The sequence below is a fragment of the Kitasatospora sp. NPDC058478 genome (assembly GCF_042720345.1).
In the GTDB taxonomy this organism is placed as follows: domain Bacteria; phylum Actinomycetota; class Actinomycetes; order Streptomycetales; family Streptomycetaceae; genus Kitasatospora.
Genome location: NZ_JBHXML010000011.1, coordinates 1 through 57671 on the forward strand (window position 1 = coordinate 1; position 57671 = coordinate 57671).

Consider the following 57671-nt stretch of genomic DNA (forward strand, 5'->3'; position numbering starts at 1 on the left):
GGCGAAGCTGAGAACTTAAGCGCCAGTAAACGGCGGTGGTAACTATAACCATCCTAAGGTAGCGAAATTCCTTGTCGGGTAAGTTCCGACCTGCACGAATGGCGTAACGACTTCTCGACTGTCTCAACCATAGGCCCGGTGAAATTGCATTACGAGTAAAGATGCTCGTTTCGCGCAGCAGGACGGAAAGACCCCGGGACCTTTACTATAGCTTGATATTGGTGTTCGGTTCGGCTTGTGTAGGATAGGTGGGAGACTTTGAAGCAGCAACGCCAGTTGTTGTGGAGTCGTCGTTGAAATACCACTCTGGTCGTGCTGGATGTCTAACCTGGGTCCGTGATCCGGATCAGGGACAGTGTCTGGTGGGTAGTTTAACTGGGGCGGTTGCCTCCTAAAGAGTAACGGAGGCGCCCAAAGGTTCCCTCAGCCTGGTTGGCAATCAGGTGTTGAGTGTAAGTGCACAAGGGAGCTTGACTGTGAGACTGACGGGTCGAGCAGGTACGAAAGTAGGGACTAGTGATCCGGCGGTGGCTTGTGGAAGCGCCGTCGCTCAACGGATAAAAGGTACCCCGGGGATAACAGGCTGATCTTCCCCAAGAGTCCATATCGACGGGATGGTTTGGCACCTCGATGTCGGCTCGTCGCATCCTGGGGCTGGAGTAGGTCCCAAGGGTTGGGCTGTTCGCCCATTAAAGCGGTACGCGAGCTGGGTTTAGAACGTCGTGAGACAGTTCGGTCCCTATCCGCTGTGCGCGTAGGAGTGTTGAGAAGGGCTGTCCCTAGTACGAGAGGACCGGGACGGACGAACCTCTGGTGTGCCAGTTGTCCTGCCAAGGGCATGGCTGGTTGGCTACGTTCGGGAGGGATAACCGCTGAAAGCATCTAAGCGGGAAGCCTGCTTCGAGATGAGCACTCCCACCTCCTTGAGAGGGTAAGGCTCCCAGTAGACGACTGGGTTGATAGGCCGGATATGGAAGCCCTGTGAGGGGTGGAGTTGACCGGTACTAATAGGCCGAGGGCTTGTCCTCAGTTGCTCGCGTCCACTGTGTTGTTCTGAAACAACGACCCCAACCCGTTTGGCTACGGGGTTGGTGCGGTTGACAGTTTCATAGTGTTTCGGTGGTCATAGCGTGAGGGAAACGCCCGGTTACATTCCGAACCCGGAAGCTAAGCCTTACAGCGCCGATGGTACTGCAGGGGGGACCCTGTGGGAGAGTAGGACGCCGCCGAACAATCATTCCAAAAAGACCCCCTCCCGTTCGGGAGGGGGTCTTTTTGCGTTAACCTCTGCCGACACACGAACCAGAGTTTGTCGGAGAGGCGCGATCCGTTGCAGAACCTGACCCTTACCTGGCAGTCCGCCGGGGGCGCCGCGGTCGCTCTCTACGGCGGGGCGTACGCCGCCGCCAGGGTCCGGAAGCCGTCCCTGTCGGCGCTGCTGCGGGAGGCCGGCACGCTGCTGGCGCTGTTCGCGCTCTGGCAGCTGGTGGGCCACCTCTCGGTGATGAGCGGAGACCACGCGCTGGACCGGGCGGATTGGATCCACCGCACCGAGTCGGCGATCGGTCTACCGGACGAGGCGTCCTGGCAGGCGGCCGTCACGCCGTACCCGGTGCTGGTGAGGCTCGCGAACTACTACTACGCGGCGATGCACTTCGCGGTGATGCTGGCGGTGCTGCTCTGGGTGTTCGTGCGGCACCGGGAGCGGTACGCGTGGGTGCGGAACACGGTGGTGATCACCACGGCGGTCTGTCTGCTGGTGCAGTTCATCCCGGTGGCGCCGCCCCGGATGCTGCCGCAGCACGGGTTCGTCGACGTGGCCGCCGAGTACGGGCAGTCGGTGTACGGGGGCGCGATGGGTGGTGTGGTGGTGGCCGACCAGCTGTCGGCGATGCCGTCGGTGCACGTCGCGTGGTGCGTGCTGGCGGCGGTCGCGGTGGTGCGGGTCTCGCGGAGTCCGCTGCGGTGGGTGATGGTGCTGCACCCGGTGCTGACCGTCGCGGTGGTCGTGGTGACCGCGAACCACTTCTGGGCGGACGGCATCGTCGCCGTCGTGATCCTGCTGCTCGCGTACGCCGCCCAGGCCCTGGTGGCACGTCGCCGGGGTCGGGCCTCCGTCGACACGGAGGTCCGACCCCGGTACGCCGCGGCGGATCAGCCGCAGCGGGTCATTTGACCGGCAGGGCCATCCTGCCCCAGGAGCCGTTGCTGAGCGCGGAGGTGGCCCAGTACCAGGCGGTGAGCCCGGAGACGGCCGCGACCCAGCCGGCGAACTTGGCGAGGCCGCTGTAGCCGCCGAAGACGGCGATGGCGTTCAGCAGCAGGGACAGCGTGAGCAGGCCGTAGACGGCGCGGTTGAACAGGCCCGCGCCCCAGCTGGCGGCGGTCAGGGTGAGGGCGAGCAGGGCCCAGAGCAGGAGGAACAGGCCGGCGGCGTTCTTGCCTGCCCCGCCGGCCGTCGACCAGGTCGCCCAGAAGGCGCCGAGGCTGGTGAAGGCCGTTCCGGTGAAGCCCTCGCCGCCGCGGAGCTGCCACAGGCCCGCGATGAAGAGGGTGACTCCGCCGACCAGATGGGCGAGGTGTGCCGCGTCCCCGACCCCGGTGCCGCTGAAGACGCCGGTGGAGAGCAGGCCGTAGGCGAGCAGTGTGAGGCCGAGTGCGAGGTAGCCGAGGTTACCCGCGTCGGCTCCGGTGGAGCGGGCGTTCGTTGCCCCGGTAGCTTCGTTGCTCACCGGAGGCTCCTTTCACTTTGGGCGCGCGCAGGGCGCAGTCAACGCAGTGGTGTGGTCCGATGAGGTGGATGCGCGCGACCGCGCCGAGGGCGCACGGCTGGAGCGTGCGCGGGCTGCGGTCAGAAGTGATGGGTCGGCGGGAGAGCCGCCGGTCCTGTCCCCGCCGGGGGATTCCCCGGTGAGATCGGTGTACCCGGACGTACTCGCTTGTACCCTTGTGAATATAACAATTTGTGACGATGTCAGCTGTGGAACGCTCAGGGCCGACCGGGGAGCCAGGGGCTGACCGAGAGGCGGTGTCGGCTCACGAGGCGCGCTGGGTCGGCACCCGCAGGGTCAGGATGGCCATGTCGTCGGACGGCGGTTCCGGGGCGAAGCGCTCGACGGCGCGCTGCACCCGCATCGCGACCGCTCCGGCGGTCAGGCCGGTACAGCCGGTGAGCACCTCGGCGAGGCCGTCGTCGCCCAGCATCCGGCTGCCCTCGCGGCGTTCGGTGACGCCGTCGGTGACGCACAGCAGGACCTCGCCGGGGGAGAGCACCAGGCGCTCGGCGGTGAGGTCGAGGTCCTCCATGACGCCGAGCAGCGGCTGCGGGGTGGCGGCCCGGTCGACCTGGCCGTCGGTGCCCAGCCGGAGCGGCAGCGGGTGGCCGGCGCAGACCAGGGACAGTTCGATGCTGCCGTCCGGGCGGGGCGTCAGTTCGCCGTAGAGCAGGGTGAGGAAGCGGCTGCGCGAACCCTCGTCCAGGATGGCCGCGTTGAGGCGGCGGAGCACCTGCGGTGCGTCCAGGCCCTCGCGGGCGAGCAGGCGCAGCGAGTGCCGGGCGAGGCCGGTGACCGAGGCGGCCTCGGGGCCGGTGCCGCAGACGTCGCCGATGGCGAAGCCGTAGGTGCCCTCGCGGATGGTGAACAGGTCGTAGAAGTCGCCGCCGACCTCGTTGCCCTCGCCGGCGGCCTGGTAGTAGACGTCGACCTCGACGCCCGGGATCTCGGGCAGGTCCGGCGGCAGCAGGCTGCGTTGCAGGGCCTGACTGGTGGCGGTGCGCTCGGAGTAGAGGCGGGAGTTGTCGAGTGCGAGGGCGGCCCGGCGGGAGAGGTCCTCGGCGAGTTCGAGGATCTCCTGGCGGAACCGGACGCCGGCCGGGACGCCGAGCGCGAGCAGGCCGATGACCCGGTTGCGGGCGGTCAGCGGCAGGACGACGGTCTCGCCGAGCAGTCCGGCGAGTTCGGGGCTGTCGGTGAGGCCGCCGGCGGCGGCGGTCTCGGCGGGCGCCGACCAGAAGCGGACGCCGTGGGTCGGGCCGGCGTCGGGGGCCGGGGTCTTGTCGAGCAGGTCGCGCAGCGGGTCGATCCGGTCCTCGTCCTCGTGCAGGACGAAGGCGAGGCCGGCCGCGGCGCCGTGGTCGCCCTTGGTGTAGACGGCGCACCAGGAGGCGAGGGTGGGGACGGCCATCTGGGCCATCAGGGCGAGGGTCTGCTCGTGTTCGAGGGTGCCGGCGAGCAGGTCGGAGGCCTCGACGAGGAAGGACAGCGAGCCCCGGCGGAGTCGTTCGAGCTCGGTCAGCCGGGTGCTCTCGACGGCGAGGGCGACCCGGTCGGCGGCGAACTGCAGCCGCAGGGCGTCCTCGTTGTCGTAGCGGCCGGGCGCGGCGGTGGCGATGCCGAGCGAGCCGATCAGCCGGCCCTCGACCTTGAGCGGGACGGTGACCAGGGAGCGCATGCCGCTGCCGGTGAGCAGGGGCAGGCCGGTCGGGCGGGCGGTGAGGTCCTCGTGGACGGAGGGCAGCCGGGCGGAGTCGTAGCGGCTGCCGGTGTCGACCGGGAAGCGGGTGTGCCGGCGGTGTCCGGAGGTGAAGCCGGTGGCGGCGCGGACCTCGAACTCGGTCTCGTCGTCGGTGGTCAGCAGCAGGTACGCGGCGTCGGCGTCGAGCAGGTCGCGGGCGCGTTCGACGGTGCGCTGGAGCAGGGTGTCGAGGTCGTCGGTGGCGACCGGGCCGGCCAGCAGGTCGAGCCGGGGGCCGGTCGGGTCGGAGCGCTCGCCGGGCAGGGCGCGGGCGGGGGAGCGAAGCACCGCGCGGTCGGGTTCGAGGACGAGCAGGCAGAGGGTGGAAGGGACGCCCTCGGTGTCGCGTACGCGGACCTGGACGCCGTACACCTCGACCTCGTGGCCGTCCGCGCGGCGGACGCCGTAGCCGCCCTCCCAGCGGGCCAGCCGCAGGGTGTCGGCGAGGCCGAGGCCGCGGCCGGCGGACTGCGGCCAGACGGCGAGGTCGGCCCAGGGGCGGCCGAGGACGGTGGCGGCGGGGTACTGGAAGAGCGCTTCGGCGTCCGGGTTCCAGGCGAGGACGCGGCCGTCCTCGTCGAGCTGGACGACGGCGACGTGCACCGGGCCGGGGCCGCTGGGCAGGTCGCTGCCGGGGGTCGCGGGGACGGCGTAGCGGGTGCCGGCCACGGGGGCGGGCAGGGCGAGCCGGAACCAGACGGTCTTGCGCCCGGCCGCGTACTCGACGCCCCAGCGCTCGGCGAGGGCGGAGCACATCAGCAGGCCGCGGCCGCCCTCGCCGTCGGGGTCGGCGTAGCGGTCGGAGGCGGTGACGGGGCCGTCGCCGAGGGAGGGCAGGCCGCGTTCGGGGTGGTGGTCGGTGACTTCGATCCGGACGGTGCCCTCCTCACGCAGGCAGCACACCTCGGCGGCGGTGCCGGCGTGGACGACGGCGTTGGTGACCAGTTCGCTGACCAGGACGACGGCGTCGTCGACGACCTCGGGCAGACCCCAGCCGAGCAGCGCGTCCCGTACGAAGCCCCGGGCGGCGGCTGCGGACCGGCCGTCGGGGTCGAAGGTGGCGGCTGCGCGCGCGGTGACCACGTTGCCACTTCTCCTCTGCTGCTCTGGCCTTGACTGTCCGGGGCGTGGCGCCGACTCCCGGTGCGTGCCGCCGGGGTGGCGGCGCTGGGTCGGGTCATGGCCCGGTGCAGCGCTCCACCCTACTTTCCGCTTGGTTCCCCGTGGGGGCGGGGCGTTGAAACAGGCACCTGAGAGTGATTCTGCCCACCTGTTTCGGACGGTCGGCTACCAACCGGGCGCAACCGGCCGTATACCCGGCGCCGGTGCTGCCAGACTGGGGGGTCCGCGACGGCCGGTCGGAGCAGTACGGTCGATGCGGGTGCCGGTGTGCCGTGTGGGGCGCCGGTACGCAGCCCGACCGGGCCGGTGCCCCGGTGCGTGCCGTACCGGCACGGACGGTCACCGGAAAGTTCACGATGTGGGAGGGGCCCGTTGAGTTCGGCCACCAAGGACGCAACCGGTACGACGCCGCCCGTTCCGCGCGGTGGGCGGTCCGGGACCGCGCCGCGGAACGCGGCCGGCCGGCGAGTGAGCCACAACCGGGGGGCGGAGCCGGCCGAACTGCGAAAGCTGTTGGCCGCGCTGACCGCGATGCGGGACGGCAACTTCCGCCGCCGGCTGACGGTTCCGGGGGACGGTCCGCTGGCGGAGATCGCCGCGGTGTTCAACGAGGTCGCCGAGCGCAATCAGCACCTGACCGGCGAACTGGCCCGGGTGCGGCGGGCGGTGGGCCGCGAGGGCCGGCTGAACGAGCGGCTGGAGACCGGCGCGGGCGAGGGCGCCTGGATGGCGGCCGTCGACAACTGCAACGCGCTGATCGACGATCTGGCCCGTCCGATGGCCGAGGTGGGCCGGGTGCTCTCCTCGATCGCCGAGGGCGACCTGGACCAGAAGATGGAGCTGCGCTCGCTGCACAGCAACGGGGTGAGCCACCCGCTGCGCGGCGAGTACCTGAAGATCGGCCGGACCGTCAACGGGCTGGTGGACCAGCTCTCGGAGTTCACCGACGAGGTGACCCGGGTGGCCCGCGAGGTGGGCACCGAGGGCAAGCTGGGCGGCCAGGCCAAGGTCCGTAGTGTGTCCGGCAGTTGGAAGGACCTGGCGGATTCGGTCAACACCATGGCCGGCCGGCTGACCGCGCAGGTGCGCAACATCGCCCAGGTGACCACCGCGGTGGCCAAGGGCGACCTGTCCCGCAAGGTCACCGTCGAGGTGGCCGGCGAGATGCTGGAGCTGAAGAACACCGTCAACACGATGGTGGACCAGCTGAACGGGTTCGCCGCCCAGGTCACCGGGGTGGCCAGGGACGTGGGCACCGAGGGCCGGCTCGGCGGTCAGGCGCAGGTGCCGGGCGTGGCCGGGGTCTGGCGGGACCTGACCGACTCGGTGAACTTCATGGCCGACAACCTGACCGGCCAGGTACGCAACATCGCCCAGGTGACCACGGCGGTGGCGCGCGGGGACCTCTCGCAGAAGATCGAGGTGGACGCGCGCGGCGAGATGCTGGAGCTGAAGAACACCATCAACACGATGGTCGACCAGCTCTCCGGCTTCGCCGAACAGGTGACCAGGGTGGCTCGCCAGGTGGGTACCGAGGGGCGGCTCGGCGGTCAGGCGCAGGTGCCCGGGGCGGCCGGGGTGTGGCGCGATCTGACCGACAACGTCAACTTCATGGCGAACAACCTCACCGATCAGGTGCGCAACATCGCGCAGGTGACGACCGCGGTCGCCAAGGGCGACCTGTCGCAGAAGATCCAGGTGGACGCGCGCGGGGAGATCCTGGAGCTGAAGAACACCATCAACACGATGGTGGACCAGCTGGGGGCCTTCGCCGACGAGGTCACCAGGGTGGCCCGGGACGTCGGCACCGAGGGCATCCTCGGCGGTCAGGCGAGCGTGCCCGGGGTGTCCGGGACGTGGAAGGACCTGACCAACAGCGTCAACCTGATGGCCAACAACCTGACCAGCCAGGTCCGCAACATCGCCGAGGTGACCACGGCGGTGGCGCGCGGCGACGTGTCGAAGAAGATCACCGTCGACGCCCGGGGCGAGATCCTGGAGCTGGTGACGACCGTCAACACCATGGTCGACCAGCTGTCGGCGTTCGCCGACGAGGTGACCCGGGTCGCCCGCGAGGTGGGCACCGAGGGGATCCTGGGCGGCCAGGCGCGGGTGCGCGGGGTGTCGGGGATCTGGAAGGACCTGACCGACAACGTCAACTTCATGGCGTCCAACCTGACCGGGCAGGTCCGCAACATCGCCGAGGTCGCCACCGCGGTGGCCCGCGGCGACCTGTCCAAGAAGATCACCATCGAGGCGCAGGGCGAGGTCGCCGCCCTCGCCGGGACCTTGAACACCATGGTCGACCAGCTCTCCTCCTTCGCGGTGGAGGTGACCAGGGTGGCCCGCGAGGTCGGCACCGACGGCACCCTGGGCGGTCAGGCGAGCGTGCCGGGCGTGGCCGGCATCTGGAAGGACCTGACCGACAACGTCAACCTGATGGCCAACAACCTCACCGGCCAGGTCCGCAACATCGCGCTGGTGATCACGGCGGTGGCCCGCGGCGACCTCTCGCAGAAGATCGACGTCGACGCGCGCGGCGAGATCCTCCAGCTCAAGACCAGCATCAACACCATGGTCGACCAGCTGTCCGCGTTCGCCGACGAGGTCACCCGGGTCGCCCGCGAGGTGGGCACCGACGGGCGGCTCGGCGGCCAGGCCCGGGTACCCGGCGTGGACGGCACCTGGCAGGACCTCACCGAATCGGTGAACGAACTGGCCAACAACCTGACCCGGCAGGTGCGCGCGATCGCCCAGGTCGCCACCGCCGTGACCAGGGGCGACCTGAGCCTGCGGATCGACGTGGACGCCGCGGGGGAGCTCGACGAGCTCAAGGACAACATCAACCAGATGATCGCCAACCTGCGCGAGACCACCCGCACCAACCAGGAGCAGGACTGGCTCAAGACCAACCTGGCCCGGATCTCAGGCCTGCTCCAGGGCCGCCGGGACCTGGAGGCCGTCGCCTCGCTGATCATGACCGAGCTGACCCCGGTGGTCTCCGCCCAGCACGGCGCCTTCTTCCTCGCCCAGCCGGCCGGCCGCACCGCCGAGCTGATCACCGAGGACGACGACGAGAACGACACCGTCCTGCGGCTGATCGGCAGTTACGGCTACCAGCGGCGCGCGATGCCGACCACCTTCCGGCCCGGCGAGTCGCTGATCGGGCAGGCCGCGGTGGAGAAGCGGGCGATCATCCTCAAGGAGGCGCCGCCCGGATACCTCAAGATCGCCTCCGGCCTCGGCGAGGCCTCGCCGGCCCACATCGTGGTGCTGCCGGTGCTGTTCGAGGGCCGGCTGCTGGGCGTGATCGAGCTGGCCACCTTCAGCTCCTTCACCACCGTCGCGCTGGACTTCCTCAACCAGATCGCCGACCTGATCGGCGTCACCGTCAACACCATCAGCGTCAACACCAAGACCGAGGGTCTGCTGCTGGAGTCCCAGCGGCTCACCGCCGAACTCTCGATGCGATCCGCCGAGTTGGAGGCGCGCCAGGAGGAACTGGAGCGTACCAACGAGGAGTTGCAGGAGAAGGCCGAGCAACTCGCCCAGCAGAACCGCGACATCGAGATCAAGAACAGCGAGATCGAGGAGGCCCGGCAGGTCCTGGAGGAGCGCGCCGAGCAGCTCGCCCTGGCCTCCCGGTACAAGAGCGAGTTCCTCGCCAACATGTCGCACGAGCTGCGCACCCCGCTCAACTCGCTGCTGATCCTGGCCAAGCTGCTCTCCGACAACAACGAGGGCAACCTCTCGCCCAAGCAGGTCGAGTTCGCCGACACCATCCACGGCGCCGGCTCCGACCTGCTCCAGCTGATCAACGACATCCTCGACCTCTCCAAGGTCGAGGCCGGCAAGATGGACGTCCGCCCGGCCCGGATCGCCCTGGTCCAGCTGGTCGACTACGTCGAGGCCACCTTCCAGCCGGTCGCGCTGGACAAGAACCTGGACTTCGCCGTCCGGGTCTCGCCCGCCCTGCCGGTCACCCTGCACACCGACGAGCAGCGGCTCCAGCAGGTGCTGCGCAACCTGATCTCCAACGCCGTCAAGTTCACCGACGCCGGCGCGGTCGACTTCTCGATCTCCCCGGCCGGCGCGGAGGTCCCGCAGCACGTGCGCGAGCGGCTGCTGGAGTCCGGCTCGATCAAGGACCCGGACGACGAGCTGATCGCCTTCGCGGTCTCCGACACCGGCATCGGCATCCCCGGCAACAAGCTGCGGGAGATCTTCGAGGCGTTCAAGCAGGCCGACGGCACCACCAGCCGCAAGTACGGCGGCACCGGGCTCGGCCTGTCGATCAGCCGCGAGATCGCGCGGCTGCTGGGCGGCGAGATCCACGCCGAGAGCGAGCTGGGCAAGGGCTCCACGTTCACGCTCTACCTGCCGCTGCGCACCGAGGCCCCGGGCGCGACCCAGGTCGAGCGCCCGGCCGTGTCGAGCGTCCCGACGCTGCGCGCCTCCGTCGGCGTGACCCCGATCGGGGTGCCCGTGCCGGTCGGCGAGAACCCGGCCGACCACTGGGCCCAGGAGGTCCGCGAGCTGGCCGAGGAGCGCCGCCGCGGAGCGGTGGAGCGCCGGCGCAGCGCCGCCCTGGACGCCGCCGCCGGGGCCCGCCCGGTGGAGCCCGCCCCGCCCCGCCCCAGCCGCAGCGACGTGCGCTTCGACGGCCAGCAGGTGCTGATCGTGGACGACGACGTCCGCAACGTGTTCGCCCTCACCAGCGTGCTGGAGCAGCACGGCCTGACCGTCCTGTACGCCGAGAACGGGCGCGAGGGCATCGAGATGCTGGAGCAGCACGAGAACGTGGCGCTGGTTCTGATGGACATCATGATGCCGGAGATGGACGGCTACGCGACCACCGAGGCGATCCGCCGGATGCCCCAGTTCGCGGGCCTGCCGATCATCGCGCTGACCGCGAAGGCGATGAAGGGCGACCGGGAGAAGTCGCTGGAGGCGGGCGCCACCGACCACATCACCAAGCCGGTGGAGACCGACCACCTGCTGGCGGTGATGCGCGAGTGGCTGCGGGCGGACCGCGCGTAGCGCCGGGGGAGGGCGCGAACTCCGGGGCGGGCTCCGGGGTTCGCGCCGTCCGGTGGGCCGGTTTGCTGGCGGTCGGGCCCGGGAACCCGGTAGGGTCACCGATCGTTGCGAACAGTGACCGGACGGCGACACGCTGCTGAGCGTGCGCCGGAGCACTGGCCGCGCGCCGCTCCGGATCGGGTCACGACGGAGCGATGTGCCGGGCGAGGGGGTGCGGCTAGCATGACCGGGGTAGCGGTGGGCAGGACGCGAGTGCCATCACCGGGCGGCAGGCAGGCGACAGGAGGGCGAGCCCTGATGCAGAAGGCGAAGATCCTCCTGGTCGACGACCGACCGGAGAACCTGCTGGCGCTGGAGGCGATCCTCTCCGCGCTGGACCAGACGCTGGTGCGCGCCGTCTCCGGCGAGGAGGCGCTCAAGGCGCTGCTCACCGACGACTTCGCGGTGATCCTGCTGGACGTCCAGATGCCCGGGATGGACGGCTTCGAGACGGCCGCCCACATCAAGCGCCGCGAGCGCACCCGGGACATCCCGATCATCTTCCTGACCGCGATCAACCACGGACCGCACCACACCTTCCGCGGCTACGCGGCCGGGGCCGTGGACTACATCTCCAAGCCCTTCGACCCGTGGGTGCTGCGCGCCAAGGTCTCGGTCTTCGTCGACCTGTACGTGAAGAACTGCCAGCTGAAGGAGCAGGCCGCGCTGCTGCGGCTGCAACTGGAGGCGGGCGGCGGCGAGCCGCCCCTGGGCGGGGCGCTGCTGGGCGAGCTGTCCGCGCGGCTGGCGGCGGTCGAGGAGCAGGCGGAGGCGCTGGGCAAGCAGCTGGACGGCGTCGAGGACGCCGGGGTGGCGGCCACCGCGGCGCACCTGGAGCGCAAGCTGGCGGGGCTGCGCCGGGCCCTGGACGCGCTCCGGCCGGGAACCGCGTAACCGGTCGGCGGGGTTCACTCCTGCGGGTGAATTTCTGGCGCGGCCGGGTGAAACCGGGTCAGCGTGACGGTGTGTCTGCGACACGTCCCTGAGCCCCGGCTCGGGCACATGTGCACTGGTGGCCCACCCCGGTAGGCTGCTGACCCATGGCCACTCGTACGCCCGGAAGCGCGGCACGCAACCCGAGTCCGGGACCGTCCAAGAAGGCCGCGGCGAAGGCCCCGGGCAAGCCGCCCGCGAAGAAGGCGGCGGCCAAGAAGGCGGCCCCGGCGAAGAAGGCGGCGGCCAAACCGGCCCCGCCGTCCCCGCCGCCGCCCAAACCGATACTCTTCCGGGCCGTCCGGGCCGTCTGGCTCGGCGTGGCGAACAGCATCGCCGCGATCTTCCGGGGCTTCGGCGACGGGGCCAAGAACCTCCACCCGGCCCACCGCAAGGACGGGCTGGGCCTGCTGCTGTTCGCACTCGCGCTGGTGACCGCCGCCGGCACCTGGTTCAGCCCGCAGGGCTGGCTGGGCGAGGCGGCCACCGCCGTGGTGTCCGGGCTGTTCGGGCGGCTCGACGTGCTGGTGCCGTTCCTGCTGGCCGGGATCGCGGTCCGGCTCTGGCGCCACCCGGAGCTGCCGGAGGCCAACGGCCGGATCATGATCGGCCTGAGCGCGCTGCTGGTCGGCGTCCTCGGCCTGGTGCACATCGGCTGCGGCGCGCCCATGATGGGCAGCGGCGCCTCGCGGATAAGGGCGGCCGGCGGGATCATCGGCTGGGCCGTGTCCACCCCGATGATGGCCGCCGCCGGGCCGGCGCTGGCCGTGCCGCTGCTCCTGCTGCTGTCCTTCTTCGGCCTGCTGGTGGTCACCGCCACCCCGGTCAACCGCATTCCCGAGCGGCTGCGGTCGGCCGGCGTGCGCCTCGGCGTGGTGGAGCCCGGGCCGGAGGACGAGCTGCGCGAGGGGCGTACGCCGGAGCGCGACCTGTCCACCGAGCCGCCCGAGGACGCGGACCCCGCCGCGCTGCCGTTCACCGTGGGCAGCGAGGACCCGGGCGACGAGGTGGCCGCCCGCCGTCGGCGCCGCCGCCGCAAGCCGGCGGACGACGAGGACCAGCCCGGCGCCGTCCGGGTGTCCCTGGACAAGGAGCCGCTGGACCCGTACGCCACCCGCGACCTCGCCGCCGGCGCCGCCGCCGACCTGGACGGGGCACTGGTCTACGGCGTGCCCGCCTCCTCGGCGGTGGCGAACATGATGCACCAGGTGCAGGACCGCACCGCCCCGCCGGAGGAGGCCGCCGTCCCGGCCGCCCGCAGCGCGGGCCCGGGCGCGCCCGAGGAGCACGGCCCGGCCCCGGTGCGGATGGAGCAGCTCCAGCTGGCCGGCGACGTCACCTACGCGCTGCCCCCGCTCGACCTGCTGGAGCGCGGCGGCCCGGCCAAGGCCCGCAGCGCCCTCAACGACGAGGTGGTGGCCCAGCTCAGCAGCACCTTCGCCGAGTTCAAGGTGGACGCCAGGGTCACCGGCTTCACCCGGGGCCCGACGGTGACCCGCTACGAGGTCGAGCTCGGCCCGGCCGTCAAGGTGGAGCGGATCACCGCGCTCGCCAAGAACATCGCGTACGCGGTGGCCAGCGCCGACGTGCGGATCATCAGCCCGATCCCTGGCAAGTCCGCGGTCGGCATCGAGATCCCCAACCGGGACCGCGAGATGGTCAACCTCGGCGACCTGCTGCGCTCGCGCACGGCCGCCGAGGACACCCACCCGATGGTCGTCGGCATGGGCAAGGACGTCGAGGGCCAGACCGTGATGGCCAACCTCGCCAAGATGCCGCACATCCTGGTGGCCGGCGCGACCGGCGCGGGCAAGTCGTCCTGCATCAACTGCCTGATCACCTCGATCCTGGCCCGGGCCACCCCGGACGAGGTGCGGATGGTGCTGGTCGACCCCAAGCGGGTCGAACTGACCGCCTACGAGGGCATCCCGCACCTGATCACGCCGATCATCACCAACCCGAAGAAGGCCGCCGAGGCCCTCCAGTGGGTGGTCCGCGAGATGGACCTGCGCTACGACGACCTCGCGGCGTTCGGCTTCCGGCACGTGGACGACTTCAACGCGGCGGTGAAGGCCGGCACGGTCACCCCGCCGCTCGGCAGCGAGCGCGAGCTGACCCCGTACCCGTACCTGCTGGTGATCGTCGACGAGCTGGCCGACCTGATGATGGTGGCGCCGCGCGACGTCGAGGACTCGGTGGTCCGGATCACCCAGCTGGCCCGCGCGGCCGGCATCCACCTGGTGCTGGCCACCCAGCGGCCCTCGGTGGACGTGGTCACCGGTCTGATCAAGGCCAACGTGCCGTCCCGGCTGGCCTTCGCGACCTCCGCGATGGCCGACTCCCGGGTCATCCTGGACCAGCCCGGTGCGGAGAAGCTGATCGGCAAGGGCGACGCGCTGTTCCTGCCGATGGGCGCCGGCAAGCCGATCCGCCTCCAGGGCGCGTTCGTCACCGAGGCGGAGATCGCCGCGGTGGTGCAGCACTGCAAGGACCAGCTGACCGCCGTCTACCGGGACGACGTGACGGTCGGCGGCGGGGCCAAGAAGGAGATCGACGAGGAGATCGGCGACGACCTGGACCTGCTGATCCAGGCGGCCGAGCTGGTGGTCTCCACCCAGTTCGGCTCGACCTCGATGCTCCAGCGCAAGCTCCGGGTCGGCTTCGCCAAGGCGGGGCGGCTGATGGACCTGATGGAGTCGCGCGGGATCGTCGGGCCGAGCGAGGGTTCCAAGGCCCGCGACGTCCTGGTGAAGCCGGACGAGCTGGACGGGGTGCTGGTCGGTCTGCGCGGCTGACGACCCGCGCCTGCGACGAGTGTTCACCCGTTCGGAGGAGGGTAGGCGCGTGAAGGGGAACCGAACGCCCGTACGCCGCGTCACAGGCCGGAAAGCGAACCCCCCGGGTTCCCCGCGCGGGCCCGCTGACGGCCGTTCAGCGGGGTGCCGGGCACCCGTCGGGGCGGGCGCGCGCATTCGGGCCTGTTCCGCTTGAGAAACGATCCGCCCGCGCCCCTAGACTGTTCCCCAGCAGGTGGCCATCCGCTCGAAAGGCGTGCCCCGTGACCATCGGCAAGTCCCCCGACCGCGAGAACGCCCCGTCGTCCGTCGAGCCGACCGACGACGCGGTGCAGGCGGCCGATGCCCCGAGCATCGGCCGGGTGCTGTCCACCGCCCGGATCGAGGCCGGGCTCACGGTGGACCAGGTGAGTACGGCGACCCGGGTCCGGGTGCCGATCGTCCACGCCATCGAGGAGGACGACTTCGGCCGCTGCGGCGGCGACTTCTACGCCCGCGGGCACATCCGCGCGATCGCCCGCGAGGTCGGCGTCGACGGCGAGGCCCTGATCGCCCGGTACGACGCCGCGCACGGCGGCTCGCCCGCCTCCAAGCGGCCGACCCAGCTGATCGACAGCGGCCCGATCAAGGTGCCCGGCCGCGGCCGGCCGAACTGGGCGGCGGCCATGGTCTCCGCGATCGTCGTGGTGGTCGTCCTGATCGGCTTCAACCTGGTCAGCGGCAAGGACGGCCACACCGGCACCGGCTCCGCCAGCGCGCCGCTGCCCAGCGGCTCCGGCACCGGCTCGGTCGCCTCCGTGCCCTCGCCCACCGTGCAGCCGCCGGCGCCCGTGCCGAGTGCGGCCGCGATCGCCGCCGTCCCGGCCGACAAGGTCACCGTGAAACTGGTCGCCGAGGGCAGCACCAGCTGGGTGTCCGCGGTGGACGGCAGCGGGAAGTCGCTGTTCCAGAACAACATCAGCGACGGCCAGGACCAGACCTTCACCGACCCCAAGCAGATCAAGCTGGTGCTCGGAAACGGCGGGGCCGTGCACGCGTACGTCAACGGCAAGGATCTCGGCCTCCTCGGCAAGGACGGCCAGGTGGTGCACGTCACGTACACCCCCGGCGATCCGCAGGCGGGCTGACCACAGGCCTGCGGAGGCCCTGGAGAGCGCCCCTGCGGCCTGGCGAAGATCTGGTAATCCGAGGCGCGCGGCCTCCGGGGCGAACGGCACCGGAGGCCGCGCGTTAATCTTGGCCCTATGCCTGAACGCCGTACTGTCGCCCTTGTCACGCTCGGATGCGCCCGCAACGAGGTGGACTCCGAGGAACTCGCCGGGCGACTGGAAGCCGACGGCTGGTTGCTCGTCGACGACGCCGCCGAAGCGGACGTCGCCGTCGTCAACACCTGCGGCTTCGTCGAGGCCGCCAAGAAGGACTCCGTGGACGCCCTGCTGGAGGCCAACGACCTCAAGGGGCACGGCCGCACCCAGGCCGTCGTCGCGGTCGGCTGCATGGCCGAGCGCTACGGCAAGGAGCTCGCCGACGCCCTGCCCGAGGCCGACGGCGTGCTCGGCTTCGACGACTACTCCGACATCTCCGACCGCCTCCAGACCATCCTCTCCGGCGGCCACCACGCCCCGCACCTCCCGCGCGACCGCCGCAAGCTTCTGCCGATCAGCCCGGCCGAGCGGCAGTCCGCCGCCGAGGCCGTCGCGCTGCCCGGCCACGGCGCCGCCGAGACCCCGGCCGAGCCGATCACCGACCTGCCCGAGGGCCTCGCCCCGGCCTCCGGCCCGCGCACCCTGCGCAAGCGGCTCGACGACAACCCGGTCGCCTCGGTCAAGCTCGCCTCCGGCTGCGACCGGCGGTGCTCCTTCTGCGCCATCCCGGCGTTCCGCGGCTCCTTCATCTCCCGCCGCCCCTCCGACGTGCTGCACGAGGCCCAGTGGCTGGCCGAGCAGGGCGTGCGCGAGGTCGTCCTGGTGAGCGAGAACAACACCTCGTACGGCAAGGACCTCGGCGACATCCGGCTGCTGGAGACGCTGCTCGGCGAGATCTCCGCGATCGAGGGCGTCGAGCGGGTCCGGGTCTCCTACCTGCAGCCCGCCGAGATGCGCCCCGGGCTGATCGACGCGATGACCGGGACCACGGACGTGGTGCCCTACTTCGACCTGTCCTTCCAGCACTCGGCGCCCGCCGTGCTGCGCCGGATGCGCCGCTTCGGCTCCACCGACCAGTTCCTGGACCTGCTGAAGACCATCCGCGACCGGGCCCCGCAGGCCGGCGCCCGGTCCAACTTCATCGTCGGCTTCCCCGGCGAGACCGAGGCGGACTTCGCCGAGCTGGAGCGCTTCGTCACGCACGCCGGGCTGGACGCGATCGGCGTCTTCGGCTACTCCGACGAGGACGGCACCGAGGCCGCGACCTACGACGGCAAGCTGTCCGAGGACGTGATCGCCGACCGGCTGAACCGGCTCAGCCGGCTGGCCGAGGAGATGACCGCCCAGCGGGCCGAGCAGCGCGTCGGCACCGAGGTCGAGGTCCTGATCGAGTCCATCGAGGACGGCGTGGTCGAGGGCCGGGCCGCCCACCAGGCCCCCGAGACCGACGGTCTGACCACCCTCACCGGCGTCGAGGACCCGCAGATCGGCCAGTTCCACCGGGCCAAGGTGGTCGCCAGCGAAGGCGTCGACCTGATCGCCGAGGCGCTGGAGCCGGTCCGGGTCCGTCAGGCCCCGGGAGCCGGGGAATGACCAAGGGGCCCGGCGCCCCGGCCGCGGCCCATCCGGGCAGACCGCCGGCCGCGGTGCCGCCGGCGCCGGCTGTCTGGAACATCGCCAACATGCTCACGATGCTCCGGCTGCTGCTGGTGCCGGTCTTCGTGTCGCTGCTGTTCGCCGACGGCGGGCACGACCCCAAGTGGCGCTCGGTCGCCTGGGCGTCGTTCGCCATCGCGATGATCACCGACCTGTTCGACGGCGAGCTGGCCCGGCGCAAGGGCCTGGTCACCGACTTCGGGAAGATCGCCGACCCGATCGCCGACAAGGCGATCATGGGCTCGGCGCTGATCGGCCTCTCGCTGCTCGGAGACCTGCCCTGGTGGGTCACCGCGGTGATCCTGGCCCGCGAACTCGGCATCACCCTGATGCGCTTCTGGGTGATCCGCTACGGCGTCATCCCGGCCAGCCGCGGCGGCAAGATCAAGACGCTGACCCAGGGCATCGCGGTCGGCATGTACGTCCTGGAGCTGACCGGCTGGCTGGCCACCGCCCGGGCCGTGCTGATGGCCCTGGCGGTACTGCTGACCATCGGCACCGCGCTGGACTACGTCGGACAGGCGCTGCGCATGCGCCGCGAGGGACTGGCCGCGGAGCGCGCGGGCCGGTGAGCGACGGGGGAGACCGGGTGACGGAGCACGAGCTGGCGGTACGGGCGCACGAGGCGCTGCGCGCCAGGGGCGGCACGCTGGCCGTCGCCGAGTCGCTGACCGGAGGGCTGCTCGCGGCCGCCCTGGTCGACGTCCCCGGGGCGTCCGCGACCTTCCGGGGCTCGGTCACCGCGTACGCCACCGAGCTGAAGGCCTCGGTGCTCGGTGTGGACGAGGGGCTCCTGGCGGTGTACGGGCCGGTCCACCCGGTGGTGGCGGGGCAGATGGCCGAGGGCGTGCGCCGGCTGCTGGGGGCCACGTACGGGATCGCGACGACCGGGGTGGCCGGGCCGGACCCGCAGGACGGGCAGCCGGTGGGCACCGTACACCTGGCGGTCGCCGGTCCGGAGGGAACTCTGGTCAGTTCGCCCCGGCTGTCGGGCGGGCGTGCCAGAATCCGTCACGGGGCGGTGACCGCCGCTCTGGAGCTGTTCGTCGGGCGGCTCCGGGCCGGTACGCCCACGACCTGAACCCCGCGGGGCCCGCACCCGGGCGTCCCGCAGCCCGTTGGAGGCGCCGCGGAGGCGTGGTGGAGCCCCGATCGCGGCGATCTCCACCGAACCGAGATCCGCCGATCCGGTCCGCGGGCACGGCACAGCTGGAGGATCGTGTTACATCCAAGGGCCTGGTTGGGCAGAAACCAGGTGGCGAACGAGTTGCGTGACGGTGGCCGGGCGGTCCGCGAGGGTTACCACGAGGGGCCCGCGGACCCGGAAACGACACCGGAACGAGGAGGGGGACAGCCTTGCAGCCCAGAGTGAACACGACCAGGGTCCCCGCACGCGAAGCGGGCAAGGCGGTACGGTGGGGTCGTGACATCTCGATCCGCAGTCCGAGGAGGGAGGCACCGATGATCCTGCTTCGTCGCCTACTGGGCGATGTACTGCGTCGGCAGCGCCAGCGCCAGGGCCGCACACTCCGCGAGGTGTCGGCGGCAGCCAGGGTTTCGCTCGGTTACCTCTCCGAGGTCGAGCGGGGACAGAAGGAGGCCTCCTCGGAGCTGCTCTCCGCCATCTGCGACGCGCTCGACGTCCGGATGTCCGAGGTCATGCGCGAGGTCAGCGACGAACTGTCGCTCGCTGAACTTGCGGCGATGGCCACCCTCTCCGAAGGTGATCTGCTGAGGCCGGTACTCGAACCGGTTCCGCTGCCCGCCCCCGGCACCGACCGGGCGAACATGTCGCCCAAGGCCGCCGCGATGGACGTGGTCGCCGCCTGAACCCGGCCTCGACTCCCGGGCTCCTGGTGCCCGGGGCGAGCGAAGGAGGGCGGTCGTGCGGAGATCCGCGACGGCGTGCACGGAGGCTCGAATACGGCTGCGGCTACTGATACCGTGGCCGGCCCGCCGGGTCCTGGTGATCCTGACGGCAGGGCTGGTCTGGTGGCTGCCGGCGGTCCGGGGACAGTTGGCCGACGGCGCCGTGCTGGGACTGCTCGCGGCCGGCGGCTGGGGACTCGGCCTGATCCCGGTCCACGCCGACCGGAACGCCACCGGGCCGCAGCGGCGCCCGTCAAAGGAGGCCGTGGCCCGGGTGGCGGCGCAACCGCCGACGGTCGGCTGAACCACTCGAACGGGTGATACGAGCGAACGAAGGCCGCGGGGCACCGGATGCCCCGCGGCCTTCGGCGTCGGCGGACCTCAGGAGGACCGCAGGCGCAGGCCGCGCGGGGTGGCGTGGAAGCCGGCCTCCTCCAACGCGGCGCCCAGCGCCGAGCCGAGGGCCGGCTCGCCGTTCGCCCGCTCGACCGTGACGCTGCCGAGCGCACCCTCGCGGACCGCGGCCGCCAGCGCGCCCACCGCCAGCGCCCGGATGGCGCCGTCCTCCGGCCAGGCCAGCAGCGACTTGCCGCCCCGCTCGACGTACAGCGCCAACTCGCCGTCCACCAGCACCACCAGGGCGCCCGCCTTGCGGCCTGGGCGGTGCGCCCGGGCCTCCTTGGCTCCGGGGGCCGTCGGCGGCTCCGGCCAGGGCAGTGCGGAGCCGTAGGCGTTCGCCGGATCGGCGGCGGCCAGCACCAGCACCTGCGGCGGCTCGGTGGCCGGGGCGGCCGGCCACTCGGCGGCCCGGGCCCGCTCCAGCCGGCCGTTGACCGAGCGCAGCCGGTCGGCCGCGCCCTCCATGGCGAACTGGGCGCCGCCCAGCCCCTCGACGAAGTAGCCCCGGCGGGCCCGGCCGCGCTCCTCCATCGCGGCGAGCACCCGGTACACCCCGGCGAAGCCGCCCGGGACCCGCTCGGCCGCCACCGCGCCCCGGGTGACCAGGCCGTGCCGGTCCAGCAGGCTCTGCGCCTGGGTGGTGGCCCGGACCGTCGGGTCGGTGGTGAAGGCGGGCAGCAGCGACCAGCGCCCGGCCACCGTCGGCGGGCCGCCGCGCAGCGCGCCGCCGACCCGGCCGAAGGCGCGGCCGGCGCCGCCGTAGCGGCCGCGCGGGGTCGCCCGGGGCGCGCGGTGGGCGGTGGCACCGGCCGTCCGGCCGGAACCGAGCAGGGCGCGCAGCGGGGCGAGGGTGTCGTTGGTGACGTACCCGGCCCAGACGAGGTCCCAGAGTGCCTCGACGATCTCCGGCTCCGGGGTCTCCTCCGGCAGCTGCTGGACCAACTGGCGGAAGAACAGGCCGTAGCCGCCGGCCAGCGCCGCCAGCAGCGCGCTGTGCACGGGGGTGAGCGCGGGCGGGACGGGCTCGGGGCGCAGCAGGTGGGCGTGCTCGGCCAGGTGCAGGCTGAGCCAGCCGTCCTTGCCGGGCAGCGCGCCGGCCCCGCACCAGCCGATCTCGCCGGCCGCCGTCAACTCGTCCAGCAGGCCGGGGGAGTAGCCGGTGAGCCGGGCCGGGAGGATCAGCTTCTCCAGGGCGGAGGCGGGCAGGGCGGTGCCCTGGAGCTGTTCGACCACCCGGAGCAGGCCGTCCGGGCCGCTCAGCCGGTGGCCGGCCAGGTGCTGCCACTGCGGGAGGAACGCGGCCAGGGCGCGCGGCGGGACGGGTTCGACCTCCTGGCGCAGGGCGGCCAGCGAGCGGCGGCGCAGCCGGCGCAGGACCTCGGCGTCGCACCACTCGGTGGTGGTGTGGTCGGGAGGGGTGGTGTGGAGCGCCTCCGGCGAAGGGGACCGGCGGGCGACGGGTGGGCGGAACTGGCCCTGGACCAGGCGGCCGGCGGCGGTGAGCCGGTGCAGGGTGCCGGTGACGACGGCGGTGCCGAGGCCGAAGCGGGCGGCCGCCTCGGCGGCGGCGAACGGGCCGTGGGTGCGGGCGTAGCGGGCGAGCAGGTCGCCCAGCGGATCCTTGACCGGCTCGGTGAAGGCCTCGGGGACGCCGACCGGCAGCGGGGTGCCGAGCGCGTCGCGCAGCCGCCCGGCGTCCTCGACGGCGGACCAGCGCCGCTCGCCGGCGATCCGGACCTGGATCACCCGGCGGGCGGCCTCCAACTCCAGGGCCCAGAGCGGTTCGGCGCCGCGGGCCGCCAGCTCGGCCTCGGTGAGCGGGCCGAGCAGGCGCAGCGCGTCGGCGACACCCTCGGCGTCCTTGATCCGGCGCTCGGGCGTGAGGCGCTGGAGCTCGGCCTCCAACTCGGCGAGCACCTGCGGGTCGAGCAGTTCGCTCAGCTCGGCCTGGCCGAGGAGTTCGGACAGCAGCCGGGAGTCGAGCGAGAGGGCGGCGGCGCGGCGCTCGGCGAGCGGGGAGTCCCCCTCGTAGAGGAACTGGGCGACGTAGCCGAACAGGAGGGAGCGGGCGAAGGGCGAGGGCTCGGGGGTGGTGACCTCGACCAGGCGGACGGCGCGGGATTCGAGGTCGCCCATCAGCTCGACCAGGCCCGGCACGTCGAAGACGTCCTGGAGGCACTCGCGGACGGCCTCCAGGACGATCGGGAACGAGCCGTACTCGGAGGCGACTTCGAGCAGTTGGGCGGCGCGTTGGCGCTGCTGCCAGAGCGGGGTGCGGCGGCCGGGGCTGCGGCGCGGGAGCAGCAGGGCACGGCCGGCGCACTCGCGGAAGCGGGAGGCGAACAGGGCGGAGCCGCCGACCTGGTCGGTGACCAGCTGCTCGATCTCGGCGGCGTCGAACAGGGCGGCGTCGGCGCCGACCGGGGCCTCGTCCGAACCGGACTGCTCCGAGGGGCTGTTGAAGTCGAAGTCGGTGGCGAGGAGGTCGGCGTCCGGCAGGCGCAGCACGATGCCGTCGTCGGCGTGCATGACCTGGGGGTCGAGGCCGTGCTTCTCGCGCAGCCGGGCGCCGAGCGCGAGCGCCCAGGGGGCGTGCACCTGGGCGCCGAAGGGGGAGTGGATGACGATCCGCCAGTCGCCGAGCTCGTCCCGGAAGCGCTCGACGACGATGGTGCGGTCGTCCGGGAGGTGGCCGGTGGCCGCGCGCTGCTGGGCGAGGTAGTCGAGCAGGTTGGCGGCGGCCCAGTCGTCCAGGCCGGCCCGGTGCAGCCGGGCGGTGGCGGCCTCGGGCTCCAGGGCGCCCAGCTCGCGGGTGAACGCGCCGAGGGCGCGGCCGAGTTCGAGCGGGCGGCCGAGGGTGTCGCCCTTCCAGAACGGGAGCCGGCCGGGCACGCCGGGGGCGGGGGTGACCAGCACCTTGTCGTGGGTGATCTCCTGGATCCGCCAGGAGGTGGTGCCGAGGGTGAACACGTCGCCGACGCGGGACTCGTAGACCATCTCCTCGTCGAGCTCTCCGACCCGGCCGCCGCCTTTTTTAGGGTCGGCGCCGGCGATGAAGACGCCGAACAGGCCGCGGTCGGGGATGGTGCCGCCGGAGGTGACGGCGAGCCGCTGGGCGCCGGGGCGGCCGGTCACGGTGCCGGCCACCCGGTCCCAGACCACCCGGGGGCGCAACTCGGCGAAGGCGTCCGAGGGGTAGCGGCCGGCCAGCATGTCGAGCACGGCCTCGAAGGCGGACTGCGGGAGGGTGGCGAAGGGCGCGGCGCGGCGGACCACGGTGAGCAGGTCGTCCACCGGCCAGGCGTCCAGCGCCGTCATCGCGACCAGTTGCTGGGCGAGCACGTCCAGCGGGTTGCGCGGGACGCGCAGCGCTTCGATCCGGCCGGCCCGCATCCGCTCGGTGACCACGGCGGACTGCACCAGGTCCCCGCGGTACTTGGGGAAGAAGACGCCGGTGGAGACGGCGCCGACCTGGTGGCCGGCCCGGCCGACCCGTTGCAGGCCGGAGGCGACCGAGGGCGGGGACTCGACCTGGACGACCAGCTCGACGGCGCCCATGTCGATGCCCAGTTCCAGGCTGGAGGTGGCGACCACGGCGGGCAGCCGGCCGGCCTTCAACTCCTCCTCGACCAGCGCCCGCTGCTCCTTGGAGACCGAGCCGTGGTGGGCGCGCGCGATGACCGGCGGGGCGCCCTTGGCGACGCCGGACTCGGCCATCAGCTGGGCGGGGGAGTGCGCCTCGGGCAGCGGCTCACCGGTGGCCCGTTCGAGGGCGATCTCGTTCAGCCGGTTGCACAGGCGCTCGGCGAGGCGGCGGGAGTTGGCGAAGACGATGGTCGAGCGGTGCGCCTGCACCAGGTCGACGATCCGCTCCTCGACGTGCGGCCAGATCGACGCCTGCCGCTGCGGGTCGGCATCGGAGGAGGCGCCGGTGGCCGGGGCCGCGGGCAGGTCGTCCAGGTCGGGGACGGGGACGACCACCGACAGGTCGAACTCCTTGGCGGCGGCGGGCTGGACGACGACGGCGCCGCGCTGCGGGCTGAGGTAGCGGGCCACCTCCTCGACCGGGCGGACGGTCGCGGACAGGCCGATCCGGCGGGCCGGGCGCTCCAGCAGTTCGTCCAGCCGCTCCAGGCTGAGCGCGAGGTGGGCGCCGCGCTTGGTGCCGGCGACGGCGTGGACCTCGTCGAGGATCACCGTGTCGACGCCGCGCAGCGCCTCCCGGGAGGCGGAGGTGAGCAGCAGGAACAGCGACTCGGGGGTGGTGATCAGGATGTCCGGCGGGTGGGTGGCGAAGCGGCGGCGGTCGGCGGCGGGGGTGTCGCCGGAGCGGGTGGCGACCTGGACCTCGGGCTCGGGCAGGCCGAGCCGGACGGCGGCCTGGCGCAGGCCGGTCAGCGGGGCGCGCAGGTTGCGCTCGACGTCCACCGCGAGGGCCTTGAGCGGTGACACGTACAGGACCCGGCAGCGGCGCTTGGGGTCGGCCGGGGGCGGGGTGCTGCTCAGCCGGTCCAGGGCGGAGAGGAAGGCGGCGAGCGTCTTGCCGGAGCCGGTGGGGGCGACCACCAGGACGTCGGTGTCCTGCCGGATGGCGCGCCAGGCCTCGGCCTGGGCGGTGGTGGGGGCGGAGAAGGCGCCGGTGAACCAGGCCCGGGTGGTCGGGGTGAATCCGGCCAGGGGGTCGTCGTTCGGCGGGGTCGGGTGCGGGGGCGCCATGCCCCCATGGTGCCGGGTGGCACCGACAACCGGGGTGGGGGAGCGGAGGCCGCACGGGTGTGGTGAGCATGGGTGTAGTTAAAGGAGCAAAAAGGCAAATCCGCTCATATGGTGATGAATCAGGCCAGTGACCCACCCCCGACCCACCGGACCGACGAGCGGAGACCGTGCGATGGCGCAGGTGAACCCGTCCGGCGGTCCCGCCCGTGCCGCCCGCCGCCGCGTCCGCGGGCCCGCCCGGGCGCTGCTCGCGATGCTGCTCACCGCACTCGTGGTCGGCGGCGCCGTCCCGTACGTCTCCGGATCCGGCCGGCCCTACCTCAGCTACCTGGTGCTCGCCGAGCAGGAGGACGCCGCCGGGGCCGCCCTGGCCGGGGCCGAGAGCCGGGCGGCGGGCGGGCAGGTGGTCCAGGAGTACCCGCAGATCGGGGCCGTCCTGGCGTACGCCACCGGCGGCTTCGCGGGCACGCTGCGGGCCCGGCCCGGGATCGCCGCCGTCGGCACCACCCGGACCGAACCGGTGGTCGCCCCGCCCCGCCTGCTGGACGGCGCCGGGGACTTCGCCGCCGGTACCGACCACGCCGACCGCGCCGGCCGCAGCAGCACCGATCACGCCCGTCGCGACAGCGATCACGCCCGTCACCGCAGCACCGACAGCGCCCGGCGCGACAGCACCGACCGGCAGGACGGCGGCACCGTCACGGTGCCCGATCCGAGCGAGGGCGACCCGTGGAACCTCGCCATGCTCGGCGGCGCCGGCGCCCGGGCCGGCGACACCTCCACCGGGATCCGCGGTCCCGCCGGCGCGCCGACCGCCGACGCACTGCACAAGGTGCTGGTCGCGGTGCTCGACTCCGGCGTCGACGACACCCACCCCGACCTGCGCGCCGCCGTCGACCCGAAGGCCTCCGTCTCCTGCGCCGACGGCCGGCCCGACGCCCGCTCCGGCTCCTGGCGGCCCGACCCCGGGGTCAGCGAGAGCGGCCACGGCACCCACGTCGCCGGGATCGTCGGCGCCACCCGGGACGGCCACGGCATCACCGGGGTCGCGCCGGGCGTGCGGATCGCCGCCGTCCGGCTGCTCGGACCGCTCGGCCAGTACTACGCCGAGAACATCGTCTGCGGCATGCTCTGGGCCGCCGACCACGGCGCCAAGGCGATCAACAACAGCTACTTCGCCGACCCGTGGAAGTACAACTGCCCGGAGGACCAGGACCAGGCCGCGCTGATCGCCGCCGTCGGCCGGGCCTCCGGCTACGCCCAGCGCAAGGGCGCCGTCGTGGTCGCCTCGGCGGGCAACGACGGGCAGGACCTCGGCGCCACCCGGACGGACGAGCGCAGCCCCAACGACCGGGTCTCCGGCCCGGCCCGCTCCCGCTACCTGGGCACCGAGTGCATCCGGCTGCCCGGCGAACTGCCCGGCGTCGTCACCGTCACCGCCGTCAACCGGGACGGCCGCCCGTCCGGCTATTCGAACTACGGCCGCGGCCGGGTCTCGCTGGCCGCCCCCGGCGGCGACCCGGACAGCGGGCCGCAGGGCGCGATCGTCTCCGACTGGCCGGGCGGGCAGTACGCGGCACTGGCCGGCACCTCGATGGCGGCGGCGCACGTCACCGGCGCGGTCGCGGTGGCCGCCGCCCTGCACCCGGACTACGGCTCCGGCCCGCTCGCCGCCCTGCTCGCCGGCACCGCGGCGGCCGCCTGCCCGCCCGGGCCGTACGCCTGCGGGGCCCGGCAGTACTTCGGTGCCGGGCTGCTCGCGCTGCCGCGCTGAGGCGGGCGGAAAACCGGGTGACGCCGCCCGGGCGGGTCGGTGAGGATCGGGGCGTGACCGTCTTCCTCACCACCGAGCGGCTGGTGCTGCGCCGCTTCACCGCAGCGGACGTCGACCACCTGGTCGAACTGGACGGCGACCCGGAGGTGATGCGCCACCTCACCGGCGGGCGGCCGACCGCGCGGGAGCAGGTCGAGGGCGAACTGCTGCCGCTGTACCTCGCGCACTACCGGCGGTACGGCGACCTCGGCTGGTGGGCGGCCGAGGAGCGGGCCGGCGGGGCCTTCCTGGGCTGGTTCGAGTTCCGGCCGACGCGGGAGGGCGACCGTTCCGAGGTCGAGCTGGGGTACCGGCTGCGCCGGGCCGCCTGGGGGCTCGGGTACGCGACGGAGGGGGCGCGGGCGCTGGTCCGCCGCGGCTTCACCGAACTGGGCGTGCGGCGGGTGGTGGCGTACACGATGACGGTCAACGCGGGCTCGCGGCGGGTCATGGAGAAGACCGGGCTGTCGTTCGTCCGCACCTTCCACGAGGACTACCCGGAGGCGATCCCCGGCAGCGAGCACGGCGAGGTCGAGTACGCGCTGACGGCCGGGCAGTGGCGGGCCCCGGACGGCGCCGCGCGGTCCGGGATACTGGAGCCATGAGGCTGACGGAGTTCTGGCGACGGATGCACGCGCACTTCGGGGAGACGTACGCGGAGTCCTTCGCCTCCGACCATGTGATGAGCGAACTCGGCGGGCGGACGGTGCGGCAGGCACTGGAGTCGGGCTGGGAGGCCAAGGACGTCTGGCGGGTGGTCTGCGAGACCCAGGGCGTCTCCGGCGTGCTGCGCTGACCACCGCCCGCCCGCGGGACCGACCCCGCCCCGGCGGGGTGCCCGGTGCTCGGGCGGCTCCGGGGGATGGGTGAGACTGTCGGAGTGACAAGCAGCGCAGAAGCACAGAATTCGGACAGGACGGCGCGGGTCGCCGACGAGGCTCCGGGCCCGCCGCCCGAACCGCGGCTGCCGGAGGGCGAGGCCGGCGGCCTCTGGGGTGGCGGGATGCCGCGCTGGCTGCCCCGGGCGATGGTGCTGGCCCTGGTGCTGGTCGGGCTGTTCCAGCTCGCCGACTGGGCCTTCCACCAGCTGATCGACCTCTTCGTGATGCTGCTGGTGGCCTTCTTCCTCTCGCTGGCGCTGGAGCCGGCCGTCGACCGGATGGCGGCGCGCGGGGTGCGTCGCGGGATCGGCACCTTCCTGGTGTTCGTCGCGGTGGGGATCGCGGTGATCGGGTTCCTCGCGGCGCTCGGCACGCTGCTGGTCGATCAGGTCGCGAAGATCGCCGGGGACCTGCCGCACCTGGTCGACAACCTGATCAACTGGGTGAACCGGACGTTCCATCAGGACCTGTCGCTGGGCGAGCTGCAGAAGAAGCTGCTCAAGGACTCCGGCGCGATCGAGAGCTACGCCCAGCAGGCCGCCGACAACGTCTGGGGCCTCTCCTCCACCGTGATCGGCGGGCTCTTCCAGGCCTTCACGGTCGGGCTGTTCACCTTCTACTTCACCGCCGAGGGCCCGCGGGTCCGCCGGACGGTCTGCTCGATGCTGCCGCCCGCCAAGCAGGGCGAGGTGCTGCGGGCCTGGGAGATCGCCCTCGCCAAGACCGGCGGCTACCTGTACTCCCGGGCGCTGCTCGCGGTGGTCTCCGCGGCCGGGCACTGGGTGATGTTCGCGCTGCTCGACCTGCCGTACGCGGCCGCGCTGGCGGTCTGGGTCGGCGTCATGTCGCAGTTCGTGCCGACCATCGGGACGTACCTGGCCGGCGCGCTGCCGGTGCTGGTGGCGCTCACCGTGCAGCCGGTGGACGCGCTCTGGGTGCTGATCTTCGTGGTGGTCTACCAGCAGGTCGAGAACTACCTGCTGCACCCGAGGATCACCGCGCGGACGGTGGACGTGCACCCGGCGGTCGCGTTCGGCGCGGTGATCGCGGGCGCGGCGCTGCTCGGCGCGGTGGGCGCGCTGATCGCCATCCCGGCGGCGGCCACCTTGCAGGGCTTCGTCGGGACGTACGTGCGGCGGTACGAGGTGGCCACCGACCCGCGGATCGACCGGGGCGAGCAGCGGCGGGCCCGGCGGGAGCTGCGCCGGGAGGCGGCGCGGCGGCTGCGGCGGATGGTCGGCGGCGACGGGAGGTGACCCGGCCGGTGGTGGTGGCACCGTTCGGACGTGCGAAGCTTGAATCGAACATTTGTTCTCTGTACTCTCCGGCGAGGAGTTTTCCACAGGCGGAGCCGGGTCGGGCTCGTTTGTCAGTGGGACGCGCTAGCGTCGAGGACGATGAAGCGCACAGCACAGAACCCGAGGGTGGAAGCCATGGCAGGTACGGACCGCGAGAAGGCCCTTGAGAACGCACTCGCTCAGATCGAGCGGCAGTTCGGCAAGGGCTCGGTGATGCGCCTGGGCGAGAAGGCCAACGAGCCGATCGACGTGATCCCCACCGGGTCCACCGCCCTGGACGTCGCCCTCGGTGTCGGCGGTATCCCGCGCGGCCGGGTGGTCGAGATCTACGGCCCCGAGTCCTCCGGCAAGACCACCCTGACCCTGCACCTGGCGGCCAACGCCCAGCGGGCCGGCGGCACGGTCGCCTTCGTCGACGCGGAGCACGCGCTCGATCCCGAGTACGCCAAGAAGCTCGGCGTGGACACCGACGCCCTGCTGGTCAGCCAGCCGGACACCGGTGAGCAGGCGCTGGAGATCACGGACATGCTGATCCGCTCCGGCGCTGTCGACCTGATCATCATCGACTCGGTCGCGGCGCTCGTCCCGCGTGCGGAGATCGAGGGCGAGATGGGTGACTCGCACGTCGGTCTGCAGGCCCGGCTGATGAGCCAGGCGCTGCGCAAGATCGCCGGTGCGCTGAACCAGTCGGGCACCACGGCGGTGTTCATCAACCAGCTGCGCGAGAAGATCGGCGTCATGTTCGGCTCGCCGGAGACCACGACCGGTGGCCGGGCGCTGAAGTTCTACGCCTCGGTCCGGCTGGACATCCGCCGGATCGAGACCCTGAAGGACGGCACCGAGGCGGTCGGCAACCGCACCCGCGTCAAGGTGGTCAAGAACAAGGTCGCCGCGCCGTTCAAGCAGGCCGAGTTCGACATCCTCTACGGCATCGGCATCAGCCGCGAGGGCGGCCTGATCGACATGGGCGTCGAGCACGGCTTCATCCGCAAGTCCGGTGCCTGGTACACCTACGAGGGCGACCAGCTCGGCCAGGGCAAGGAGAACGCCCGCAACTTCCTGCGGGACAACCCGCAGCTCGCCGACGAGATCGAGCGGAAGATCAAGGGCAAGCTCGGCATCGGCCCGAAGACCGAGGAGCCGGCCGAGGGCGAGGCGGCTGCTGCCGCCGACGGCGCCGCGAAGCCGATCACCGCGACCGCCGCCAAGACGGCCGCGGCGAAGAAGACGGCGGCGGCCGCCAAGGCCTGAACCGTTGACGCAGCACGACGCAGTGGGTGAGGGCGGCCCGGCGGGTCCGGACGGCGACGACTACGGGCCGCCGGACTGGTTCGCCGCCGTGGCGGGGGAGCCGGAGCCGCCGTTCGAGGCGACGCCCCGGGCGCGGTCGCAGCCCCGGAAGGGGCGGCGGCGGGAGCGGTCCTCCGCCGCACAGTGGGCATCCGGTTCGGAGCCGGAGTTCGACCGGGAGCCGGCCCGGGCGGTGCGCGGCGCGGCGCCCGGGCCGGCACCGGCGGAGCCGTCGGTCGGCGAGCTCGGGTTGGTCTCCGCCTCAGAACTGCCCACCGGCCGCCGCAGGCGGCGCTCGGCACTGGCGGCCGAGGAGTTCGACGAGGCCGGCTCCCCGGCGGCGGGCGAGGGCCGGAGCGAGGCCGGGGCGGTCGGTCACGGGGGTGTGACCGCCCCGGCCCCGCACACCGGTCCCGGCGCGCGTCGTGGGCGGCGCGCTGCGGCCGGGCGCTCCGCCGGGCACGCCTCGGACGAGACGGGCGCTCCGGGTGACGAGCACGACCCCTCCGCCCGTACCGGCCGAACCGGGCGGAAGCGGGCCGGGGCCGAGGAGACGGCCGATCCCGAGACCCGCGCCCGCGACATCTGCCTGCGGCTGCTCACCGGCGCCGCCAAGAGCCGCAAACAGCTCGCCGACGCCCTGCGCAAGCGGGAGATCCCGGACGACGTCGCCGACGAGGTGCTCACCCGGCTCGAAGAGGTCGGGCTGATCGACGACGCGGCCTTCGCCGCGGCCTGGGTGGAGTCCCGGCACGCCGTCCGGGGCCTGTCCCGGCGGGCGCTGGCCCAGGAACTGCGCACCAAGGGCGTGGCCGCGGACCTGGTCGAACAGGCCGTCGCCCAGCTCGACCACGACGACGAGACCGAGGCCGCCCGGGCGCTGGTCGACCGCAAGCTGCGGTCCACCCGGGGGCTGGACCCGCAGGTCCGGATGCGGCGGCTGGTCGGTGTGCTGGCCCGGCGCGGCTACTCCGAGGGGCTGGCGTTCCGGGTGGTGCGCAGCGCGCTGGACGAGGAGGAGCCGGGCGAACCGTCAGGAACCGGGAGGGACTAGGTCCTGTCCGGTAGCCATTGCGTACGCTTCTTGGTCCAGTCCAGGTCGAGTCTTGACCGTTTCGTGACCCGCACCTAGCCTCGCACTCAGTGCGGGGGCGCTTCCGGACGGCGGTCCACGCCGGGCGGCGGACAGCGGTGACGGGGAGTGGGCGGCATGAGGATCTCTGCGGGCACCGGACCGGACGCCTCCCTGCTGCCACTCGCCGGGTCGGCCGGCGCCGTCCTGCTGCTCCTCGCCGTCCTGGTCGGGCTGCTGGCCAAGCGGCTCCGGGCCGCCCAGCGGCGCGCCGGCGTCGAGGCCGAGCGCGTCCGCGGCTGGGCCGAGCAGCAGACCTCCCGGCAGCGGGCCGAACTCGCCCGGCGCGAGGAGCAGTTGGCCGAGGAGCTGCGCCGGGTCCGGACCAGGGAGGACGAACTCGCCGCGCGCTCCGCCGAACTGGAGCGCACCCGGGGCGAGGCCGAGGCGCTGGTGACCCGCCGGGTGGCGGTGCTGGAGCGGGCCGGCGGACTCTCCGCCGAGCAGGCCCGCGCCGAACTCCTGCGCGAGGCCGCGACCACGGCCCGGCGGGAGGTCGCGGTCACGGTCCGGGAGATCGAGCGCGAGGCCAGGGAGGAGGGCGAGCGCCGGGCCCGGGGCATCCTCGCCGGGGTGATCCAGCGGCTGGCGTCGGTGCAGACCGCCGAGACGGCGGTCACCGTCTTCCGGCTGCCGAGCGAGGACATGAAGGGCCGGATCATCGGCCGCGAAGGCCGCAACATCCGTGCCTTCGAGGCGGTCACCGGCGTCAACCTGATCATCGACGACACCCCCGCGACGGTGCAGCTCTCCTGCTTCGACCCGGTCCGCCGGGAGACCGCCCGGCTCACCCTGGAACAACTGGTCGAGGACGGCCGGATCCACCCGACCCGGATCGAACACGTCCACGAGCGCAGCCGCGAGGAGGTCGAGCAGTGCTGCGTCCGGGCCGGTGAGGACGCCCTGCTGGACGCCCGGGTCGGCGGGATGCACCCCGAGCTCGTCCGCACCCTGGGCAGTCTGCGCTACCGGGTCTCGTACGGGCAGAACGTGCTCGGGCACCTGCTGGAGTCCGCGCACCTGGCCGGGATGATGGCCGCCGAGCTCGGGGTGGCCCCGGAGCCGGTGCGGCGGTCGGCGCTGCTGCACGACATCGGCAAGGCGCTCACCCACGAGGTCGAGGGCAGCCACGCGGCGGTCGGCGCGGACTTCGCCCGCCGGCACGGGGAGTCCCCGGAGGTGGTGCACGCGATCGCCGCGCACCACGGCGAGGTGGAGCCGCGCACCGTGGAGGCCGTGCTCACGCAGGCCGCGGACGCCTGTTCGGGCGGGCGGCCCGGGGCGCGCAAGGAGTCGCTGGAGGTGTACGTGCGGCGGCTGGCGCGGCTGGAGGAGATCGCCCGCGCGCACGAGGGCGTGGCCGAGGTGTACGCGATGCAGGCGGGGCGCGAGGTGCGGGTGATGGTGCGGCCGGAGGAGGTGGACGACCTCGGGGCGCAGCTGATCGCCCGGGAGGTCGCCCGGCAGGTCTCCGAGGAGCTGACCTATCCGGGCCAGATCCGGGTGACGGTGGTCCGGGAGAGCCGGGCCATCGCGGTGGCGAGTTAGGCCAAGAGTTGGGCCCTGTCCGGCGCACGCCCGGGGCGCGCGCCAGGGCCCTACGCGCTGGGGGAGTCCACCTGCTGGGGCGCCTGGCGGGCGGCGGGCTCCGGCGCTGGGCTCTGGTCGGGTTCGGGTTCGGGTGCGCCGGCGAGCGGGGCCGGCCCGCCCCGGGCGCGGTCGGCGAGCGCCAGCAGGTCCTCGGCGGCGGCGCCCTGGGTGGCGCCGACCAGGTGCCCGTCCGGCCGGATCAGCAGCACGGTGTGCGGTCCGGCCTCCGGGTACTCCTCGGTGACCAGCACTTCGGCGGGCACCGGCAGCGCGGCGGCGACCTCGGCGAGCCGGGGCATCAGGCCGGCGCCCAGCCAGTGCTCGGCGGACCACACGGCGGTGCCGGGGGCGACCAGCAGCAGCAGGAAGGTGACGCCGAGCCGGGCGTGCAGGTGGTCCGGGGTGCCGTCGGCGGCGAGCACCGGCAGGTCCGGGACGAGCACGCCGGGGGCGGTGGCCGGCAGCAGTTCGCTGAGCGAGGTGGTGCCGCGGGCGCCGCGCTGGACCGGTACCCGGCCGGGGACGCCCGAGGGCGCGGCCGGGTAGGCGGGCGCGCCGCCGAAGCGGCCGGTGCCGAGCTGTCCGTCGGCGAGCAGCGGTGCGTGCTTGCGGAAGCCGCCGACCAGCAGCGAGCGCCGGGTCTGCTGCCAGCCGCGCAGCGGGCGCAGCAGCGGCATGGACTGGTCGACGGCGCGCAGCCGGGCGCCGACCGCGCCGCGCCGTTCGGCCTCGTAGCCGTCCAGCAGGGAGCCGCCGGGTTGCGGGCCGCCGGAGTGGAGGTGCCAGGCGAGGGAGAGCCGCCAGGCGAGGTTGTCGGCGTCGCGCAGCCCGTCGGCCAGGTTCTGCATGCCGAGCGCGCCGTGCAGGTGGGCGGCGTCGCCGGCGAGGAAGCAGCGGCCGCTGCGGAACCGGGCGGCGAGGCGCTGCTGGGCGGTGTGGTCGGCGGCGGCGAGCAGGTCGAAGCGGGGGAGTTCGCCGCACCAGCCGGTGAGGGTGGCGGTGACCCGGGTGAGCAGGGTGTCGCCGGTGACGACGCCGGGCCAGGTGGCGTGCGGGTCGACGGTTTCGGTGGGGGCGGGCCGTCCGGGGGGCAGCCGCCAGTCGAGCCGCCAGACGCCGTCCGGCAGCGGGCGGGCGGAGGCCTCGCGGTCGCCGCGCCACGGGGGCTCGCGGTGCAGCCGGGCCTCGTGGAAGGGCAGGTCGACCCGGACGGTGGCGATGGCGTTGCGGTCGACGGCGGGGCGGCCGGGGAAGCGGATCTTCAGGAGCTTGCGGACGGCGGATCTGGCGCCGTCGCAGCCGACCAGGTGGCTGCCGCGCCACCAGGTGCTGGAGCCGTCCTGGGTGCCGTGGGTGCGGACGCTGACGCCGTCGCGGTCCTGTTCGAGTTCGACGACCCGGCTCAGCGGGACCAGCCGGACCAGCGGGGTGCCGGTGAGGGCGTCGCGCAGGCCGCGCTGGAGGCGGTGCTGGGGCAGGTGGAAGGCGGGGGAGTCGGTGAGGTCGATCCGCAGCACTTCCTGGCGGCGGCGCCAGACGGTGAAGGAGTCCCAGAGGGCGGAGTCCGAGACGGCCCGCGGGTAGCCGATCCGGGTGAGGAAGGCGGCGGTGTCGGCCCCGAGGACGACGCTGCGCGGGCCCTCGGGGCAGAGCCCGGAGCCCTCGTCCAGGACGATGGTCGGCACTTCGTGCCGGGCGAGGGCGAGGGCCAGGGCCAGACCGACCGGTCCGGCCCCGACCACGATCACCGGGTCCATGCGGTGACCTCCGGGCACGAACCGGCCGATGGGCCGGCGTCAGTTACCGCTGCCGCATATGCCGCGTGGATGCTCCCGGGAGGTGTCACGAAGAGCAATGCAACAGTTCACCTGCGTGTGCGTCAAGCAGCAGCTGAAGTGCGCCGGTTCGCGCCGCGACGGCCGCGCGCTTCGATCCACCGGGCGAGGGCGGTCAGCAGCAGGCACATGGCGATGTAGATCGGACCGATCACCAGCACCACGGGGATGTAGGGGAAGCCCGCGGCGTTGATCGGCTGGCTGGCGATCGCCTTGCCGACGAACAGCAGTTCCTGGTACGTGATGATCAAGCCGAGCGAGGTGTCCTTCAGGGTGACGACCAGCTGGCCGATCATCGTGGGCAGCATCGAACGGACGGCCTGCGGCACCAGGATGGAGGCCATCACCTGGGTCTTGCGCATGCCGAGCGCGTAGGCCGCCTCGGCCTGGCCGCGCGGGACGGCGTTGACGCCGCTGCGGATGATCTCGGCCTGCACCGAGCCGTTGTAGAGGGTGAGGCCGATGACGAGCGCCCACATCGGCTCCTTCGCGAAGAACGCGTAGTAGAGCGCGACGATCAGGATCAGCAGCGGCATCGCCCGGAAGAACTGGACGAAGCCGACGGCCGCCCAGCGGACCGGCTTGTGGTCGGAGAGCTGCCCGGCGGCGAGCAGGCCGCCCAGGGTGAGCGAGAACAGCGCGGCCAGGCCGAAGGCCTTCAGGGTGGAGAGCAGGCCGTCCACGATGCGCTGCTGGACGGTGTTGTACTGGAACGCGTCCCACATCTGCGGGTCGAACTGGCCGTTGTCGGAGAGCGCGGTGAAGACGTACCAGAGCAGGGCGGCGACGCCGATCAGCGCCAGCGCCCCGAACAGCTGGTACCGGAAGCGGGCCCGCGGGCCGGGGGCGTCGTAGAGGACGCTGGCCGTGGGGGTGCGGGTGAAGAGGTTGCTCATCGGGCCACCGCCAGTCGGGATTCCAGGACGCGGAACAGCGTGGCGACCGTGGCACTGATCACCAGGTAGGCGCAGGCTACCCAGAAGAAGATCCCGAAGATCGCGTAGCCGCGCTCGGAGAGGGTCTGCTGCACGCTGTACAGCTCGCTGACGCTGAACGCGCCGGCGATCGCCGAGTTCCTCGGCAGCGCGATGAACACACTGCTCAGCGGGGCCAGGACGGTCCGGGTGGCCTGCGGCAGGATGATCAGGGTGAGGGTCTGGCCGAAGCTCATGCCGAGGCTGCGGGCCGCCTCGGCCTGGCCGAGCGGCACGGTGTTGATGCCCGAGCGGATCACCTCGCAGACGAACGAGGCGGTGTAGCCGCCGAGCGCCAGCACCGCGAAGGTGAGGTGGCTGAAGTGCACCCCGAGCGGCGGCAGGCCGAAGGTGACGGCGAAGAACAGCAGGGTCAGCGGCGTGTTGCGGAACAGCGTGACCCAGGTGGTGCCGAAGGCACGCAGGACCGGCACCGGGGAGACCCGGAAGGCCGCCAGCAGGGTGCCCAGCAGCAGGGCGAGCAGGGCGCTGAGCGCGCTCAGCTCGATCGTCTGCAGGAAGCCGTCGCGGAACAACGTGAAGTTGTCCTGCTCGAACAGGAACCCCATCCGGCGGCCCTCCTCTCATCAGATGGTCAGGACGGATGGTCGGGCGTGGACCGGATCAGTAGCGTTCGAGGGCCGGCACGGCCGGCGCGGCGGAGCCGGACGCGCCCAGGGTCGCGTCGTAGGCCTTCTTCCAGTCGCCGTTGTCCTCGTGGGCCTTGAGCGCGTCGCCGATGGCGTTGCGCAGGACCGCGTCGTCCTTGTTGAGACCGACGCCGTAGTTCTCCTTGGTGAACGGCTTGCCGACCACCTTGAGCTTGGGGGCGTACTTGGAGGCGTAGCCCTTGAGGATCGCGTCGTCGGTGGTGACCGCGTCGACCTCGCCGGACAGCAGCTTCTCGACGCAGGCCGAGTAGGTGTCGAACTGCGTGATCTTCGGGTTGTACTGCTGGATGTTCTTGATCGAGGTGGAGCCGGTGGCGGTGCAGATGTTCTTGCCGCCGACGCTCTCCGGGCCGGTGATCGAGGTGTTGTCGGCCTTCACCAGGAAGTCCTGGCCGGCGATGTAGTACGGGCCGGCGAAGGAGACCGTCTTCTTGCGCTCGTCGTTGATGCTGTAGGTGCCGACGTAGAAGTCGATCTGGCCCTTGGCGATGGCCGGCTCGCGCTGCGAGGAGACCAGCGTCTGCCACTTGATCTGCTGCGGGCTGAAGCCGAGGTCGGCGGCGACCATCTTGGCGATCTCGATGTCGAAGCCGCTGCGGTCGCCGCTGGCGACGTCCTCGAAGCCCAGTCCCGGCTGGTCGGCCTTGGCGCCGATGATCAGCTGGCCGCGCTTCTTCGCCTCGGCGAGGATCGCCGAGTCGATCTTGACGTCGGTCTTGACCGTGTAGGTGGGCAGCGCCGGGGCGTTGCCGCTGCTCGCGGCGGTGGCGCCGGGGGAGCCGTCCTTGCCGCAGGCGGCGGTGGCGGTGAGCGCGACGGCACAGAGCGCGACGGCGAGGGTGCGACGAGTCCTCATGAGGGTTGTTCTCCTGGGAGCTGGGCCACGGCTAACCGGGCTCTGGCGTCTGGAAGGTGCGTGCACGGGCAGGGCCGCCCGGCGTCCTTGCCGGCGGCGGCCCCGCGTGGTCTCGAAGCGTCAGTGGTGGAGGATCTTCGAGAGGAAGTCCTTGGCACGGTCGGAACGCGGCGCGGTGAAGAAGGCGTCCGGGGTGTTCTGCTCGACGATCCGGCCGTCGGCCATGAACAGCACGCGGTTGGCGGCGGAGCGGGCGAAACCCATCTCGTGGGTGACCACGACCATCGTCATGCCGTCGGCGGCCAGCTGACGCATGACCTCCAGCACCTCGTTGACCATCTCCGGGTCGAGGGCCGAGGTGGGCTCGTCGAAGAGCATCACCTTGGGCTTCATCGCCAGCGCCCGGGCGATCGCCACGCGCTGCTGCTGGCCGCCGGAGAGCTGGGCGGGGACTTTGTCCGCCTGCGCGCCGACGCCGACCCGCTCCAGCAGCCCGCGGGCGGTCTTCTCGGCCTGCGCCCGGGCGATCCCGCGCACCTTGACCTGGCCGATGACGACGTTCTCCAGCACCGTCTTGTGCGCGAACAGGTTGAAGCTCTGGAACACCATGCCGACCTCGGCGCGCAGCCGGGCCAGCTCCTTGCCCTCGTCGGGCAGCGGGCGGCCGTCGATGGTGATCGTGCCGGAGTCGATGGTCTCCAGCCGGTTGATCGTCCGGCAGAGCGTCGACTTGCCGGAGCCGGACGGCCCGATCAGGACCACGACCTCGCCCTGGACGATCTTCAGGTCGATGTCCTGCAGGACGTGCAGCGCTCCGTAGTGCTTGTTCACGCTGCTCAGCACGACCAGGGGGGCGGCTGCAGGGGTGGAGTCCTCGACCGGATTCTCGGCCATCGCGCCTGCTCCCTCGTGTCGGCCCGTGAAAGTCTGAACTCCCTTGGGCGGCAATGGTGGTACGAAATCCGGGAGCCGCGACCGGCGGAGCCGCAGCCCCCGGTGGGCCGACCATAGGAGTGATGACGACGTGCCGTCAGCCGATCTGAGCGGAACTTGAGGATCACGAAACGGCCACACGCCGCTCGCGGGCTGTTCGCCGGGGCGCCAACGGGGCATGTGACAGCGGGCGTCCGCGCCGGCGCGCCCCGTCCCGTGGCAGCCGGCGAGCCCCGCCCCGTGGCAGCCGTCGGGCGACCGAGCCTGGCGCCGGGCCGCCCACTGGCTCATACTGCGCAGGACCGGGGCCCGACCAGGCGGTCCCGGCGATCAGGTGGGGGAAGGAGGAGAACAGGATGCGATTGCTGCTCGTCGAGGACGACGAACGCGTGGCCGCCGCGCTGGTCGCGGTACTGGGCCGGCACGGCTTCCAGGTCCGGCACGCCCGCAGCGGGCACGAGGCGCTGGACGCCCTGGTGCCGGACGGAAACGACCCGTACCGGGTGGTGCTGCTCGACCTCGGGCTGCCCGACCGCGACGGCTTCGAGGTGTGCAGCCGGATCAGGGCCGGCAGCGGCGTCCCGGTGATCATGGTCACCGCCCGCGCCGACATCCGCTCCCGGATCCACGGCCTCAACCTGGGCGCCGACGACTACGTCACCAAGCCCTACGACATGGGCGAGCTGCTCGCCCGCATCCACGCGGTGGCCCGCCGCGGCGCCGCCCCCGCCTCGGTGGCGGTGCCCGCGCCCGACGCCGTCCCGCAGCAGCGCGGCCCGCTGGAGTCCCGCGGCATCCGGATCGACCGGGAGCGCCGCCGGGTCAGCGTGGACGGCCGGGACGTGCCGCTCACCCGCAAGGAGTTCGACCTGCTCGCCCTGCTCGCCCAGAGCCCCGGCGTGGTCTACCGGCGCGAGCAGATCTTCAGCGAGGTCTGGCGCAGCGGCTGGGAGGGCAACGGGCGCACCCTGGAGGTGCACATCGGCTCGCTGCGCAACAAGCTCGCGCTGCCCGGCCTGGTCGAGGCCGTCCGCGGCGTCGGCTACCGCCTGATCCCGGAGTCCCCGGCGCCCGCCGCGGACCCGGCCCCGCCCGCCCCCGCGGAGCGCTGACCGCACGTGCGCACCCGCCTGCTCGGCATCCTGATCGCCCTCATGCTCTGCGTCCTGGCCGCCCTGGGGCTGCCGCTCGCGGCGGCGGTCGCGGCGGCCGAGCAGAGCAAGGTGGTCGTCGACCGGCTCGACGACGCCGCCCGCTTCGCCCAGGACCTGCCCACCTCCGGCCCCTCGGCGGTGGAGTCCGCGCTCAAGGGCGACCCGGAGCCCGCCCCCGGCGACGTCAGCCGCCGGCGCGCGATCGACGCCGAGGTCCGCCGCTACCACGACCTGTACGGCGTGCGGCTGGGCATCTTCCAGCGCGACGGCGTGCCGATCGCCGCCGCCCCCGCCGACTGGCGGGTGCCCCGCGGTTGGGGCGCGCAGGCCTTCCAGGAGGCGCTGGACGGGCGGCGCAGCCACAACCCGCCCCAGGTCTGGCCGTGGACCGACGACCGCACCCTGACCGTCGCCACCCCGGTGGTGCGCGACGGCGACGTGGTCGCGGTGGTGCTCAGCGAGTCCCCCACCGGGGCGCTGCGCACCCGGATCCTGCACAGCTGGCTGGTGATCGGCGCCGGCGAGGCCGCCGCGATGATCGTCGCGGTGCTGCTGGCCGGCCGGCTCACCGAGTGGGTGCTGCGCCCGGTCCGCACCCTCGACCGGGCCACCCACGACATCGCCACCGGCCGGATGGCCGCCCGGGTCGCGCCCGGCGGCGGCCCGCCCGAGCTGCAGCGGCTGGCCCGCTCGTTCAACGAGATGGCCGACCACGTGGTGCTCGCCATGGACCAGCAGAAGGCCTTCGTCGCGGATGCCTCGCACCAGCTGCGCAACCCGCTGGCGGCCCTGCTGCTGCGGGTCGAGGTGCTCGGCCTGGAACTGCCCGAGGGGCACGAGGAGGAGCTCGGCGGCGTCCGGGAGGAGGGCGTCCGGCTGGCCCGGGTGCTGGACGACCTGCTCGGCCTGGCCACCGCCGAGCACGCCCGCCCCGAACCCGAGCAGACCGACCTCGCCGCGCTCACCCTGGCCCGGGTCGACGCCTGGCGGCCGGTCGCCGAGCAGCGCGGGATCGAGCTGAGCTGGGAGGGCCCGGCGCTCGCCGTCGGCATGGCGGACCCGATCGGCTTCGGCTCCGCCCTGGACGCCGTGCTGGACAACGCGCTCAAGTTCGGCCCGGCCGGCAGCGGGGTGCGGCTGAAGGTCTCGGTGCGCCGGGACGAGGTCGCGGTGACCGTCACGGACGCCGGGCCCGGCCTCGCCGAGGACGAGCTGCCCCGTGCCGGGGACCGCTTCTGGCGCAGCCCGCGGCACCAGAACGTGGACGGCTCCGGGCTCGGCCTGTCGATCGCCCGCACCCTGCTGGCGGCGGGCGGCGGTTCGCTCGCCTTCGCCCCGGTCGAGCCGACCGGGCTCGCGGTGACGCTGACGGTGCCGCGGCCGGAGAAGCGGTAGCCCGTACGGGCCCGCAGCGCCCGTACGGTTTCCGGGCTTCCGGGCTTCACCGAGCGGTGGATCTCAGGGCTCCACCTTCAGGGCTTCACCGAGCGGTAGTAGCGGGCCGCGCCCTCGTGCAGCGGGAGCGGGTCGGTGTAGACGGCGGTGCGCAGGTCGACCAACTGGGCGGCGTGCACCTGGGAGCCGATCTGGTCGCGGCTGTCGATCACCGCCCTGGTCATGCCCTCGACCAGGCCCGGGTCCACGTCGTCCCGGGTGATCAGCAGGTTGGGCACGGCCACGGTGGCGACGGCGTCCTTGGGGTCGGCGTTCGGGTAGGTGCCCTTGGGCATGGTGGCCGCCCGGTAGGCGTCGGTGCCGCCGCCCTCCATCTTGTGGATGGCCCCGGCGAGGTCCCCCAGCGGCACGACCCGCATCCGCATGTGGTCGGACAGGTCGGTGAGGGCGCTGGTCGGCAGGCCGCCGGACCAGAAGAAGGCGTCGAGCTTGTTCTCGCGCAGCTGGTCGGCGGCGTCGCCGACGCCCGCCGACACCGGGACGATGTCGTGGTCCGGGTCCAGGCCGGCCGCGGCCAGCAGCCGCCTGGTCACCAGGTTCACCCCGGACTGCGGCAGGCCCACGCCGACCCGCAGCCCCTTGAGGTCGGCCGTGCGGTGCACCGTCGAGGAGGACGGGACGATCAGCTGGAGGTAGTCGTCGTACAGCCGTGCGATCGCCCGCAGCCGGTCCTTGCCCGGGCCCTGGTAGTCGGCGACGGCGTCGGCGGTGGCGATCGCGAAGTCGTCCTGGCCGCTGGTCACCCGGGCCAGGTTGTCGATCGAGCCCTCGGTGTTGTCCAGGGCCAGCCGCACCCCCGGCATGGCCTTGGCGACGTGGGCCTCCAGCAACTGCCCGTACCGGTCGTAGACGCCGCGCTGCACGCCGGTCGCGAAACGCGTCTCGCCGCGCGGGTAGCCGGGCGAGCGACCCGCCGACAGCCACCAGCCGCCCAGCCCCGCGACCAGCAGCACCAGCACCAGCACCGTCCGCCACAGCGGGCTGCGGGCCGCGGTGCGGACGGCGGCGCCGAGACGGGACGGGGTGGTGGGGGTCATGCAGGGATACTGCCAGGCGCTCCGCCGGAACGGGAGGGGAAACGGTGGGGGAAAAGCGCTTCGCGGCTGCCCGTACCCTGGTCTGGTGAGCGGTGAGAGCGGATTGAAGAGCTACAAGGTCGTCACGTACGGCTGCCAGATGAACGTCCACGACTCCGAGCGGCTGTCCGGCCTGCTGGAGGACGCGGGTTACGTCAAGGCCGGGCAGGAGGGCGACCCGGACCTGGTCGTGTTCAACACCTGCGCGGTGCGGGAGAACGCCGACAACAAGCTGTACGGCAACCTCGGGCAGCTGGCGCCGGTCAAGACCCGCCACAAGGGCATGCAGATCGCCGTCGGCGGCTGCCTCGCCCAGAAGGACCGCGACACCATCGTCCGCAAGGCCCCCTGGGTCGACGTGGTGTTCGGCACCCACAACATCGGCCACCTGCCGGCGCTGCTGGAGCGGGCCGCGGTCGAGCGCAAGGCCCAGGTCGAGATCCTGGAGTCGCTGGAGACCTTCCCCTCCACCCTGCCGACCCGCCGCGAGTCCGCGTACGCCGCGTGGGTCGCCATCTCCGTCGGCTGCAACAACACCTGCACCTTCTGCATCGTCCCCGCGCTGCGCGGCAAGGAGGAGGACCGCCGCCCCGGCGACGTCCTCGCCGAGATCGAGGCGCTGGTGGACGAGGGCGTCATCGAGGTGACCCTGCTCGGCCAGAACGTCAACGCCTACGGCTCCGACCTGGGCGACCGCGAGGCCTTCTCCAAGCTGCTGCGCGCCGCCGGCCAGATCGAGGGCCTGGAGCGGATCCGCTTCACCTCGCCGCACCCGCGCGACTTCACCGACGACGTGATCGCCGCGATGGCCGAGACGCCGAACGTGATGCACCAGCTGCACATGCCGCTGCAGTCCGGCTCCGACACCGTCCTCAAGGCGATGCGCCGCTCCTACCGCCAGGAGCGCTTCCTCGGGATCATCCGGAAGGTCCGCGAGGCCATGCCGGACGCGGCGATCTCCACCGACATCATCGTGGGCTTCCCCGGCGAGACCGAGGAGGACTTCGAGCAGACGATGCACGCCGTCCGCGAGGCCCGCTTCACCAACGCCTTCACCTTCCAGTACTCCAAGCGCCCCGGCACCCCGGCCGCCGAGATGGCGGACCAGGTGCCGAAGGCCGTCGTGCAGGCCCGCTACGACCGGCTGATCGCCCTCCAGGAGGAGATCTCCTGGGAGGAGAACAAGAAGCAGGTCGGCCGCGTCCTGGAGATCCTGGTCGCCGAGGGCGAGGGCAAGAAGGACGACAAGACCGACCGGCTCTCCGGCCGCGCCCCCGACAACCGGCTGGTGCACTTCAGCAGGCCGACGGAGCCGGTGCGCCCGGGCGACGTGGTGACCGTCGAGATCACCTACGCCGCCCCGCACCACCTGCTCGCCGAGGGCCCGTCGCTCGCGGTGCGCCGCACCCGGGCCGGCGACGCCTGGGAGAAGCGCCAGGCCAAGCCCGCGGCCAAGCCGGCCGGGGTGATGCTCGGCCTGCCGGGCATCGGTGCCCCGGCCGCGCTGCCCCTGGCCGCTCCGGCGGGCGGGGCCTGCTGCGGCGACTGACGGCCCGCTTCTCGAACGGGGCCCGCTGCTCGAACGGCGGCCCGGCGGGACTTCGAGTCCGGCCGGGCCGCCGTCGCCGTTTGGCTAGAGTGATCCGCATGCTGGTAGCCGCCGCCGTGTGCCCCTGTCCGCCGCTGCTCGTCCCGGAGGTCGCCGCCGGGGCGGCCGCCGAGTTGGACCCGCTGCGGGCCGCCTGCGACGAGGCCCTGGCGGCACTGGTCGCGGCCGGGCCGCAGCTGGTCGTGGTGGTCGGCGCCGGGCCGGAGGCCGAGGTGTGGACCGAGGGCGGGGCCGGCTCCTTCCACCGCTACGGGGTGCCGCTGGTCGCCAAGCTGCCCGGCGGCCGGGTCGAGGGGCCGGAGCTGGCACCGTCTCTGACGGTCGGCGCCTGGCTGCTGGAGCGCGCCGGGGTGACGCTGCCGACGCACGCCTGCGCGGTGCCCGCCGACGCGCCCGCCGACCGGATGCTCGGGCTCGGCCAGGGCCTGGCCCAGCTGGCCGACCGGGTCGGCCTGCTGGTGGTGGGCGACGGCAGCGCCTGCCGCTCGGTGAAGGCGCCCGGTTACCTGGACGAGCGCGCCGAGGGCTTCGACGCCGCCCTGGCCGCCGCCCTGGGCTCCGCCGACCTGCCCGCGCTCGCCGCCCTGGACGCCGGGCTGGCCGCCGAGCTCAAGGCCGAGGGCCGGGCGCCCTGGCAGGTGCTGGCCGGCGCCGCGGAGGGCACCGGCCTCACCGCGCGGCTCGGCTACCAGGACGCCCCGTACGGGGTCGGCTACGTCGTGGCGTCCTGGAGCTGATCGGAGCGCGGGGCGTCAGGCCTGCGGCGCCTGGCCGTTGCCGCCGGCCGGCCCCTCCTCGCCCGGCTTCGGCTTGTGGGCGAAGTCGCCCACCGCGCCCTTGGCCTTGCTGGCGCCGTGCTCGATCTTCTCGCTGTACTTGCCCTTGGTCGCCTTGTCGATCGCGCCGCCAGCCTTGTCCACCGCGTGCTCGATCTGCTCGCTGTGCTTGCCGGCGAGCTCACTGGCCTTGCCCTTGAGCTCTTCGGCCTTGCCCTTGAGGTTGTCCATCAGACCCATGGCGATCTCACCCTTTCGTCCCTGTCTCCTGCCCAACGTCCGTCACCGCCGAACCGTTCGCAAACCGGCTCAACTGCGGAAACGGCTGGAGATGGCCGGAGACGGCCGGACACAGTCACATCGTCGCGCAGTCGGGGCCGACGGGCAGCCCGGTCACCGGTGCGGCGGCGGTTTTGCGAGACTGGAGCGGTGAGCAGCTCCCGTACCGTCCAGTCCCGCGCCGCCCAGCCCCGAGTGGTCTGCATCGTCGGCGCGACCGCCGCCGGCAAGTCCGACCTGGCCGTCGCCATCGCCCGCAGCCTCGGCGGCGAGGTGATCAACACCGACTCGATGCAGCTGTACCGGGGCATGGACATCGGCACCGCCAAGCTCACCCCCGCCGAGCGCGGCGGCGTGCCGCACCACCTGCTGGACGTCTGGGACGTCACCGAGGCCGCCAGCGTCGCCGAGTACCAGCGGCTGGCCCGGGCCGAGATCGACCGGCTGCTCGCGGCCGGGCGCACGCCCGTCCTGGTCGGCGGCTCCGGGCTGTACGTCCGGGCGGCGATCGACGAGATGGAGTTCCCCGGCACCGACCCGGCGGTCCGGGCCCGGCTGGAGGCCGAGCTGGAGGAGGCCGGCCCGCACGCGCTGCACCGGCGGCTGGCCGAGCTGGACCCGGCGGCCGCGGAGGCGATCCTGATCGGCAACGGGCGGCGGATCGTCCGCGCGCTGGAGGTCATCGAGATCACCGGGCAGCCGTTCACCGCGAACCTGCCCGGCAACACCGCCGTCTACGACGCGGTGCAGATCGGGGTCGCGCTGCCGCGCCCCGAACTGGACGAGCGGATCACGCTGCGGGTCGACCTGATGTGGCGGGCCGGACTGCTGGACGAGGTGCGCGCGCTGGAGCGGCTCGGGCTGCGGGAGGGGCGGACGGCCTCCCGGGCGCTCGGCTACCAGCAGGTGCTGGACCACTTCGCCGGCGAGTGCACCGAGGACGAGGCGCGGGCCGAGACCGTCCGGGCCACCAAGCGCTTCGCCCGCCGTCAGGAGTCCTGGTTCCGCCGCGACGGCCGGATCCACTGGCTGTCCCGGCCGGCCGGCACCGACCCCGTCGAGCTGCTGGAACGCTCCCTGGAGCTGATCGACCGTCAGGAGCGTCCGGCCGGGTAGGCGGGTTCCGGCCAATCCGGCGGTGCACCTGCGCGCGCAGGTGGCCGTGCAGGACGAACCGGCGGTCACGGCCCGATCACGTGATGGCCACGGATCACCCGTCGACGCCGGTCAGGCCCGGAACGCCCGTCTGGACATGCCATCATCGAAGGCGTAGGGGTCGGCCGCGCGGGCCGACCGTGCCCGACCGCGAGTCCGCTCGTGTCGAACTGTCAGGGGAGGCCGCGTGTCGACGGGTACCGGCCCCGAACCCGGCCAGAGCGGGAGTGTCACCGCACCGGCCGACGAGTCGACGAGGGGTGACCTCCCCGTGCTGACCGGCCTGGAGGCACCCACCTCCTACGCGGTCGCACTGCCGGCCCTGGACAACCGCACCCCGGCGGGCGCGGTGCACGAGCGGGAGATCCGACCGCTGCGCCGGCTCCGCTGGTGGCAGACCCTGCCGATCGCCCTGCTGGGCATCCTCGGTTCGCTGATGTTCGCCTTCCCGCTCGCCTTCGGCTCGGCCGGGGCGCGCGCCACCATGGTCGGCATGCTCGGGCTGCTGCTCACCGCCGCCTCGGTCGGCTGGGGCGCGATGGCCGCCCGGCACGCCGGGTACAAGTGGCCGGGCCTGCCGCGCCGCGGCTCCGGGCAGCGGGCCGGCTGGAAGGCGATCGTGCTGTACACCCTGATCGCGCTGGTGGCCTGTGCGCTGGCCGTCTGGCGGGTCGCCTACCTGCGCTGATCCGTCGGCCGCCCCTGCCGGCCCCTCGGCTGCCCGCGCCGATCCACCGGTCGGACCGCTCGGGTGGCCGGTGCGCCCGTTCGGTACCATCGGGAGGGTGAGCGCATCCTCCCCGCAGCCGGTCGGCGTCCCCTTCTTCAAGGGGCACGGCACCCAGAACGACTTCGTCATCGTCCCGGACCCGGACGGCGCGCTGGAGATCGGCCCCGCGGCCGTCGCCGCGCTGTGCGACCGGCGGGCCGGCATCGGCGGGGACGGGCTGCTGCGCGTGGTGCGCTCCGCCGCCGAGCCGGCTGCCGCGGACCAGGCCGACCGGGCCGAGTGGTTCATGGACTATCGCAACTCCGACGGCAGCATCGCCGAGATGTGCGGCAACGGCGTGCGGGTCTTCGCCCGGTACCTGGTCGAGGCCGGCCTGGCCGAGCCCGGCGAGTTCGCGGTCGCCACCCGCGCCGGGGTGCGGACGGTGCGGGTCGCCGAGGACGCCGGGGACGGGACGCCCGGCGAGGTCACCGTCGACATGGGCCGGGCCCGGCTGCCCGGGCCGGACGGCGTCGAGGTCGCGGTCGGCGCGCGGCGCTGGCCCGCGCTGAACGTCAACATGGGCAACCCGCACGCGGTGGCCTTCGTGGACAGCCTCGACCACGCCGGGGACCTGCTGTCCGCGCCGCTGACCAGCCCCGAAGGGGCCTACCCGGAGGGCGTGAACGTCGAGTTCGTGGTGGACCGCGGGCCGCGGCACGTCGCCATGCGGGTGTACGAGCGCGGCTCCGGCGAGACCCGCTCCTGCGGGACCGGCACCTGTGCCGTCGCGGTGGCCGCCATCCGCCGGGACGGCGTCGACCCGGCGGTCACCGGCGAGCCGGCCACCTACACCGTGGACGTGCCGGGCGGCCGACTGGTCATCACCGAGCACCCGGACGGCCGGATCGAGAAGACCGGCCCGGCGGTCATCGTGGCCGCCGGTGAGATCGACGCCCGCTGGTGGGCCGAACTGGGGCGTGTCTGACACGTCTGGGGCGCGGCTCGGGCAGCTGACGGCCCGGTTTGCCCATTTCGCGTGCCGGTGAATCCGCCCGTTCGAGTGACGCGTGTCGCGGACGGGAAGCAAGGCATCGCGGAACGTGCTCTGCTCGGTAGCATGGACCACCGGGAAGGCGCCCCTCGGCGGGGTGGCGGCCGGTGATCGCTGCCGGAGGTGCGCCGATGACCATCGAAGCCGGGCAGTCCCTGACGGGGCAGCCGACGTCCGCACGGCAAGCCGGGGCCAGGCGGCCCCTGGGGGAGCTCGGCCGGGCCGCGCTCGGCCGGGCCGGGCGGGCCGCCCTGCTGGCCACCGGCCGGCCGCCCGTCCCGGACGCCCTCGAACCGCTCGTCCGAGTCCACCGCGAGCACCATCCGCAGGCCGACCTCGGCCTGCTCGCCCGGGCCTACCGGCTCGCCGAGGCCAGCCACCGGGGCCAGAAGCGCAAGAGCGGCGGGCCCTACATCACCCACCCGCTCGCCGTCACCATGATCCTGGCCCAACTCGGCGCCGGGACAACCACCTTGGTCGCCTCGCTGCTCCACGACACCGTCGAGGACACCGAATTGACGCTCAATCAGGTGAGCGCCGGCTTCGGGCCCGAAGTCGCCTACCTGGTCGACGGGGTGACGAAACTGGAGAAGGTCGACTTCGGCGCCGCCGCCGAGGCCGAGACCTTCCGCAAGATGCTGGTCGCCACCGGCGACGACGTCCGGGTGATGGTGATCAAGCTCGCCGACCGGCTGCACAACATGCGCACCATCCGGCACATGAAGCCGGCCAGCCAGGTGCGGATCGCCAAGGTCACCCGGGACGTGCTGATCCCACTGGCCGAACGGCTCGGCATCCAGGTGCTCAAGGCGGAGCTGGAGGACATCGTCTTCGCCACCCTGCACCCCGAGGAGCACGCCCGCACCCGGGCCCTGATGGCCGGTCACGAGGGCGAGCCGGACACCCAGCTGGCCCCCTTCGCCCGGCTGCTGGCCCGCCAGCTGTCCGAGACCGGGGTGACCGCCGAGGTCACCGTCCGGCCCCGGCACTGCGTGTCGCTGCACCGGGTGCTGCTCAAGCGGGCCGCCGCGCCCGGCCCGGACGGGCGGCCGCAGCGGCCGCAGCCCGCCGACTTCGGGCGGCTGCTGGTGGTGGTCGAGGAGAACGCCGACTGCTACGCCGTGCTCGGCGAGCTGCACACCTGCTGGACGCCGCTGCCCGGCGAGTTCAAGGACTTCGTCGCCGCCCCCAAGTTCAACCTCTACCAGTCGCTGCACACCGCGGTGGCGCTCAGCGGCGGCACGGTCGTCGAGGTGCTGGTGCGCACCCGGCGGATGCACGAGGTCGCCGAGACCGGGGTGGTCGCGCTCGGCGACCCGGAGCCGGCCGGCGCCGTCCAGGACGCCGACGAACTCGACCGCACCGACCCGGCCCGGCCCGGCTGGCTCAGCCGGCTGCTGGAGTGGCAGCAGGAGACGCCCGACCCGGACGCCTTCTGGTCCGCGCTCACCGCCGACCTGGCCGGCGACCGCGAGATCACCGTCGTGACGGAGAGCGGCGAAACGCTTCAGCTGAGGGCCGGCGCCACCTGCGTGGACGCCGCCTACCTGCTCGGCGAGGAGACCGGCCACCGGTGCATCGGAGCCCGGGTCAACGGCCGGCTCACCGCGCTCTCCACCGTCCTGCAGGACGGCGACCTGCTCGCCGTGCTCACCGAGGCCGTGCCCACCGGGACCGTGCTCACCGAGGACGGGCCGCGCCCCGCCGAACCCTCCGGGCCCGCGCCCGAGTGGCTCGCGCACGCCCGGACGCCGGCCGCCCGGCTGGCCATCGAACGCTGGCTCGCCGACCACCCGGCCCGGCTCCCGCCGGTGCGCACCGGCCCCTCCAGCGGCCAGCCCGCCCCGCCCGCGCACCGCACCACCGAGCGCCGGCCGGCCCCGGTCGCGGTGGCCGGCCGGCCCGGGGCGCCGGTCCGGCTGGCCCGCTGCTGCACGCCCGTGCCGCCGGACGAGGTGGCCGGCTACCCGATCCGCGGCGGAGCCGTCGCCGTGCACCGCACCGGCTGCCCGGCCGGGGAGCGGATGCGCGCGGCCGGGCGCGCCGAGCTGGAGGTCCGCTGGCGGCCGGAGGGCACCCCGGCGGCCGGCCACCGGGCCACCCTGCGGGCCGAGGCGCTCAACCGGCCCCGGCTGCTCGCCGACCTCACCGCGGCCATCTCCGCCGAGGACGTCGGCATCGTGTCGGCCGAGGTCGAACCGCCGCAGGAGCTGCGGGTCCGGCACACCTACACCGTCGAACTGCCCGAGCCGGCCGCGCTGCCCGCGCTGATGCGCGCCATGCTCAAGGTCTCCGGGGTGTACGACGTCAGCCGGCCGCAGGCCCCGGACACCGGCGGGGCCCGCCACCCCGGGGAAAATGGGGATGACCGGTCCGCGCCGGGCGTGGGACCATCATGGGGAATTCACGGCCGGTCCACGGCGTTCTCAGGGCACAGGAGCCCCGACGGCACCCGAGGACCTGAGGGGTAGCTCACCTCGCCCGGCGGTAACCGGGGCGGCAGCTGGGCAGACTCCGGGTGGGACCGCACAAGGCGGTCCCCACAGGCCATCCGCACCAGCGACCAAAGGACAGAATGACCTCCACGTCCGACACCCGCGACCACGCCGACGCCCCGCGCCGCCTGAACGGTCTGCGGGCGGAAGCCCTCATGGACGAGGACCTCGCGGCCATCGACGAGGACCGCGGCCACGGCCACCACCACTACGACGGCGACCAGTACGACCGCAGCGAGCGTGCCGCCCTGCGCCGTGTCGCCGGCCTCTCCACCGAACTCGAAGACGTCACCGAGGTCGAGTACCGCCAGCTCCGCCTGGAGCGCGTGGTGCTCGTCGGCGTCTGGACGGACGGCACCCTGGAGGAGGCGGAGAACTCGATGGCCGAGCTCGCCGCCCTCGCCGAGACGGCCGGCTCCCAGGTGCTGGACGGCGTCATCCAGCGTCGCGACAAGCCCGACGCGGCCACCTACATCGGCTCCGGCAAGGCGAAGGAACTGCGCGACATCGTCGCGGCCACCGGCGCCGACACCGTGGTCTGCGACGGTGAGCTCACCCCCGGCCAGCTGATCCACCTGGAGGACGTGGTCAAGGTCAAGGTCGTCGACCGGACGGCCCTGATCCTGGACATCTTCGCCCAGCACGCCAAGTCCCGGGAGGGCAAGGCGCAGGTCTCGCTCGCGCAGATGCAGTACATGCTGCCGCGCCTGCGCGGCTGGGGTCAGTCGCTGTCCCGGCAGATGGGTGGTGGCGGCGCCGGCTCGTCCGGCGGCGGCATGGCCACCCGTGGTCCCGGTGAGACCAAGATCGAGACCGACCGGCGCCGGATCCGCGAGAAGATGGCGAAGCTGCGCCGCGAGATCGCCGAGATGAAGAAGGGCCGCGACACCAAGCGCCAGGAGCGCAAGCGCCACCAGGTGCCGTCGGTGGCCATCGCCGGGTACACCAACGCCGGCAAGTCGTCCCTGCTCAACCGGCTCACCGGGGCGGGCGTCCTGGTGGAGAACTCCCTGTTCGCCACCCTGGACCCGACCGTGCGCCGGGCCCAGACCCCGAGCGGGCGGCTCTACACCCTGGCCGACACCGTCGGCTTCGTCCGGCACCTGCCGCACCACCTGGTCGAGGCCTTCCGCTCGACCATGGAGGAGGTCGCCGACGCGGACCTCATCCTGCACGTGGTCGACGGCTCGCACCCCGAGCCGGAGACGCAGCTGGCCGCCGTCCGCGAGGTCATCGTCTCGGTCGACGCGCAGAACGTGCCGGAGATCGTGGTGATCAACAAGGCGGACGCCGCCGACCCGCACGTGCTGCAGCGACTGCTGCGCCGCGAGCCGCACGCCATCGTGGTGTCGGCCCGCAGCGGCGAGGGCATCGAGGAGCTGCTGAAGCTCATCGACGACGAGCTGCCGCGCCCGGCGATCGAGGTGCGGGCCCTGGTGCCCTACACCCAGGGCGGGCTGGTCTCCCGGGTGCACGCCGAGGGCGAGCTGCTCGGCACCGAGCACACCGGCGAGGGCACGCTGCTGCACGCCAAGGTGCCGGCCGAGCTGGCCGCCGAGCTGGAGCGCTACGCGGTGGCGCTGCAGGTCTGAGGCGTCGGGCCGACGAAGGGCCCCCGGACGTGACCGTGATGCCGCTGGGCATCGCGCGAGCGTCCGGGGGCCCTTCGCGTGCCCGTCCGGGGTACCGGGGCGTCCGTTCCGGGGTCCGCCCGGGGGCTCGTCCGGGCCTGCGGGCCTGTGGGCGTGTGGGCCTGTGGGCGTGTGGGTGTGGGCGTGCGGGCTACTTCACGTTCTTGGCGAAGTAGTCGAAGGCCTGCTTCGCCTGGTCCTGCAGCGAGGGGCCGGCCAGGTACCCGGGCGGGTTGCGGCTGCCGATCGCGGTGACGCTGATCAGGTTGGGCTTGCCGTCCTTGGTGATGAACCAGCCGCCGCCGCTGGAGCCGCCGGTCACGGTGCAGCCGGTGACGTACATCGGCGGGCGGCTCCGGTCGGGGGAGAGCCTGGCCGGCGGGACCGGGGGCTCGCAGCGGGAGAGCTCCAGGCCGTCGAACGGCCGATCGGTCGGGTAGCCGTAGGCGGCCGCCGAGCCGATCTGCTCGCGCGGGGCGTTGAACCAGACCGGGACCGAGCCGCCGACCGCCTCCTCCAGCGACGCGCCGGAGCCGCCCTCGCCGCGCACCCGGATGATCCCGTAGTCGTACTGGTGGTGGGCGCCGACGCCGCCCTCCCCGAGCCAGGTCGGCGACACCAGCGCGCGCACCGCCGCCCACCGGCCGTACGGGGCGGCCTGCTGCTCGGCGAGCGGTTTGCCGCGGGCCGCCTGGCCGTCCCGGTTGAAACCGGGCACGAAGGTGATGTTCCGCAGCCAGCCGCCGCCCTTGCCGTCGTGCAGGCAGTGCGCGGCGGTGTAGACGAGGTTGCTGCGGCCCGGGTTGGCCGGGTCGGAGACCACCGTCGCGGAGCAGGCCGCGTCGCCCTGGGGCGTGGTGACGAAGAGCCGTCCGACCACGGCGGTGGCCGGGCCGTACGGGTGCGGCTGCGGCGTGGCCGCGACGGCCGCGGGCGGGGCGTCCGGCCGGCCGTCGTCCGGTGCGGCGGTGAGCGGGTACTCCGGGGTGGCCCGCCCCTTGGCGGCGGCCATCCGGGTGGTCGACCAGAAGCCCGGGGCCACCTCGTTGGCGAAGCCGCTGCCGGAGACGAACCGGGCCCAGTCCTCCACCTTCCAGCCCGTCAGGTCGCCCAGGCTGGTGGGGGCCGACGTGGGGAGGGCGGGCGGCGGTGCGGCCGCCGTGGCGCCGGAGTCGTCCGGCCCGCAGGCGGTCGCGGCGAGCGCGAGCACGGCGAGCACCGCGGCGCCGGTCGGTCCGGATCGGCGCCGCGGTCCGCGGCCGGTGTGCTTCGGCATGCTGCATCGTCCCCCGGGGGCGGCCTCCGCCGCCCGTACGGCTTGGTCCGGTCCGACCGGAAAGGGCCTACGGCTTCTTGGAGATCCAGTCCAGCGCCTGCTTGGCGACCGTCTCCAGGTACGGGCCGCTCAGCGAGGTGTGGTCCTCGGTGCCGATGGACGTGTTGCTGACCAGGGCGGTCTTCCCGTCCGGCATGGTGGCGAACCAGCCGCCGCCGCTGGAGCCCTGGGTCATGTTGCAGCCGATGGTGAGCATCGACGGGCGCTTGGCGTCGAACGACAGCCGGGTCGGCTTGCCGCCGTCGCACTTGTACAGCTCCTGGCCGTCGAACGGCTTGTAGAGCGGGTAGCCGACCGCCGCGACGGACATCTTGTCGCGCGGGGCGTCGAACCAGACCGGGACGGCCGAACCGACCGTCTCCTCCAGCGACTTGCCGGAGTCGTTCTGGTTGTGCACCCGCATGACGGCGAAGTCGTACTGGTTCGCGGCGTCACCGGTGCCGCCGCCCTCGACCATCCACTGCGGCGAGGTGGTGACCAGGTCGGCCCACCAGGTGCCCAGCGGGGCCAGTTCGGACAGCGGGGCCTTCTTGCCGCCGCTGGAGGCGCCCGAGTTGTTGTAGGCGGGCACGAAGACCAGGTCCTTGAAGAAGTCGCCGCCCTTGCCCGCGTGCACGCAGTGGCCGGCCGTCCAGACCAGATTGCTCTTGCCGGGGTGCTGCGGGTCGGTGATCACCGTCGCCGAGCAGTTGCCCCGGCCGCCCTGGGCGCTGAAGAACACCTTCCCGGACGGCTGCTTGGTGTACGGGCGGGGCACCGGCACGGCCTTGACCACCGGCGGGTCCGGGTCCGTCACGCCGTTGTCGGCGGCCGGCTTGGCGGTGGGCGGGGCCGGATCGGCGGGCTTGGAGTCGCCCATCTTGTCCGGGTTCCAGAAGTCCTTCACCACCGGGTTGTTGAAGACGTGCTTGGACGCCCACGAGTCCCAGTCCTCGAACTTCCACTTCTTCAGGTCGTCCCAGGACTTCGGCAGGCCCTCCAGCAGGCTGGTCGGGATGCCCGACGGGAGGGTGATCCCGCCGATCACGCCGCTCCCCGGGGCGGCGGTGCTGGACGCGGGCGGCGGCGCGGCGCTGCCGCCCCCGTCGCCCGCCGGACCGTCCGGCCCGCAGGCGCTCGCCGCGAGCAGCGTCCCCGTGACGAGGGCGACGGCCATGGCTGACCGGTGGATCGATGGCATGTGTGCGCTTCCCCCTGTGCTCGATCGGGCTGTCGTGCGGCGACTCGCCGCTGTGGAGTCTTCCACCGGTCACCAGGACGGCGGCGGCCGCCCCCCGGGTTGCGGCCCTGACCGGAGGTCACCGATCCGTGACGTGGCCACGATCGGCCCGCCGACCCAGCAGGGCCCCGCGCGCCGGACGCGGACAATCCCCGATCTTCACCCGGACGAGTGAGCCGACCTTGTGATCACCCGTCAGGGATAGGTAACCCTTACCTGACGCGACGGTGCGAGCGCCCGCCGATCCTCTCCACCACCCGCGCGCGTCCGCACCCCCACGCGCCCCAAGGAGCAGCCTTGAGCACCGCCCTCACCGGAGCCCCGCCCGCCCCGCTGCTGCACGCGGACCGGCCGGCCGAGCCCGATCCGCTGCTGCACCCGGACCCCGCCGTCGCCGCCGAACAGGCCGCCCTGGAAGCCCTGCTGCGCTGCTGGACGCGCGAGACCGGCGCCCGCCCCGGCCCCGACGGCCGGCTGCGGATCGCCGTCCTCGGCGGCGCCGCCCGGCTCTCCGCCCCCGTCCGCTACTGGTCGCCCGGCGGCTGGCACCGGTTCGGCCCCGCCGTCCTCTCCGCCGGGGAGGGCACCGCCGACGCCCCCGTGGACGCCGTCACCACCGCCGCGCTGCTCGCCGCCGCGGCCGCCGACCGCCCCGACCCCGGGCAGGTCGCCGACCTCGCCGCCCGGGTCGCCGACTCGGTCGTCCGCACCGCCGACATCCTCGCCCACCGCCGCACCGCCGCCCCCGCCGGCGGCCCGGAACGCTCGCACTTCCTCGCCGCCGAACAGTCCCTGCTGCTCGGCCACCCGCTGCACCCCACCCCGAAGAGCCGCGACGGCCTCGGCCCGGCCCAGAGCGCCGCCTACTCGCCCGAACTGCACGGCTCCTTCCAACTCCACTGGTACGCGGTCCACCGCGACCTGCTCGCCGCCGGCTCCGCCCTCACCGACAGCGCCGACCGGATCACCGCGGACCTGCTCGGCGACCACGCCGCCCTGCCGCCCGGCACCGCCGCCCTGCCGCTGCACCCCTGGCAGGCCCGCGAACTCGCCCACCGCCCGGCCGTCGCCGCCCTGCTCGCCGACGGGCTGCTGCACGACCTCGGCCCGGCCGGCGAACCCTGGTACCCCACCTCCTCGGTGCGCACCGTCTACCGCCCCGGCACCCCCTGGATGCTCAAGCTCTCGCTCGGCCTGCGGATCACCAACTCCCGCCGGGAGAACCTGCGCAAGGAACTCCACCGCGGCCTGGAGGTGCACCGGCTGCTGGAGAGCGGCCTGGCCGCCGAATGGCACCGTGCCCACCCCGGCTTCGACATCGTCCGCGACCCGGCCTGGATCGGCGTCGACCACCCCGCCCTCGGCGACCCGGGCGGCCTGGACACCGTGCTGCGCGCCCAGCCCTTCGCCCCCGCCGACCGCGCGCTGTGCGTCGCCGGGCTGGTCGCCGAACAGCCGCTCGGCACCGGCGACACCGTGCCGTCCCGGCTCGGCGACACCCTGCGGGCGCTCGCCGTCCGCTGCGGCCGCCCGCTGCGGACCGTCGCCGCCGAATGGTTCCTGCGCTACCTGGACGCCGTCGTACTGCCCGTCCTCTGGCTGGACGGCACGGCCGGCATCGCCCTGGAGGCGCACCAGCAGAACAGCCTCGTCCTGCTCGACGCCGACGGCTGGCCCAGCGGCGGCCGCTACCGCGACAACCAGGGCTACTACTACCGGGAGAGCGCCGCCGACCGGCTCACCGCGCGGCTGCCCGGGCTCGGCGAGCACAGCGACACCTTCCTGCCCGACGAGGTGATCGACCACCACTTCGCCTACTACCTCGGCATCAACCACGTCCTCGGCCTGGTCGGCGCCTTCGGCAGCCAGGGGCTCGCCGACGAGACCGTGCTGCTGGCCGGGCTGCGCCGCTTCCTGGCCGGCCCGCGGGCCGCCGCCACCGGCTCGGCGCTGCCCGGGCTGCTGCTCGACGCGCCCACCCTGCCCTGCAAGGCCAACCTGCTCACCCGGATCAACGGCCTGGACGAACTGGTCGGCCCGGTCGCCACCCAGTCCGTCTACGTGGACATCCCCAACCCGCTGGCGGGCGCATGAGCCTGCTCGACGACCCGCCGGGATGGGGCGCGATCCCCACCCCGGCCGGCGAGTTCCGGCTCAGCCCGGTCCGACTGCCCACCGACCTGGACCTGCTCGCCGGGTGGATGAACGACCCCGAGATCGCCGCGTTCTGGCGGCTCGCCGGGCCGCCCGACGCCACCGAACGGCACCTCCGGGCCCAACTCGACGGCGACGGCCGCAGCGTGCCCTGCCTCGGCCTGCTCGACGGCGCCGCGACGAGCTACTGGGAGGTCTACCGCGCCGACCTCGACCCGCTCGCCCGGCACTACCCGGCCCGGCCGCACGACACCGGCGTCCACCTCCTGATCGGCCCCGCCGAGAGCCGCGGCCGGGGCCTCGGCGCCGTCCTGCTGGCCGCCCTCGCCGAGCGGATCCTGCGGCAACGGCCCCGCTGCGAACGGGTCGTCGCCGAACCGGACGTCCGCAACCGGCGCTCCGTCCGGGCCTTCGAACAGGCCGGATTCCGGCTGGACACCGAACTCGACCTGCCCGACAAGCGCGCCGCCCTGATGGTCCGTGCCCGCGTCCCCTTCGTCGCCTAGGACACCCCCGTGGACACCCCAGCACCCCAGCCGCCGTACGACCTGCTCGGCGTCGGCATCGGCCCCTTCAACCTCTCGCTCGCCGCGCTCGCCGCGCCCGTCCCCGGCCTGCGCACGCTCTTCTGCGACCAGCGCCCGGAGTTCCGCTGGCACCCCGGCATGCTGGTGGACGGGGCCCGGATGCAGGTGCCGTTCCTCGCCGACCTGGTCTCCCTCGTCGACCCGACCAACCCCTGGTCCTTCCTCAACTACCTGCGCGACCAGGACCGGCTCTTCCCGTTCTACTTCGCCGAGCGCTTCCAACTGCCCCGCCGCGAGTACGACCACTACTGCCGGTGGGCCGCCGAACGGCTCGCCAACTGCCGCTTCGGCACCGAGGTCACCGCCCTGCACTGGGAAGCCCCGCACTTCCGGGCCGAGCTGACCGACACCGCGACCGGGCGGCGGACCGAGGTGCACGCCCGCAACCTCGCCCTCGGCGTCGGCACCCGGCCCGTCCTGCCCGCGGCCTTCACCGCCCTCGACGGCCACCCGCGCGCCTTCCACTCCGCCGACTACCTGGACCGCCGCGGCGACCTCGCCGGCGCCCGGGACATCACCGTGGTCGGCAGCGGGCAGTCCGGCGCCGAGGTCTTCCTCGACCTGCTCCGGCGCCACGACGGCGACGGCGTCCGGCTGCGCTGGCTCACCCGGACCAGGGCGCTCGCGCCGATGGAGTACTCCAAGCTCGGCCTGGAGCACTTCACCCCCGACTACACCCACTACTTCCACAGCCTGCCCGAACCCGTCCGGGACGCGCTGGTCGCCGCCCAGTGGCAACTGCACAAGGCCGCCAGCGCCGAAACCCTCGCCGAGATCCACGACCACCTCTACGAACGCACCATCGGCCGCCCGATCGACACCGCCCCGGTCGACATCACCCCCGGCACCGCCGTCACCGAAGCCCGCCCCGGCCCCTGCGGCGGCCTCGAACTGCACTGCCGGCACGGCGACTCCGGCGTCGAACACGTCCTGCGCACCGACGCCGTGGTGCTCGCCACCGGCTACCGGGCCGCCCGGCCGACCGCGCTCGAACCACTCGCCCGGCTGATCGACTGGGACGGGGACGGGCGCTACCGGGTCGACCTCGACCACCGGGTCGCCACCCGGCCCGAACTCACCGGCGGCCTCTACGTCCAGAACGCCGAACTGCACACCCACGGCGTCGGCGCCCCCGACCTGGGGCTCGGCGCCCACCGGGCCGCCGTCATCCTCAACGCCGTCACCGGCCGGACCGTCCACCGGCTGCCCGCCCGCACCGCCTGGACCGGCTTCGCGCCGCCCGGGACCGCCCCCGCCGCTGCGGGCGCTGCCGCGGGCGCCGCCGCGGCTGTTGCCGAGGGCACCCCCACCGAGAGCACCCCCGCCATCCCCCGTCCCCAGGAGCTGACCCGTGCCGCAACCGTCGGCCGCTGAACCGCCGTTGTACCTGCCCCCGCACCTGACCGCCGGGCACTGGCGGCGGGCCGGGCGCGCCCTGCTGGCCAAGATGCTCGGCGAGTTCGCCTACGAGGAACTGCTC

Annotated in this window: 42 protein-coding genes and 2 rRNA genes (1 of these 44 running past the window's edge); 32 read left to right on the forward strand and 12 right to left on the reverse strand. The window is 73.4% G+C overall.

The window, feature by feature from the left end:
- From ACFWPT_RS08490 to ACFWPT_RS08500, 3 genes are all read left to right on the forward strand, one after another.
- A 23S ribosomal RNA gene (locus ACFWPT_RS08490) occupies positions 1-1028 on the forward strand; the annotation flags it as partial.
- Positions 1029-1115: 87 nt separating this feature from the next.
- Positions 1116-1232 (forward strand): 5S ribosomal RNA (rrf, locus tag ACFWPT_RS08495).
- Positions 1233-1330: 98 nt separating this feature from the next.
- Positions 1331-2176 (forward strand): phosphatase PAP2 family protein, encoded by an 846-nt coding sequence (locus ACFWPT_RS08500; RefSeq protein WP_079135872.1) that lies wholly within the window; start codon positions 1331-1333, stop codon positions 2174-2176.
- On the opposite strand, the gene ACFWPT_RS08505 is transcribed toward ACFWPT_RS08500, so the two are convergent.
- Both ACFWPT_RS08505 and ACFWPT_RS08510 read right to left on the reverse strand, forming a co-directional pair.
- Positions 2169-2732: an acetate uptake transporter gene (locus ACFWPT_RS08505; protein ID WP_380480604.1), complete on the reverse strand. Its 564-nt coding sequence runs from the start codon at positions 2730-2732 to the stop codon at positions 2169-2171. The genes ACFWPT_RS08500 and ACFWPT_RS08505 overlap by 8 nt on opposite strands.
- A 304-nt stretch (positions 2733-3036) precedes the next feature.
- Positions 3037-5598, reverse strand: coding sequence for a SpoIIE family protein phosphatase (locus tag ACFWPT_RS08510; protein WP_380480606.1), 2562 nt, complete (start codon positions 5596-5598; stop codon positions 3037-3039).
- A 570-nt stretch (positions 5599-6168) separates the two neighbouring features.
- Between ACFWPT_RS08510 and ACFWPT_RS08515 the strand changes: the two genes are divergently transcribed.
- The 9 genes from ACFWPT_RS08515 (at position 6169) to ACFWPT_RS08555 (ending at position 19418) form a co-directional block, all read left to right on the forward strand.
- Positions 6169-10677, forward strand: coding sequence for a HAMP domain-containing protein (locus ACFWPT_RS08515; RefSeq protein ID WP_380480689.1), 4509 nt, complete (start codon positions 6169-6171; stop codon positions 10675-10677).
- A 294-nt stretch (positions 10678-10971) separates the two neighbouring features.
- Positions 10972-11610, forward strand: a complete 639-nt coding sequence (locus tag ACFWPT_RS08520) for a response regulator (protein ID WP_063351395.1) — start codon at positions 10972-10974, stop codon at positions 11608-11610.
- A 146-nt stretch (positions 11611-11756) separates the two neighbouring features.
- On the forward strand, positions 11757-14444 hold the full coding sequence (locus ACFWPT_RS08525; RefSeq protein WP_380480608.1) for a DNA translocase FtsK: 2688 nt from the start codon (positions 11757-11759) through the stop codon (positions 14442-14444).
- Between the two features lie 263 nt (positions 14445-14707).
- Positions 14708-15571, forward strand: coding sequence for a RodZ domain-containing protein (locus ACFWPT_RS08530; RefSeq protein WP_363374410.1), 864 nt, complete (start codon positions 14708-14710; stop codon positions 15569-15571).
- 117 nt (positions 15572-15688) lie between these two features.
- Positions 15689-17182, forward strand: a complete 1494-nt coding sequence (gene rimO, locus ACFWPT_RS08535; protein ID WP_063349316.1) for a 30S ribosomal protein S12 methylthiotransferase RimO — start codon at positions 15689-15691, stop codon at positions 17180-17182.
- On the forward strand, positions 17179-17817 hold the full coding sequence (gene pgsA / locus ACFWPT_RS08540; RefSeq protein WP_363374405.1) for a CDP-diacylglycerol--glycerol-3-phosphate 3-phosphatidyltransferase: 639 nt from the start codon (positions 17179-17181) through the stop codon (positions 17815-17817). The genes rimO and pgsA overlap by 4 nt, the downstream gene beginning before the upstream one ends.
- Positions 17818-17849: 32 nt before the next feature.
- A complete protein-coding gene (locus ACFWPT_RS08545; RefSeq protein ID WP_380377605.1) occupies positions 17850-18326 on the forward strand; it encodes a CinA family protein in 477 nt (158 codons plus the stop codon).
- Positions 18327-18706: 380 nt separating this feature from the next.
- Positions 18707-19075 carry a helix-turn-helix domain-containing protein gene (locus ACFWPT_RS08550; RefSeq protein ID WP_049660741.1) on the forward strand — a complete coding sequence of 123 codons (369 nt, stop codon included), beginning with the start codon at positions 18707-18709 and terminating at the stop codon, positions 19073-19075.
- A gap of 55 nt (positions 19076-19130) precedes the next feature.
- Entirely contained in the window at positions 19131-19418 is a 288-nt protein-coding gene (locus ACFWPT_RS08555) for a hypothetical protein (protein WP_380377579.1), read from the forward strand.
- Between the two features lie 77 nt (positions 19419-19495).
- On the opposite strand, the gene ACFWPT_RS08560 is transcribed toward ACFWPT_RS08555, so the two are convergent.
- The gene (locus ACFWPT_RS08560) at positions 19496-24229 is read right to left on the reverse strand and encodes an ATP-dependent helicase (RefSeq protein WP_380480610.1); all 4734 of its coding nucleotides are present in this window, start codon (positions 24227-24229) and stop codon (positions 19496-19498) included.
- 172 nt (positions 24230-24401) lie between these two features.
- Here ACFWPT_RS08560 and ACFWPT_RS08565 point away from each other — a divergent pair, with 172 nt between their 5' ends.
- The 7 genes from ACFWPT_RS08565 (at position 24402) to rny (ending at position 32191) form a co-directional block, all read left to right on the forward strand.
- Positions 24402-26003 (forward strand): S8 family serine peptidase, encoded by a 1602-nt coding sequence (locus tag ACFWPT_RS08565; RefSeq protein ID WP_380480612.1) that lies wholly within the window; start codon positions 24402-24404, stop codon positions 26001-26003.
- A 53-nt stretch (positions 26004-26056) separates the two neighbouring features.
- Entirely contained in the window at positions 26057-26647 is a 591-nt protein-coding gene (locus ACFWPT_RS08570; RefSeq protein WP_380480614.1) for a GNAT family N-acetyltransferase, read from the forward strand.
- A complete protein-coding gene (locus ACFWPT_RS08575; protein ID WP_063349322.1) occupies positions 26644-26838 on the forward strand; it encodes a DUF3046 domain-containing protein in 195 nt (64 codons plus the stop codon). Before ACFWPT_RS08570 ends, ACFWPT_RS08575 begins: the two co-directional genes overlap by 4 nt.
- 84 nt (positions 26839-26922) lie before the next feature.
- Positions 26923-28179, forward strand: coding sequence for an AI-2E family transporter (locus ACFWPT_RS08580; RefSeq protein WP_380336445.1), 1257 nt, complete (start codon positions 26923-26925; stop codon positions 28177-28179).
- Positions 28180-28356: 177 nt separating this feature from the next.
- Positions 28357-29472 carry a recombinase RecA gene (recA, locus tag ACFWPT_RS08585; protein ID WP_380336442.1) on the forward strand — a complete coding sequence of 372 codons (1116 nt, stop codon included), beginning with the start codon at positions 28357-28359 and terminating at the stop codon, positions 29470-29472.
- A 4-nt stretch (positions 29473-29476) separates the two neighbouring features.
- Entirely contained in the window at positions 29477-30565 is a 1089-nt protein-coding gene (recX, locus tag ACFWPT_RS08590; protein WP_380336439.1) for a recombination regulator RecX, read from the forward strand.
- 156 nt (positions 30566-30721) lie between these two features.
- The gene (gene rny, locus ACFWPT_RS08595) at positions 30722-32191 is read left to right on the forward strand and encodes a ribonuclease Y (RefSeq protein WP_380480617.1); all 1470 of its coding nucleotides are present in this window, start codon (positions 30722-30724) and stop codon (positions 32189-32191) included.
- A gap of 50 nt (positions 32192-32241) precedes the next feature.
- On the opposite strand, the gene ACFWPT_RS08600 is transcribed toward rny, so the two are convergent.
- The 5 genes from ACFWPT_RS08600 to ACFWPT_RS08620 all read right to left on the reverse strand — a co-directional run bounded on the left by ACFWPT_RS08600 (position 32242) and on the right by ACFWPT_RS08620 (position 37463).
- Complete coding sequence (locus tag ACFWPT_RS08600) at positions 32242-33990, reverse strand: FAD-dependent monooxygenase (protein WP_063349325.1); 1749 nt, start codon at positions 33988-33990, stop codon at positions 32242-32244.
- Between the two features lie 122 nt (positions 33991-34112).
- A complete protein-coding gene (locus tag ACFWPT_RS08605; RefSeq protein WP_380480619.1) occupies positions 34113-34964 on the reverse strand; it encodes an amino acid ABC transporter permease in 852 nt (283 codons plus the stop codon).
- On the reverse strand, positions 34961-35611 hold the full coding sequence (locus ACFWPT_RS08610) for an amino acid ABC transporter permease (RefSeq protein ID WP_380480621.1): 651 nt from the start codon (positions 35609-35611) through the stop codon (positions 34961-34963). Before ACFWPT_RS08610 ends, ACFWPT_RS08605 begins: the two co-directional genes overlap by 4 nt.
- A gap of 55 nt (positions 35612-35666) precedes the next feature.
- Entirely contained in the window at positions 35667-36569 is a 903-nt protein-coding gene (locus ACFWPT_RS08615; RefSeq protein WP_380480623.1) for a glutamate ABC transporter substrate-binding protein, read from the reverse strand.
- Between the two features lie 120 nt (positions 36570-36689).
- A complete protein-coding gene (locus tag ACFWPT_RS08620) occupies positions 36690-37463 on the reverse strand; it encodes an amino acid ABC transporter ATP-binding protein (RefSeq protein WP_380377596.1) in 774 nt (257 codons plus the stop codon).
- Positions 37464-37858: 395 nt separating this feature from the next.
- Here ACFWPT_RS08620 and ACFWPT_RS08625 point away from each other — a divergent pair, with 395 nt between their 5' ends.
- Together ACFWPT_RS08625 and ACFWPT_RS08630 are read left to right on the forward strand one after the other, a co-directional pair.
- Entirely contained in the window at positions 37859-38614 is a 756-nt protein-coding gene (locus ACFWPT_RS08625; RefSeq protein WP_350880177.1) for a response regulator transcription factor, read from the forward strand.
- A gap of 6 nt (positions 38615-38620) precedes the next feature.
- Positions 38621-40051, forward strand: coding sequence for a sensor histidine kinase (locus tag ACFWPT_RS08630; protein ID WP_380480625.1), 1431 nt, complete (start codon positions 38621-38623; stop codon positions 40049-40051).
- A gap of 77 nt (positions 40052-40128) precedes the next feature.
- On the opposite strand, the gene ACFWPT_RS08635 is transcribed toward ACFWPT_RS08630, so the two are convergent.
- Complete coding sequence (locus tag ACFWPT_RS08635; protein ID WP_079135875.1) at positions 40129-41148, reverse strand: TAXI family TRAP transporter solute-binding subunit; 1020 nt, start codon at positions 41146-41148, stop codon at positions 40129-40131.
- A gap of 85 nt (positions 41149-41233) precedes the next feature.
- Between ACFWPT_RS08635 and miaB the strand changes: the two genes are divergently transcribed.
- Positions 41234-42736 (forward strand): tRNA (N6-isopentenyl adenosine(37)-C2)-methylthiotransferase MiaB, encoded by a 1503-nt coding sequence (gene miaB, locus ACFWPT_RS08640; protein ID WP_279634927.1) that lies wholly within the window; start codon positions 41234-41236, stop codon positions 42734-42736.
- Between the two features lie 98 nt (positions 42737-42834).
- Positions 42835-43533 (forward strand): class III extradiol dioxygenase subunit B-like domain-containing protein, encoded by a 699-nt coding sequence (locus ACFWPT_RS08645; RefSeq protein ID WP_380480628.1) that lies wholly within the window; start codon positions 42835-42837, stop codon positions 43531-43533.
- 15 nt (positions 43534-43548) lie between these two features.
- Here ACFWPT_RS08645 and ACFWPT_RS08650 read toward each other — a convergent pair whose 3' ends face one another.
- Complete coding sequence (locus ACFWPT_RS08650) at positions 43549-43812, reverse strand: antitoxin (RefSeq protein ID WP_063349333.1); 264 nt, start codon at positions 43810-43812, stop codon at positions 43549-43551.
- A 189-nt stretch (positions 43813-44001) separates the two neighbouring features.
- Between ACFWPT_RS08650 and miaA the strand changes: the two genes are divergently transcribed.
- From miaA to hflX, 5 genes are all read left to right on the forward strand, one after another.
- Positions 44002-44967: a tRNA (adenosine(37)-N6)-dimethylallyltransferase MiaA gene (miaA, locus tag ACFWPT_RS08655; protein WP_380480630.1), complete on the forward strand. Its 966-nt coding sequence runs from the start codon at positions 44002-44004 to the stop codon at positions 44965-44967.
- Between the two features lie 226 nt (positions 44968-45193).
- Positions 45194-45694: a hypothetical protein gene (locus tag ACFWPT_RS08660; RefSeq protein ID WP_380480632.1), complete on the forward strand. Its 501-nt coding sequence runs from the start codon at positions 45194-45196 to the stop codon at positions 45692-45694.
- A gap of 97 nt (positions 45695-45791) precedes the next feature.
- Positions 45792-46703 (forward strand): diaminopimelate epimerase, encoded by a 912-nt coding sequence (dapF, locus tag ACFWPT_RS08665; protein WP_363584569.1) that lies wholly within the window; start codon positions 45792-45794, stop codon positions 46701-46703.
- A 197-nt stretch (positions 46704-46900) separates the two neighbouring features.
- On the forward strand, positions 46901-49240 hold the full coding sequence (locus ACFWPT_RS08670) for a RelA/SpoT family protein (protein ID WP_380480634.1): 2340 nt from the start codon (positions 46901-46903) through the stop codon (positions 49238-49240).
- Between the two features lie 104 nt (positions 49241-49344).
- Positions 49345-50856 (forward strand): GTPase HflX, encoded by a 1512-nt coding sequence (hflX, locus tag ACFWPT_RS08675; protein ID WP_363374353.1) that lies wholly within the window; start codon positions 49345-49347, stop codon positions 50854-50856.
- A gap of 190 nt (positions 50857-51046) precedes the next feature.
- Here the strand turns inward: hflX and ACFWPT_RS08680 are convergent, their stop codons facing one another.
- Both ACFWPT_RS08680 and ACFWPT_RS08685 read right to left on the reverse strand, forming a co-directional pair.
- Positions 51047-52171: a trypsin-like serine peptidase gene (locus ACFWPT_RS08680; protein ID WP_380378881.1), complete on the reverse strand. Its 1125-nt coding sequence runs from the start codon at positions 52169-52171 to the stop codon at positions 51047-51049.
- A 67-nt stretch (positions 52172-52238) separates the two neighbouring features.
- Entirely contained in the window at positions 52239-53411 is a 1173-nt protein-coding gene (locus ACFWPT_RS08685) for a trypsin-like serine peptidase (RefSeq protein ID WP_380378879.1), read from the reverse strand.
- 336 nt (positions 53412-53747) lie between these two features.
- Here ACFWPT_RS08685 and ACFWPT_RS08690 point away from each other — a divergent pair, with 336 nt between their 5' ends.
- The 4 genes in view from ACFWPT_RS08690 to ACFWPT_RS08705 are tightly spaced (at most 9 nt apart) and all read left to right on the forward strand, a layout consistent with a single transcriptional unit that may run on beyond the window.
- Positions 53748-55544 carry an IucA/IucC family protein gene (locus tag ACFWPT_RS08690; protein WP_380378877.1) on the forward strand — a complete coding sequence of 599 codons (1797 nt, stop codon included), beginning with the start codon at positions 53748-53750 and terminating at the stop codon, positions 55542-55544.
- Positions 55541-56110, forward strand: a complete 570-nt coding sequence (locus ACFWPT_RS08695; RefSeq protein WP_380378876.1) for a GNAT family N-acetyltransferase — start codon at positions 55541-55543, stop codon at positions 56108-56110. Before ACFWPT_RS08690 ends, ACFWPT_RS08695 begins: the two co-directional genes overlap by 4 nt.
- Before the next feature lie 9 nt (positions 56111-56119).
- Positions 56120-57565, forward strand: coding sequence for a lysine N(6)-hydroxylase/L-ornithine N(5)-oxygenase family protein (locus ACFWPT_RS08700; RefSeq protein WP_380480636.1), 1446 nt, complete (start codon positions 56120-56122; stop codon positions 57563-57565).
- A protein-coding gene (locus ACFWPT_RS08705) for an IucA/IucC family protein (protein WP_380336397.1) crosses the window boundary here: on the forward strand, positions 57543-57671 show its 5' end (the start). 1695 nt of this gene lie beyond the right edge of the window; only the first 129 of its 1824 coding nucleotides appear in the window; it begins with the start codon at positions 57543-57545; its stop codon lies off the right edge, out of view. Before ACFWPT_RS08700 ends, ACFWPT_RS08705 begins: the two co-directional genes overlap by 23 nt.

What these genes read in the sequence shown, in the direction of transcription:
- ACFWPT_RS08515 (WP_380480689.1), top strand. Translation starts at nt 6,169, where the DNA reads ATGCGGGACGGCAACTTCCGCCGCCGGCTGACGGTTCCGGGGGACGGT.
- ACFWPT_RS08525 (WP_380480608.1), top strand. Translation starts at nt 11,757, where the DNA reads ATGGCCACTCGTACGCCCGGAAGCGCGGCACGCAACCCGAGTCCGGGA.
- rimO (WP_063349316.1), top strand. Translation starts at nt 15,689, where the DNA reads ATGCCTGAACGCCGTACTGTCGCCCTTGTCACGCTCGGATGCGCCCGC.
- pgsA (WP_363374405.1), top strand. Translation starts at nt 17,179, where the DNA reads ATGACCAAGGGGCCCGGCGCCCCGGCCGCGGCCCATCCGGGCAGACCG.
- ACFWPT_RS08550 (WP_049660741.1), top strand. Translation starts at nt 18,707, where the DNA reads ATGATCCTGCTTCGTCGCCTACTGGGCGATGTACTGCGTCGGCAGCGC.
- ACFWPT_RS08560 (WP_380480610.1), bottom strand. Translation starts at nt 24,229, where the DNA reads ATGGCGCCCCCGCACCCGACCCCGCCGAACGACGACCCCCTGGCCGGA.
- ACFWPT_RS08565 (WP_380480612.1), top strand. Translation starts at nt 24,402, where the DNA reads ATGGCGCAGGTGAACCCGTCCGGCGGTCCCGCCCGTGCCGCCCGCCGC.
- ACFWPT_RS08575 (WP_063349322.1), top strand. Translation starts at nt 26,644, where the DNA reads ATGAGGCTGACGGAGTTCTGGCGACGGATGCACGCGCACTTCGGGGAG.
- recA (WP_380336442.1), top strand. Translation starts at nt 28,357, where the DNA reads ATGGCAGGTACGGACCGCGAGAAGGCCCTTGAGAACGCACTCGCTCAG.
- rny (WP_380480617.1), top strand. Translation starts at nt 30,722, where the DNA reads ATGAGGATCTCTGCGGGCACCGGACCGGACGCCTCCCTGCTGCCACTC.
- ACFWPT_RS08600 (WP_063349325.1), bottom strand. Translation starts at nt 33,990, where the DNA reads ATGGACCCGGTGATCGTGGTCGGGGCCGGACCGGTCGGTCTGGCCCTG.
- ACFWPT_RS08605 (WP_380480619.1), bottom strand. Translation starts at nt 34,964, where the DNA reads ATGAGCAACCTCTTCACCCGCACCCCCACGGCCAGCGTCCTCTACGAC.
- ACFWPT_RS08610 (WP_380480621.1), bottom strand. Translation starts at nt 35,611, where the DNA reads ATGGGGTTCCTGTTCGAGCAGGACAACTTCACGTTGTTCCGCGACGGC.
- ACFWPT_RS08615 (WP_380480623.1), bottom strand. Translation starts at nt 36,569, where the DNA reads ATGAGGACTCGTCGCACCCTCGCCGTCGCGCTCTGTGCCGTCGCGCTC.
- ACFWPT_RS08620 (WP_380377596.1), bottom strand. Translation starts at nt 37,463, where the DNA reads ATGGCCGAGAATCCGGTCGAGGACTCCACCCCTGCAGCCGCCCCCCTG.
- ACFWPT_RS08625 (WP_350880177.1), top strand. Translation starts at nt 37,859, where the DNA reads ATGCGATTGCTGCTCGTCGAGGACGACGAACGCGTGGCCGCCGCGCTG.
- ACFWPT_RS08635 (WP_079135875.1), bottom strand. Translation starts at nt 41,148, where the DNA reads ATGACCCCCACCACCCCGTCCCGTCTCGGCGCCGCCGTCCGCACCGCG.
- ACFWPT_RS08645 (WP_380480628.1), top strand. Translation starts at nt 42,835, where the DNA reads ATGCTGGTAGCCGCCGCCGTGTGCCCCTGTCCGCCGCTGCTCGTCCCG.
- ACFWPT_RS08650 (WP_063349333.1), bottom strand. Translation starts at nt 43,812, where the DNA reads ATGGGTCTGATGGACAACCTCAAGGGCAAGGCCGAAGAGCTCAAGGGC.
- ACFWPT_RS08670 (WP_380480634.1), top strand. Translation starts at nt 46,901, where the DNA reads ATGACCATCGAAGCCGGGCAGTCCCTGACGGGGCAGCCGACGTCCGCA.
- hflX (WP_363374353.1), top strand. Translation starts at nt 49,345, where the DNA reads ATGACCTCCACGTCCGACACCCGCGACCACGCCGACGCCCCGCGCCGC.
- ACFWPT_RS08680 (WP_380378881.1), bottom strand. Translation starts at nt 52,171, where the DNA reads ATGCCGAAGCACACCGGCCGCGGACCGCGGCGCCGATCCGGACCGACC.
- ACFWPT_RS08685 (WP_380378879.1), bottom strand. Translation starts at nt 53,411, where the DNA reads ATGCCATCGATCCACCGGTCAGCCATGGCCGTCGCCCTCGTCACGGGG.
- ACFWPT_RS08695 (WP_380378876.1), top strand. Translation starts at nt 55,541, where the DNA reads ATGAGCCTGCTCGACGACCCGCCGGGATGGGGCGCGATCCCCACCCCG.